Raw genomic sequence first — 55,426 nt, 5'->3', positions numbered from 1 at the left:
GCGCGGGCGCAGGCGGTGTGCTTGGCGCGCTGGATGATGAGGGCGACGCCGCTGGGGGCGCGGTCGTCGGGGCCATTGCCGGCGGTGTGTCCGGGGCGGTCAACGCATCGGAACGGCGCGAGGAGATGGTGATCGCCTGTCTGCGCGGGCGTGGCCACAAGGTCGTCGGATGAGTACGATGCAAGCAGACCGGGCGGTGTTCGGCGAAATGATCGCCATGCGGCGGCATCGGTTCGACGCGCTCTATGCGCTGCTGACGGGTCGCGGGCTGGCGCGCCCTGCCCGCCCCGCGCAAACCGGGTCGGGCCTTGCAGAAGCCCCTTCCCACCCGCCAGCGCCCGGTTCGGAGCGCCCCGGCATGGAGGACGGAACATGACAGCCCGCGCATCTGCCCGCGCCGTTTTGTGAAAGGACCGGCTATGAGCACTGTTCTTATCGCCGGGGCGACCGGCTATCTGGGGCGCTATCTCTGCGCCGAATACAGGCGGCGCGGCTGGTATGTCGCGGCGCTGGTGCGGGACAAGACGCGCGCCCGCGCCCTTGATGCGGACACCCTGATCGAAGCCGAGGCGACCCAGCCCCAGACCCTAGCTGGGCTGATGGAGGGCGTCGACCTTGTGGTGTCCGCCCTTGGGATCACCCGGCAAGCGGATGGGCTTGGCTATCGCGAGGTGGATTTTCAGGCCAATCTGAACCTGCTGCGCGAGGCAGAGCGCGCGGGCGTGGGCCGCTTCGCCTATGTCCATGTCCTGAACGCAGACCGGATGCGCGACGTGCCGCTGGTCGCCGCGAAGGCGGATTTCGTCGATGCGCTGACCGCCGCACCGCTGCCCAGCACGGTTATCGCGCCCTCTGGCTATTTCTCGGACATGGAGGAGTTTCTGACCATGGCGCAAGGGGGCCGGGTCTGGCTGTTTGGCGCAGGCGCAAAGCGGATCAACCCGATCCATGGTGCAGACCTTGCGCGGGCGATCTTCGACGCGGCAGAGGCCGGGCAGGAATGGCTGGATGTGGGCGGGCCGGACGTGTTTTCCCATGCCGAGCTTGCCGCGCTTGCCTTCGATGTGCTGCAACGCCCCGCGCGCATCACTCGTCTGCCCGATCTGGTGCGGCGCGCGGCCTTGGCGGTTTTGCCCCGGATCACGCCCCGGCGCATACATGGCCCGGCACAGTTCTTTCTGACGGCAATGGCCATGGATATGGTCGGTCAGCAGCGCGGCACGCATCACCTGGCCGATCATTTCCGCGCTGTCGCACAGGCGCGCAAAGCAGCCAGCGACGCACCATAACCCGGCCACGCGTTGCCGAACCGAAGGTTGCAGCTGCCCGGCGGTGGCCAAGGCCCTGCCCCAGACGCCCCAGAACCTTGCCCCTCTTGGCGATCTCTCCACGCCCAGGGCGTTTCACATCAGTCTTTCGCCGGTGCACCTGCCGGACGCGCGCCACCGGGGGGCGGCCCACGCCGGGCAGAAGCGTCGCAAACCTGCGCGCCGTCCTCAAGCGTGCAGCCCACTTCGGCCACATGGCACCCAAGGATCGCATTCGCCCCCGGCACCCCCGCATAATAGCGATAGCTGCCGCTCTCGGTCGCCATGCCATTACACGCATCCAACTGGCTCAACAGATCGTCGCGATGCGCCATGATCGGGAATCCATCCATGGCGATCCCGATCTGAATGTCCTTTTCGGTTGTTTCCACCGTGGTCGCAGGTCCATCGTCAAGACAGCCCGTGACCGCATGGTAATGATAGCCCACATGCGGGTTCACATGCCCGCCGCAATCATCGAAGGGAGCGATCGTATAGGCGCCAAGGATGGCGGAGACAGGCGCAGGCCCATCAAGGCGCACCCCGTTCCACGCTAGCCCGGACCCGGCCTGCCCCAGATCGCTGGGCGCATCCATCATCACCGGCTCCAACGGGATTACATAGGTGACAGCGGCATCGCCGGGCACATATTCCGGCAAGCATTGAACGCAGTAATTGTAGTAGGCTTCGTCCACATCCGGTCGCGCGGCGGCTTCGCAGGCCTCCAGCGTGCCGGTATAGCGGATCTCACCGGTTTCCTCGTCATAGAGCTGCCAGTTGGTGTCGCCGTAAATCTCGGCGAGCTGGGTGATGAACGCGCCATCGACATCGGTGATGCCGCCATCCAGAAACCAGATCCCGCCCTTATCCGCGCCGTCCGACACATTCGTCGGGCACCACGGACCCGGCGTGTATGCCTTTGGTTCGGGCTTGACGGTGATCGAGAAACAAGAGCTTTCGGTCCCGCCCGATAGGGTGCATTCGACGATCTCGGGGCCAGCAACAACGGTCGCCTCCGAGAAGAACGCTTTGACAAGGCTCAAATCGCTGTCATGTGATACTGCGGGTGTGCTAGCCAACGAGGCAAGAACGGCGAGGCTGATATGACGCGAGAGGGTCACGTAAGGTCACTCCTGTTACAGATTGTCGAAATCTGATTAGCACACTACGTAAGGCAACATGACATCCCGTCGACACTTTTTTCATTTACTGCTGCACTCCGCCCATCTGATGGAGGATGAGCTTGCGCGCCGGCTGAAGCCTTTGGGCATCGGGCCGCGGCAAGCGCGTGTCATCGAAGCACTGGATCGGATGGGGCAAGTTTCGCAGGCGCGGCTTGCCCGGGCATTCGGGATCACGCAGGCCAGTATGAGCACGATGACAACGCGCATGATCGCCAAAGGCTATATCGCCCGGCAATCGGACCCGGAGGATTCGCGCGGCAACCTGCTTTCCCTGACCGAAACAGGGCGTTCCCTGCTGTCCGAGATCGACACGGTCTGGTCATCGATGGATGCGTTCGCGGCAGAGGCCATCGGGAAAGAGCGGTTTGAATCCATGGCCCGCGAGGCTGGCGCGCTGCGTGATGCGCTGGGGGGGACGCGGCCCGGCGACGAATAGATACGCCGGGCGGCTTTTTTCAGGGGCCGATCAGAGACGCAGGTCAACCACTGATTCAGTCAGGTCCAACCCGGCGTCTTCCAGCGCGGACAGCAATTGTTCCTGATAGTCTTCTTCATCCGACACTTCGGACATCTGTTCGACAATCGACTGCATCAACTGGACAGAGGCATCTTCGGTGCCTTTACCTTCGACCGCTGCGTTGCCCAGGCCGCCGCCGGGACCACCGGGGCCGCCTTTGCCACCCGGCCCGCCGGGACCGCCTGCGCCGCCAGCCCCGGTCAGGCCCGCCTGTTCGGCCAACGCCCGCGCGTCGATGCCCGCCTCTGACAGCGCCTCGGTCAATCCGCTGCCCTTGGCTATACCGGCTTCCTCGATCCCCTCGACCAGCGCCTTGGCATCCGCATCGGAAAGCGAGTCGCCATCCACCTTGGAGAGCAGACCGCTCAACGTTTCCTTCTGCGTATCGGTCAGGGCGTTGGACGTTTGGGGCGACATTCCGGCCATTCCCGCCATCGAGCTAGAGATCATCATTGTAACACCTCAACAGTTCACATTACTCAAGCCGTCTGATTAGTGTGCTAAGCTTAACGTCACGTTCAGATCATTCAGACAATTTGCCCTAGCGACATTTTTTTGTGGGCGTGGCCGGCCGCGGGCTGTTCGCCCCCACCGGCAGGGCCGCCTACGGGATGTCAGGTCAGTGCATCCGCGAATTGTTCCCGCAGCGCTTTTTTCTGAACCTTGCCCATCGTGTTGCGCGGCAATTCAGGCAGGATCACCAGCTTTTGCGGTTGCTTGTAGCGGGCCAAGGCCCCCTGCAGGCTTGCCTGGACCGCGTCCAGATCGATCCGTTCCCGCCCCGGGGCTGCGACCAGAACCCCCACGACGCCTTCGCCGAAATCCGGGTGCGGCACACCGATCACGGCGCTTTCCAGAACACCGTCCTGCGCATCCAGCAGCAATTCGATTTCCTTTGGATAAATGTTGTAGCCGCCCGAGATGATAAGATCCTTGTTGCGGCCCACGATGCTGAGATACCCATCGGCGTCGAATTGCCCAAGATCGCCGGTGATGAAGAAACCGTCCTCGCGCAGTTCCTCGGCGGTCTTTTCCGGCATCTGCCAATAGCCCTGAAACACGTTTGGACCGCGCACCTCGATATCGCCGATTTCTCCACGGGGGAGTTCCGCGCCGGTCTTGGCATCAGTAATCCGCACCTCCACCCCCGGCAATGGCAGGCCCACCGTGCCTGCGCGGCGCTCGCCGTCATAGGGGTTGGACGTGTTCATATTGGTTTCGGTCATGCCATAGCGTTCAAGGATGCGATGGCCTGTGCGGTCTTCGAACTGGATATGGGTTTCGGCCAGAAGCGGCGCGCTGCCCGATACGAACAGCCGCATATGCGCGGCAAGATCGCGGGTGAAGCGCGCGTCGCCCAGCAGGCGGGTATAGAAGGTCGGCACGCCCATCATCGTGGTTGCGCGCGGCAGATCGGCGATGATCTGGTCCAGATCGAATTTCGGCAGGAAAATCATCTGCCCTCCCGACAGCAGCGTGATATTCGTCGCGACGAACAGCCCGTGGGTGTGAAAGATCGGCAGCGCATGCAGCAGCACATCCGACGCCGTGAAGCGCCATTCGCGTTGCAGGCTTTCGGCATTGGACAAAAGGTTGCCGTGGCTCAACATCGCGCCCTTGGAACGCCCGGTCGTGCCCGACGTGTAGAGAAACGCGGCAAGGTCATCGATGTCGCGGGGCACGGTTTCGAACTGGTCGGGAAAGGCGGCGGCGTTTTGCGCGAAACTGCCGGTCCCGTCGGCGTTCAGTGTCTGCAACTGCGCAGCGCAGCCCTGCGCGATGGGGGCCAGATCGGCCTCTTTGCTTGCATCGCACAGAACAATCCGCGCGCCGCTGTTCTCGATGAAATAGGCGACCTCGGTCGCGGTGTAGGCGGTGTTGAGGGGCAAGAAAATCAGCCCCGCCTGCGCACATGCGGCATAGACCGCCAGGGCTTGCGGCGACTTGGCGATTTGCACCGCGACCCGGTCGCCGGGCTGCAATCCGGCCTCTACCAGATATCCGGCATATTGCGCGGCCATGCCAAGGAACTGGCGATAGCTGAGCATCCCGCCACCGGACAGCTGCAAAAACACGGCGTCACTGCCGGCATGTTGGCCGAACAAAGCGTCATACAAAGGGTTTGCCATCGTCTGTTCCTTACGTGCCGGGGGCGAGCGTGGCGCTCAACGCGCGCACCTCGCGCGAGGCCGCAACAGTTTTTTCCGTGACGAATTTTTCGTGGTTCGTCGTGATTTCGGCCAGATCATATAGATAGTTCACCATCGCCCCGCCCGATTGCTTCATCCCGTTTTCAGAGGTGTCCGCCCCCGCATGGACCGCATGGACCGCCGCCCCGTTGCCAAGGTGGAACCGGGCCACAGGGTCCACCGGCAGGTTGTCATCCCGCTTCGCCTCCAGCAGGTAATAGGCCGCTTGCGCATCCACCGCTGCGTTCTGAAGCGCCGGTGCCGCCTGCTTTTGCAGCCATTTCGACAAGCCGGGGATTGGCGAGAGGGTGACAAAGGTCTCCAACCCCGACAATTCCTGCGACAGATCGGCAGCCACTTGCTTGATCAGGAAGTTGCCAAAGGAAATCCCGGCCAGCCCCGATTGGCAGTTGGAAATCGAATAGAACACCGCCGTGTCGGCATCTTCGGCCTCGATCGGATCGCGCTTGTCGGCCAGCAGCTTCTGGACAGAGTTCGGGATGCCCCGCGTCAGGGCCACCTCGACAAAGATCAGCGGCTCGTCCGGCATCGCCGGGTGGAAAAAGCCGAAACAACGCCGGTCGGCCGGTTGCAAACGCAAGCGCAGGTCGTCCCAACTGTCGATGGCGTGGACCGCCTCATAGGCGATGATCTTTTCCAGCACCTCTGCCGGGCTGGACCAATTGATCGGGCGCAGTTCGAGAAAACCGCGATTGAACCAAGACGCGAAAAGATGCGCGAAATCAACATCGAGCGGTTCAAGCTGCGGGTCCGCACGCATCATCTTCAACAGATCGTCGCGCATGGAGACCAATCGCTCTGTCCCGCCGCGCACCTGGTTGAGCCGCCGCAGCAATTCCTGCCGCTGCGGCTCGCTCGCCCGTGCATAGGCGCGGTAGGTCCGCTTCGACGGCGCGTCCTTGTAGGATTTGAGGCTTTCGACAATCTCGACCGGGTCGATTTCCAGATCGCGCAACATGAAGTCGAAAAAGGCGCGCTTTGCGTCTGCATCGGCCCCGGCATAACGGTCAAGGATCAGCTGGGCCAAAGTGGTGCCCGATACCTCCCCCCGCGCGCCCAGCAGATCACGGCTTAAATCGTCGATGCTGCGCCCTTCCGCGTCCGAGGACACCTTGCGCGCGAAACGCCGTTCGAAAACCGTTGAAAACAGTCCGCCAAGATAGCTCATATCGCGGTCCCCATGACAGCGTTCGGCAACCATGTCGCCAAACCAGGAAAGATGCAGAGCAGGATGATCGCGATCACCATGCAGGCCACAAAGGGGAGCGAGCCTGTCAGGATTGTCTTGAGAGAGATATCCGGCGCGATCCCGTTGATGACGTAAAGGTTCAGGCCAACGGGGGGCGAAATCAACCCGATCTCCATGTTGATGGTCAGAACGACGGCGAACCAGATCGGATCGAAGCCCGCTGCCGTGATAATGGGCAACAGGATCGGTGCGGCCATCAGGATCACCGCGACGGGCGGCAGGAAGAATCCGGCAATCAGCAGAAAGACATTCACCGCCCCCATCAGCACCCACGGGTTCACCTCCAGCGTGCCGATCCATGCGGCAATCGACTGGGTGATGAACAGGCTAGACAGCATGTAGGAAAAGACGCCCGCCGCCGCGATGATGAACAGGATCATCACGCTTTCCTTGGTGCTGTCGCGCAGCACGACCCACAGATCGCGCGGGTTCCACAGCTTGTAGATGATCATCGCGATCAGCAGACACAAAAGCGCGCCCACGGCGGCGGTTTCCGACGGTGTCGCGACCCCGCCATACATCGCGTAAAGCACGCCGATGATGATGAACAGGAACGGCAGAACGCGCGGCAGGATTTCGAACCTTTGCCGCCAGCTATAGGTGGTCTGCGCCAGCAGGCGCTGGTCGCCCGACCGCCACGTGGCATAAAGCGACCAGGCCATGAAAAGGCCCACCAGCATGAAGCCGGGGATCACGCCGGCAAGGAACAGGCGGCCAATCGATTGCTCTGTCGCGATGCCGTAGACGATCATCGTGACCGACGGCGGGATGAGAATACCCAGCGTGCCGCCCGCCGCGATGGAGCCGGCCGCAACCCCATCGGGATAGCCGCGTTTGCGCATTTCGGGGATGCCCATCTTGCCAATCGCCGCGCAGGTTGCCGGGCTGGACCCGGACATCGCCGCGAACAACGCACAGGCGCCAAGGTTGGAAATCACCAGCCCGCCCGGCACACGGGTCAGCCAGCGCTCCAACGCCTCGTACAGATCCGCGCCCGCCCGGGTAGAGGCGATGGATGCGCCCATGATGATGAACATCGGGATCGAGAGCAGCGCGAAATTGTCGAGCTTGCCGAACAGGATTTCCGGCAGCAGTTCCAGCGACCGTGCCCCGTCGAAGATCAGGATGAACCCGGTCGAAACGATCAGCAGCCCCAAAGCCACCGACACGCCGGAAAACAGGACAAGGATGGTACAGACGGCGACGATTGCGCCCAGAGTAAGCGGATCCACTATGCGTCCCCCAAGCCAAACGGCGTTTCGATTTTCAGAAGGATCGCCACCAAATCCGCGATCAGTTGCAACAGGAACAGGGCGAAGCCCACCGGCAAGGCGAGATAGGGTATCCAAAGGCGCACGCCCCAGACCGTGTCCGACCGCCATCCGCGTTCCCATGTCAGGTGCCAGAATTCATAGGAATACCATAGCATGATCGCGACCATGACGATGGACAGCGACAGCGTGAACAGCGCCAGTGCGAACCGGGCGCGCGGGCCCAGCGCGATCGGGATCAGGTCCACATTCACATGCCCGCGCAAGCGCTGCACATAGGGCAGACCGATCAGGGTCGCGGCAATGGCAAGATAGATCACGGCCTCGGTCTGCCAAACGGTCGATCCGTTCAGGACGAACCGAATGAAGATCATCTGACAGGTGATCGCAACCGCCGCGACGATCATCGCCGCAGAGCACCAGCCCGCAAGTGTAGAGAGTGCAGCCACCAGCCGCAAAAACGGGTTGTTCCCGGTTTTCGCAACAGTGGCAGAGCTTAGGCTCGCCATGGAAATGTCCTTGATGGGTTTCTTCGCAAGATCCGAAGGGCCACGATGGCACGCGGCCCTTCGAGGTTCGGTTTATTCGACCGCAAGCGCCATATCGAGAAGCGCCTGCCCGTCTTCGACCTCGGCCACGAACTTGGCATAGGACGTCTCTTGCGCCAGCGCGCGCCACGCTTCGAAGTCTTCGGCCGTCATCTGGGCGATCTCGACCCCGGCATCGCGGAACACCTGCTCGGACGCCGCATCCTGCTTTTTCGCCTCTTCAAGATAGAAAGCCTGCGCCTTGGCCGACGCATCCAGCAGGGCTTTCTGCTGATCTTCATTGAGGCTTTCGAACTTGGATTTGTTCATCAGCAACGGCTGATACATGAACCACAGCGCCACGTCGCCGGCAGGGGTATAGCAGGCGACCTGCTCGTAAATCCGGTACGACACGAACGAGGATGACGAGGTATTCGCAGCCGTCAGAACGCCGGTTTGCATCGCGTTGTAAATCTCGGACGAGGCCATGGACGCGATGGAAGCCCCTGCCCCTGCAAGCATCTGCTCGAACGCCTTGCCAGCCGCGCGGGTCTGAAGCCCTGCCACATCCTCTGGCCCGGTGATGCACTTGTCCTTGCCGACGAACCCGCCCGCCAGATAGCCATGCACCAGAACCATGACATCGTCATCGGCCATCTTCTCTTCCAGCGCGGCCATGAAGGGCGATGCGCTCAGCCGGGCCGCGTGATCGTGGTTCTTCACCATGCCCGGCATCAGCGTCAGGTTATAGGCTGGTTGCTGACCGCCCGCATAGCTAAGCGGCAGAACCGTCATATCAAGCTGTCCCCTGCTGAGGGGGCGATACTGCTCGCGCGGTTTGAAAAGCGATTTCGACCCGAAGATCTGGATTTCAAGATCGACATCCGCGGCGGCGACCTCGTCTGCGACCATTTGGGCGACCTGGTGACGGACGTCTTTGTTGGACCACTGATGCGACAGGCGCAGGGTTTCTGCGCCCACGGCTGATCCCAAGGCAAAGCATGCCGCCACAGCTGTAGCTGTGAGTTTTGCGAATTTCATTTTTTCCTCCCATGGCGTGAATCAGCTTCGCGAGCTGGCTCCGCAGGACACAGGCTTCCATGGGTCGCATAACAAGTCAACTTTCTTGTATACAATTTTACATCTATTGCATTCCCCGCATGGGCGATGATACCGTCCCCCCATGGATATCAGACGCGCAGACCAGATTGCCGACACTCTAGAACAGCTCGTTTTCGCAGGGGAATTTCAGGATGGCGAACGCCTGAATGAATTGAAACTGGCCGAGCAGTTCCGCGTGTCCCGCACACCGATCCGCGAAGCGCTGCAGGTGCTGGTGACGTCTGGCATGGCCGTGCAAATCCCGCGGCGCGGCGTCTTTATCCGCAAACCCGGCCCTGTCGAATTGATGGAAATGTTCGAAACCATGGCCGAAATCGAAGCGGTTTGCGGGCGTTTGGCGGCCACGCGGATGACCGATCAGGACATTGCGCTGCTGGCCGAGGCGAATGACCGCTGCGGACAAGCAATCGAAGCCGAAGACCATGATCGTTACTACATGGAAAACGAGACGTTCCACCAAATCATCTATCGCGGGGCGGCCAACGGCTATCTGGAAAAACAGGCCCTTCAGCTTCAAAGCCGCTTGCGCGCCTATCGCCGCATTCAACTGCGCTTTCGCGGACGTTTGAGCCAATCGATGCACGAACACTCACAAGTGCTGCGCGCCCTGAAAGCCGGCGACGCAGAAACAGCGGCTGACGTCCTAAGAAACCACGTCGCAGTGCAAGGCGAGAAATTCCATCAACTCATCGCCAGCCTGAAAACAAAAGGCGATTGAAGGGCCCTGCGATCAGCCCATGCGGCCCGGCGACCAATTGGCTGCCTTGATTGAAGGACACACACCCGGCGAGCCGTGAGTATTGAACATTTATTCCGGAAAGAATGGTGCCCCCACACGCGCTCAAAGCGAACTCTCAGAGGGTATTTCCAAATTGTTTTCAATGACTTACGGGTACATGTCTTGCGAAGGTGTCCCAGAAAGTGCCCTAAATGTGTCCCATAGCGGTGATGTGAGGGCAAGCCGAAATTCCATTTACCTGAATTGCCCCACCCACGCCTCGCGATTAACGTGTGCTCAAATCAATTCTCCAAGGCGCCCACATGGAAATTTCATACCTACTGACATTCTTCGGGGGCGTAGCTGCTGACATTGCCCGAAAGGTGTTCATTCCCCAGACCGAGGAATGGCTTGAAAGCATCCTCCCTCACAAACGCAAAGCCCGTAACGCCAAGCGGAATATGTTGCAGCTAGAGGTCCGGGAAAAGCTGGAGAAGATGGGGAAAGACCCCTCTCTAGCTCGCCATGTTGAAGATGACGCGGAAGAGTTTCTGCGAAGACTCGATGAGCGCCATGAAGCCCAGCGGGAAGCATTGGTAGAGCTAGAAGCTGACCGCCTACTGCAAAATGCAACTACTCAGGTCGAGATGAACATGGCGTCTGGTGAGCGCCTTCAGGAAGCGGACGAGAACCTCGCCACCGCAATCGAACGCTTGAAGCGGAAGGGCGGGCTTTCGGAAAATGCTATCGCCGCGCTGGATAACGCTCAGAAGGCATGGGAGGAGTTTCGGGCAGCTCAGGGCGAATTTGAGGGCCTAGCAATGGCTGAAGGCGGGAGTATGCAACCCATGGTCCATGCACTGGCTATGGCGGATATGACGGTTGACCGGACGCTGAACATAGCGGCCATGCGAAAGGGGCTGAGTGAGAGGTGAGGATGGCTGAAAACTACTGATACACCCCAACGAACCCGTTCGCATGAAATATAAGTCAGTATCGCTGACCTTTATCCATCACGCCCTCTCCAGTCGCTCTATTGTCCTCTTAACCTGTGACGCCTGCCATTGACCGCCACGGGCCGTTCGCACCCCCGCTCGGTTCAACTCCGCAGCAATCTCCCTGAGGCTCTTTCCCGCATCCCGCAGCGGCTGAATTAGCCCAGCCACGTTCTGTGCGCGCTCGGTAGCCTTACGCTGTACCTCTTGGTTCCGCTTTAGGGTCTTGTCGCGCGCACCGCCTAGCTTGACGCCACGGGCCTTGGCTTCCTTGAGTGCTGCCTTGGTCCTGATCGAGATGAACTCCCGCTCCTGCTCAGCCAATGCTGCATAGATATGAAGCTGGAACTTGTCCGCCTGCGGCATAGCAGCTACGCGGAGCTGGACCCTTCGGTCATCTAAAAGGGAAGCGATAAAGGAAACCTTGCGAGACAGGCGGTCGAGCTTGGCTACAAGTAACTCAGCGCCATGCTTGCGGGCCACGTCGAGAGCTTTGGACAGTTCTGGCCTGCGGTCATCGGAGCCAGAAGCAACCTCAGTGAATTCAGCAACCACCTCAAATGGCTGATCGCTGTAGCTTTCGAGATATAGGCGAATGTCCCTGTCTTGCGCCTCAAGGCCCAGCCCAGACTTGCCCTGCTCATTAGTCGATACCCGGCGATAGATCACATAGCGTTTCATTCTGTCTAACTCCCACTGCTTGATTGAGAGGATAAGCAGGGCCGTTGCAAACGTCAACGGTCGTTATGCATGTTACAATATGAGTGGCCGTTGCGCTAGCTTAGGGGATAGGACCACGGGCCTGCCAGTAGGTATGTGAAGGTGCCTGCGAGCGCGTCTGGGAGAGAAGACCCCCTCCCCACCGGGGGAATTTGCGCGGCCTACTATATGATCTTTGCTGCATGAATTTTTGCACAGAAATATTTGGAGGTATCCTATCGGTGGGTTTCCTTACCTAATGATCTCACTTGCTAGCACAAAGGGCGGAAAGCGGAAGTTCGCTGCGTCTTGAGTGAATGACTGCTAACGGTGAGGTTTCAAAAATAGGGCGTAATTCTCGTCATTGACGTTCTAGCGAATACGAGTGATTGAACAAAAAACCGCTACCACCTGAAAAACACTGCATATAGAGTAATTTTAAAGAGCGCCTCTCAAAAAAATACCACATCTGGTACTTGAAAACCGTGCATCGGCTTTACATCTGACAACGAGCATTTGAAAATCAATGAGGAAAATAATGTCGGCTCAAAAACTTACTTTTTTTTCGTGCGACAACGGAGACGCCTCCCTTATTGAGGCCCACGGCTGGGTCATCATGACGGACGTAAATTATCGTGCCGACGCCAGTGACGAGGACAGCGACACGCTGGATTTCGCGCCCAAAGTCAGAAGCGCTTGCAATGACGATAAGCTGGATATTTTTGTTCTGACCCATCCTGACGAGGATCACCTCAGTGGCTTTGGCGACATCTTCCATTTGGGCAAACCAGAAGACCGCGACAGTGACCCAGACGAAGGCGATGTTCTGATACTGGTCGACGAGATTTGGTGTAGCGAATACTCCGCCAACCCAAACTACACGACAGACAAATCCAAACCAGTTCTAGACGAGATCAAACGCAGGAAAGCGCTGCAAGGAACACAAGCGGGAAACAAAGATGGAAACCGGCTCAAGGTTCTAACTGCAAGCTCTGGCGCGAAGAACACCCTCTGCAATGGGATCGAGTGGCGGCTTCTGGCTCCCAATTCATCCGAAGGAAACATCCCCAAGGCGAAAGAGGGTGAGCCCAAGAATTCATCTAACCCGGCCAGTCTTGTTTTCCAGTGGACGGTTAAGATACGGGGACGAGAATCCGTTTTTGTGCTGGCCGGTGATTCAACCGTCGATATCTGGGAGCGGCTCAACAAAGAGATGACTGATGAGCAGCTTGAATGGGATGTTCTGCTCGCGCCGCACCATTGCTCCAGACATTCGCTTGGCCGCAAGGCATTTAAGAACGGTGAGGAAATCTTTGAATGGTCCGATGAGGCGTACGCAGGTATAAATCACCCGAGGTCTGGAAAATCTCATGTTGTGGCAAGCTCGCGCAAGTTTGGCCAAAAACACCCTCCTCACCCTGAAGCACGCGACAAGTATCACAAAATGCTCGCGCAGGGCGGCGAAGTAACCCAAGCTGTGCGAGATCGGTTCAGATGCACAGCCGGGGCACATGGCGATAAGCCGAAAGATGTTGTGTTCAATTTCACCGCCAGTGGCATGACACTCGCTGTAGCACTAGCATCGCCGGCAATCGGGTCTCCCGCTACTTCCGCAGCAGCAGGCGGCGGCGGGTACGGATGAGTGATGACCATATGGCGGAGTACGAGCATTCAAGAAACGTACTATGGGAGTTATCCCGTATCAGTCGCTCTGGGCCCGTAATTGAAGAAAGCATCAACGCCTCTGAATCTGAAGATGGGCGCTTTGTCGTTGCATTTGAGATAAAGACTGACCTCCTGCTTGAAGAGCAGGAAACCCGTATTCTTGACGTTGAGCCTGTTGTCTTTCGCTATCCCAGAAAAGAACTTGTGGGTCGCGCCGCACCAATCGTTTCAAGTGGAAGGCCCGATTTTCCACGAAGCTTACAACACCTGATAACGTCTGGGGCAGATGAGCCTGCCGTGTTTTGCTTGGCGCGAAGCGGTTTGCAGCCCATCTATGAGCACGCCGGAATTGAGGGTGTCATTGCCAGGTTGGTTGACTGGTTTCGCGATGCGAAGACAAAATCCTACCACGCCGATGGCTGGGAGCCGGTGCCAGTTGTATGGCCTGAACACCCGATCTTGGGCTATCTAAACCCTAGAATTCTTCAAGAGCACGCCGCTGCAAACCCTAGCGGCGGTTACGCGTACATCCGCGCCCAGATAAACCGCAATTACTTGAACGGGGTTTTCATACACGCCGAGCTTCCGATAATCGATTTGCAGAATGGTGAAGCGGTAAAAAAAGCAACGGAACTGTTTGGTATGCTTGAGGAGGATAAGACCTCTCACATCCCTGCAGTATTCTGTTGGGCGAACGCCGACGAACCAGACGACTTTCCCTACTTCAACACTTGGACAAGCGTTGAAAGCATCGTCCAAGGTACCGAGAAGGCGAAACTTGCTCCGCATCTGACCACGGCGATGAACCGGCTGGAAATCAACTTTGGTGTTGATTGTGACCGAGACATGGCCGGTCACCGCGCAGTTATTCTCATCCTTGGGATCTGGCGGCCCGTTCCAATCGACCCCACAATCGTTGGCCTGTCTGAAGACGCCAATGCACGTCAATTGGAGTTGCGAACTTACTACCTACAACGCGACCTTGCCGACTACTGCAACCGCTGGGATACCAAGTCAGAAGTTAAACCATTTATTGGAATGGTGCCACCAATCAGCGAAACTCTTGCCGCGGTATCAGGAGAGGAGCCGCTCCCGTCTTTCACTTTGATCGGTGCCGGTGCTCTAGGGAGTGCATTCGTCGATTATGCCACCAGAGGCGGTGCAACAAAGTTCTCAGTATATGACCACGATATGCTGCTGGCACATAATTTGGCGCGGCATCGTGGAACAGAAGAGCTTATGCGGTACGGCAAAGCTGACGTTGCTGCAGTGATCGCCAATCAACGTTTACAAGGAACTAAGGTAGAGCATCATTCGGAGAATTTCCTTGAGGTCAAATTTGAGAAGGTTACTGAGGAATTCAACAAAACTGAGCTCGTGATAGACACTTCTGCGGATGCGCAGGTAAGACGCCGTCTCTCTATAGGCTGGGAGAGTGGTCCTAAAATTCAAAGGTCAGAGATTTTTCACGAAGGGCGTCTTGGAGTTAGCTATCTCACCGAGTTGGGCAGTGACCACAATCTAACCATGATGCATATGCAGTTGATTGCGCACGCTGAGCACAACCCAGCTGTCAGGGATTGGCTCAAGTATGAGGCGACACAGTCGTTTCTAGATAACGAGCTTATCCTTGGATTCGGTTGCAGTTCGATGACCACAAAGATGCCCGCTTACAAAGTCGATGCACATGCTTCGTCCTCTTTCGCCTTCTGCAAAAAGCACACACAGGAATTCTCGAAACCTGCGATACTTCTTAATAGCATCGACGAAAATGGACTGCCTTGCGGCGCGGCAGAGTGGCACCCATCACCCATCTCCACATTCGGCCCAAGCGACGAAACGGCCAACTGGAAAGTACTCGTTTCGCAATCCGTTTTAGAAACCCTGCACGATCTAAGATTGAATCACGCGCCTGATGAAACCGGCGGATATCTCTATGGAGGAATAGATGAATATCTATCGCAAATCTTCGTTGTTGCAGCATCCAGCCAACCACCGGACACAATCGCTTCGCCAACATATCTCCAGCTCGGTCGCTGGGGCCAGACGCCTTGGGAAAAGAGCTTCGTTCGCAGAACAAAGGGGCGTCTCGCAGTTGTTGGAACGTGGCATTCGCACCCTAGTTCGGCTCCGATAGCGTCGAACCGGGACTGGAAAACTGTCAAAGGATTCGTCGCGGAAGACTTGTTGCGTGCACTTCCCACCCTAATGGCGATAACGGGCGCCCACGAAGACCGCATGTACGTGCTGGACGCCACCTTCGAAACTTGAGACCTATTCGGCAGATGACGTGGCCGGAGTTCGAAGGTATTCGGCAAACGCTTCACGCGCATAGTGTTTCCCAAAACGAACCATACGAATGGTAAAGACTAATGCAGTGGCAGCAAGTAGCAGTGCGATGGAGTACTTCTCAGGACGAAAACCCACAACTAATGCTGCGGCAATAAGAAAGGCGACAGCAGTTCCGCGCATAAGCCCATAATTGCGATTGAACTTTTCGATCCGGTCTACGCTTCCATGTTGGCGTATGTGAACGAACAACTCACGCATTTGCCCCCTGCCTTCGCCAAATGACGTGGCAGTTTTCTCGCCAAAGTCGGTCGTGAGTTTTTGTTGTAATTGCTCTCTTTGCTGTTGGCTCAAAAGGCTTGAGGAAGCCGCCATGACTGAGGCGGTAGGCCAACCGCCCAAGATCTTCCATATGACGGACTCCCAAACGTTCCCGCCCGCCTGCACAAAATGACCTGCTATGAATGCAAGAATGAGTAAGAGCCCTAAGTCACCGAGGCTCAGAGAAGTCGTGATACTGGGTACAATGTCAGGAAAAATCAACGCTAACGTTACAACCAGCACACTGCCGGGTACTATCACGCTGGTGTATTCATAGGGATCAAATTTCATTTCAACATCTTCCCTTTCGTTGGGCAGGTTTGGCTTAAGGTATTCTTGAACGAGAAGTACTTCAAAGGTTTAAAGTGCGAGGTCTGCGAGTTTAACTCTCGCTAGCTGTGACCTGAAGCACTCTGGAGCAGTCTGCAGAAATGAGGCGAAAACCCAACCAAACTGACCTTCTCAATAGGCTCAAGTTACAGCAACTCGGAAGCCTCTGATCTGAAGTGCTAAACGAAAGCGGCCATTCGTCCAAACTTTGGGGGACGTCCGGTTAGGGCCGTGAGTAACGTTGCTAGAGGCGGCCTAAGTAGCGGATGCCGCGAAGCGGAGAACGGCATGAATGAGCCCATTCTATCGAATACTGCGCTTCGAGCGAAGGTCCACTTGCCTCAGAGATTTTAGCGTTAGAAGCATTGATCAAATTGATCCTCAGTCTCTTCGGATAAGTCCCGTGATAGCAGCCGCACCAAGAGCCGTAACAATCCATCCAGCAGTGGAAAGCAGCCATTCCAGCCACCAAAGAGTTTTTCCCAAACGCCCTCTAGTTGTAGAAGGAGCCCATGCATTGGTCTGGCCAAAACTTATAATCGGGACAACCAGATCAATCCCATAGGCAACTGGGCTGAACGTTTCCCAGTCTTGACCGGCCTGGCCTGCGGCGGACCATGCTTTGGCGGGGTTAGTTGACGAAAGCAGTTCTTGCCACCCATTAGATGTCTGGATGACTGCAGAGTTTGGTGCAAAATCCCCAGCCTCGTACGCGCAGTGCGCCGGGATTACCGCAACGACAATCAGAAACAAAAGCGCAATAAGACTTCGAAATGGTTGATGCCCGTAACCAACTAGTCCTTGAAGCAGTTTATCAGCAAATATGTAGTGCAGTGCGCTCCAAGCGTCATAGCCTAATGCGACGACATAATTTCTCGAGGCCGGATTTGAATCAGTTCGCAGCCCTTTGCGAACCTCAACTTTCAGTCGGCGCTCTCGTTCTTCGAGTATTACTCTAGCGTCTGAATCGTGTCCGAGCTCTCGCAACACTTTGGCCAGTTGGGAATACGGTTGCGGTAGGAATTCATCGTTCCAATAGCTTCCTGCTTCAAGCCATTTCTTTCGACCAATAGGGTCTTTCGGTGAATTTGCTAAGCCTTTGTAGCATAACCCATTCAGCCGAAGTCGGCCTATGCCCGGCCAGCTTTCATAGTCATCTGCTAAGGCTCCTACGTCAGCCAAGCTTACGTCTACCGCGCCATCAGAAACAGAGACGCCTCTCCAAAAAAAACCATGGCCAACACTCATGTCTTGTGCATCGAATGCGTATGGCGGCGCATCCGGCCCTGGGCCTTGAAAGTTGTTCTTGGATCTAAATTTAGCGTTTTCGCAATCCAACTGACCCTTTATCCGAGCACCGGACAAACAAACCCTTTCCGAAAAAGTAGAGCCGTTGAGACACACGTCGTTTCTCACAATAGACCGTTCCAACGTCATTTTCAGAATATGACAATTCGATACTTCGAAGCCGGGAATGTATGCGCCAATAGCAGTCAACTCACTGTCCATACGGCACTTGGAAAGCGATAGAGAATTCTTAATTTTCTGATGATCCAGATTCAAACTTCCAGTGATATGAGCGCCGCATAAATCAACCTTACAAGTCGGAAGTGGTTTTTCATGGCACCCTCCTAGAAGTAGATATCGCAAGACGCTCGCACGAACTCTGCGAGTACCAGTTGGGTTGCTGCATGATGAAGGTAAGTCTCCATCATCAAGTTTGCAGGGGTCACTGTAGTAGCATGCGTAGATCAGTTTTTTCTCAGCTTGCGATAAATCTAAAGCCTCAAGTTGGCTCCATGTGCGAATGTGTCCCATCGGTCTAAATCTCTAGATTGTTCAATCTTGCTAGTCTGGCACGCTCTGAGCGCGGCCAGCAATCATTAATCCTCAGAGCATCAAGTGTTTTGTGATCAGATCATAGCCATCGTTTGCTTCGCTGCCTCGTTAGGCACGGAACACAACTTCAACCAGAATATGGGTGTGTTCGTCATTGCTGCGCTTCTGGTGCAATCTGTGTGATTTCAATGTATGGATTAAAGGAAGCCAAAGAGGCCGACCCAAAAGGTTCAAAAGCGACCGTTTTTTTGACTGAGGCTGTGTTCCAAATCTGCCATTGGCTCAGACGCAGCGAAGGCTCAGTTTGTCCGCGATGTGTGGATTCGAAAAAGCCCGAAGTTCGCGCTCGCAGCGAATGACCGCAAAGCGGGCTGCGATCGCAGAATTTCGACTGGTCAGCCAACGTCCGGAGTGGGCCGTTCTAAGAAATCGGTCGTGAAAACTTTGACGCGGCCCGCCTCGTCTAACAGCTTTGCGTCGTATTTCTCAGAAGCTTTCTGCTGCACCGCAGGCAACCCGTTGTCTTGAATCGCCTCCTGTGAGCTGACCACAACGACGCGTGTGTCACCATCAAATGCCTCCAAGAGTGTTTCGAAACTCGGGGAGTTTCCCTGCTTTCCGGAAAATGTAAGTGACATTGAGTCCGCCTCCCAAAATTGTCTTTACCAACCTCCCAGAAAAACCTCGTCTGAAGTTTCCCTGAATTGTGAGCTGATCATTCGACTTTTCAGTATGAACGGGAAGGTTGCGGACTTTCAATGCACAAAAATGCTATGCGACGTTCGAATGGCTGCATTGCGAAAGCTGCACTGCGGCGTCAGGTCGGTTGCTGTGCGGCAGCTTTGGGCCGACACTCCCACTCAAACAAGCTTCGAGAGAAGCGCTTGTGGCGGATTATGTGCAGGACATTTCTTCGTTAGCCGAGCTAACAACTGCGTCATTAGAGAGTTCAAAAGGTCGGCTGAACGCAAGGCAGCGTGGGCGGGGCCAGTGAAGGCCCCTGCTGGGTCATTTGAAGGTCAGCGTTCCATTCCACTTGGTTGAGGTGCGATTGGGGAATAGAGGGGTGTATCCTCCCTCGCCTTACGCCCGCCCGCATTGAAGCTGCGGTTGTTATATGACGGGTCACGCCAGCGTTTGCTGTAGAGCCAATGCTTGGGGACGTTGATGGTTTTGCGACGGTGGTGATTTTCAGCGCTCAGGGTCATGCATTAATCATTTTAGACTTGATGCCATCAAACATTCCAGCGTTCATCAGTCCATTGAAGTGGATAACGCCCTCTTTGGTCAACATTGTCTGGCCAAAGCCCGCAACAGTATCGCGGCGCTCAAAGAACTTGTCGGCATACTGGGCGCTGGGCATGTTCTTCGCCCGACCACGGGAGTAGAGATAGCCCATCTGGCGGAGCACCTCGCAGAACTTTTTCGGGCGCAAGCCCACCTGCTTGGCATACTCGGTCAGTCCGATCAGATCGACACGCTCGAAGCGTTTGTCGTGGTCGTCGACCTTGGGCGTCAGGGCTTCGATCTGGGCAGCCTGCGCTGCAATCTTACGTTCCATAGCTTCGAGCAACAGCTCGTGCAGGCGCTCTATATAGTCTGGGGCGGTGGGGTCGAGGTGTTCCTCACCGGCAACGTAGGAGCCTGTCTTGCGGATTGCAGGAAGAACAACGGAGGTCACCCATTTGCGGAACACCTTGGCTTCTGCTTTGCGGCTCAGGAAGATGAGGGCGTACAGACCGCTTTCGGAAATTAGGTTGGTCGGTCTGTGGCTACCCTCAATAGTACTGAGGGTAACCTCGTCTTCTTCTAGTGAAGCAACAGCCATTGACGGGTTGCCAATGCCCAGCACATCGCAAATATCCTTCGCAACAAACCACGGGGCACCGTCGAGTTGCACCACGCGGACCTGCTTGGCGTTGAAGTCGAAGGCTTGGGTTTCGGAGAGGATTTTGGTAATTGCGTTCATTGAACTTGTCCTTGTCAGTTGTTTGGAATTATCGCGCTCACAGCACGGAAGGGCTGCCCGCAGGGCCTTGAGACAAGAACAACCTGCGACCAAACAGGGCGGCCCTGTAGGCAGCCCATCGGTGATGTGAGGGGAATTTGTCGGTGGTGGTGGTGGAGGAGATGGAACCTCGCAGACCCTTTAGGTGCCCGTTCGCAGGAACCTTCAGGGAAGACACGAAGCGACGCGCTAACGCGCTCTGGAAGACCACAGAAGCTCAGATCATCTTTATCATCCAACCTTCAATCCACCAGCGGCAACAGCCGCATTGAAGGTGTTTGTGAACGGTATCAAAAAGGGAACCGCTCAAATGGACTGAGCACGACCTTTTGGCCTCGTTCACAGTTCTTGTTAACATGAACCTCTGAGCGGGCTTCGCCCGTGAGAGAGATGAGAGATGATGAATAATCATCGTCCACCCCGGTGAACCCGTTCGCGGTCAGCTTCAGCTTACCGTATGGGACACCTTCGGGTGGCTGCGCCACGTGTTGTAAACCTACAACACAGGGATTCTCAGCTCAGTCCTACGCCATCTTGCCCTATCGCGTCTTTGTCCATCGCCAGCCTCGGAACAAGTGCCACGACCTCCTGTCCTATCTGGGTAATCCCGTGAGGTATCCGGCATGATCGGGGGTCGATCTACCGTCCTTGCCCTGAGAGGGGATTGCCAATGCGCTGCTTGTCATCGTCCGCCAGCAGCTCGGCGTTATCCTTTCGCGGTCTTCTTTATCCTATAGTGTGGGTTAATTGATCTTGTCCTGCCAAGCGCTAACCTCGGTCAGCTCCAGCAAAACGCCTCTTAGTCCTATGGTGTGGGTTAATACCAGATTTAGAAAGGCAACTACTATATGTTGATTTCCCGCCTTTTCGGTGCCTCGATGGTCTTCTTCGCGCCTAGTATGGTGTAGGTGCCTGTCTTACGGATGGCAGGGAGGACTTCGCGGGTCACCCAATCTTGGAACTGCTTGGCTTCCTTCTTGTCGCTGCGCATCACCAGCTTGCAGAGCCCGCTCTCAGAGATGATCGAGACACGCGGGAGACGTGCTCTGAAGAGTGCAATAAGTCCGCCATTCTGAGCGGCGGACTTTTCGATCACCCTTTTCTCCGCCTCGTCCAGCCGTGAGGTGTGCTTGGAAGGGAGTACCTCGCGGGCTATGCTGCAAGCTGATGCTGACACCCTCACAGAGACGCAAAGAAAGAGGCGCAGAGGGCGCATGGGGCTCTGCCCTGCGGTGACCAATTACGGGACAGTTAGCAGGCCTGTGAGAGCCCCTCAGGGCATCACCCTACGGCCCTCCGCACCACCTCCGCCGCCACCTTCAGCCAAGCCGCTTCGCTGCCATACACGCGGTCACCAAGGTTCCCTGCCGCATGGCCCATGATACGGTGTTCAATCCGGGGGTCTGCACCAGCTTCGATGAGCTTGTCCTTGAAGTTGTGGCGGAGGCTGTAGACTACATGCCGCCTATCATCCGTCACAGCCCTTACATGCTTGTTCATGGCCGCAGAGAGCCGCTCAGCGCCTCCCTCGCGGGCATAGTGCGGGAACAGTAGGGTTTCACCTTCTGCCAGTTTTATGGCCCCTTGAGCGGCTTCCAGAGCATCTCCTGCGAGGGGGACCAAACGGTGGCTTGCCTCAGTCTTGATGCGTCTGTCTTCGTGCCATGTGACGTGGATGTGGGGCGTTTCGTGATCGATCTTCACATCCTTAAGCCGAAGCCCAGAGATTTCACTAGGGCGACAGCCAGTGCCTTCCAGAAGACGCCAGATCAACAGCAGCTCAGGACGCTTGCTGCGGGACAGCCGCTCGCGCACTTTGGCAATGACCTCCACGGGCAACGGAAGGCGGGCCTTACGGTCAACCGTAGGTGCTGCGCCGCTGGTTTTGACTTCCAGCTTGCGGAAGGGATTGGCCACATTGTTAACCAGATCGAACTCGACCAAGGCCAGCTCGACAATTGCCCGAACAGTATTCAATTCCCGTCTTATTGTTCCTGCGGACAGGGGATTGCCGGTGGGTGTCTTGGAGTTTTGGAGGTGGCCGAGGAGCTTCCTGCCATGTTGCCTACGCAGCTCAGCAATCGGCAGCTTGGACAGCTTGCCCAACGCTTCCTCGGTCTTCTTTCTCACCCGCGCCAGCCTGTTCCTCGGACCTCGCCCTTGGCTGTCGTCGATCTTCTCCCGCGCGTAGAGGTCGAAAGCATCTGCGAGAGTGTATGCCGGAGGTGCTGCATCGGGCTGGATAACGGCCCGATAGAGCATGGGGTCACCTTGGTGTCGTGCAATGTCTTCCGCCAAGACCTGCCGAACCAACTCATCACCGCCGTGAGCGCCTTCAAGCAACCGCTGTGCTTCCTGCAGAGCTTCCTGCCAGCGTGCGCGGGGAGACATGTTCTCTCGCTCCTCCACAGAACGCCTGTGCGCCGCCACAATTGCCTCAAACTCTGCTGATAGGACTTCCCACTCGGCGACCATAGCGGGGCCTGAGCGGGCTTTAAGCGGCTTCTGGAAGACAGTTTCCCCCCGGACCTCGGCCACATCCTTCGGCCAGCGCCTGCGGAACCTTTTCCGGCCTCCACTAAGTTCGTCGATATACTTGAGCTTCATTGTCACGACCATGCAAGTGTCCTCGAAGTGTCCCAGAATGTGTCCTGAAACAGCAACGCAAGAGCTTGTTAATCAATGAAAACAGGGCCTTCGACGGAAGGTAATGGTGCCCCCACACGGACTCGAACCGCGGACCTACTGATTACAAATCAGTTGCTCTACCAGCTGAGCTATAGGGGCGACCGTTCCGGCCTGCGCCGGTGCGGTAGGCGCGCTATATCAAGAACGTGGGCCGGGTTGCAAACCAAAAAATGCATCATGCACAGCAAATTGGTCACATCCCTCAACTGACCGTGGCCATGCGTCTGGTCGCCACAGTCGGAGATTGTATAGTCGGTCAATCACAGGCTTGATTCAGACCTACATGCATATTGTTTTACACACGGGCGCGCATTTTACCGAAGAAGAACGGTTGATGAAGTGCCTGCTCCGCAACAAGGAAGATTTCTCGCGTCGCGGGGTGGCTGTGCCGGGACCGGGACGCTATCGGCGTTTGCTGCGCGAGACCTTCGGCGCCCTGAAGGAGACGGAACCGACCGAGGACGCGCGCGAGGTGCTTCTGGATGCGATTCTCGATCAGGAAAACGCCGAACGGGTGATTCTGTCGAACGCGCATTTCTTCGGTGCCCCCCGCTCTTCCGTGAATAACGGTCAGCTTTATCCCAAGGCAATCGAACGGCTGCAAAGCCTCGTCACGCTATTTCCCGATGACCGGATCGAGATGTTCATGGCGATGCGCAATCCGGCGACCTTCCTGCCCGCCGCGTTCGACCGGTCCCCCAAGGAATATATCGCAGGCTTTCTGGGTGGCGTTCTGCCTGAGGAAATCCTCTGGTCCGACTTCTTCATGATGGTGCGCGAAGAGTTTCCCCAGATCCAGATCACCACCTGGTGCAACGAGGATGCGCCGCTGCTTTGGGCGCAAATCATTCGCGAAATGGCCGGGTTGGAGCCGGGCCAGAAGATCATCGGTGGGTTCGACCTGCTGTCGTCCATCATGTCGCGCGAAGGAATGCAGCGCTTTCGCGCTTATCTCAAATCGCATCCGACGATGAATGAGATGCAGAAACGCCGGGTCATGGCGGCGTTTCTCGACAAGTTCGCCATTGATGAAGCCATCGAAGAGGAACTCGACCTGCCCGGCTGGACCGAAGAATTGGTCGAACGGATGACGACCGTCTATGACGACGACATGCTGGAGGTGCAGCGCATCCCGGGCGTGACGCTGATCATGCCCTAGGATGTGGTGCGCTTAGCTCATGCCAAGCGCTTCCTTGTACATCTCAAGCACGGCTTCTTCTTCGGCGATGTCGTCCTTGTCACGCTTGCGCAGCGCCACGACCTTGCGCATCACCTTGGTGTCATAGCCGCGGGCCTTCGCCTCTGCCATGACCTCTTTCTGCTGCTCTGCAATGTCCTTCTTTTCTTGTTCCAGACGCTCGTAACGCTCGATGAACTGGCGCAGTTCGTCGGCGGTCACGCGGTAGCTGTCGGGCTTGGTATCTTCGAGGACATCGTTCATCGCATGCGCTCCCATGGGTCAATCAGGCCCCTGACCTAGCGCCGCTGCGCGCTTGCTTCAAGCGGATTTGGCACGACGCCCTCTGCGTCTGGCTTGCACCGCGCGGGCCTGCGCGCTATCCGCCACGCGGAGGCATATGGCATGACGATTTTCACGATCTTGATCTGGTGCGGCGCGGCACTGACCCTTGGCGGATTGGCGCTGCTGCTGTGGTGCATCCTTCAGGTCGCAAAAGCGCGGCGCACCACCACAGAGGATGCGGAGATGCGCGTGCTTTTGCAAAAGCTCGTCCCGGTCAATCTGGGCGCCCTCGCCCTGTCGGCCCTTGGCTTGATGCTTCTGGCCGTGGGGCTTGCACTTGGCTAATTGACCCGCCCGGTTGCAGGCAGGCTTGGACGCCCGGTGCCAAATCAGACCGGCAGGTTGTCGAACTTTGCTTCAATCGCTTCTTCCAGAAGCTGTTCATGCAGGTTGCGCATGCGGGCCGGAACTGGAACTCCGGACTCCTCCAACCCTTGCAGCATGCGGCCGAATAATGGCTGTAACTCAATACGCCGATCAGTAGAGCTTTCACGGATTTCGCGTGCCAGCCGGTCGGCGTCTGTCACCTTTGGCGCTGGTTCATACATTGTGATTCCTCCCATATGGTTCGCCGGGCCATGCGGCGCGCCGAACTGTTTTTTAATACTCCCATCCTGCGGTTTGGCCGCGGACAGCACCAGTATAAGTTGCTATCTGCGGTTGTGTCGCCTGTTTTCACGCCTAATCTTGAGCAGCAATCGAAGCGAGTGCCGGAAAAGCGGGCGTTCGCTGGACAGCCGCAATTGCGCGTCGTAATGACCGGGTTATGGATATTCGCAACATCACCCCCGAGTTTTCCGCCGCCCCGCAGTTGGATCCGCAGGACATGCCGGCAATCGCCGCTGCGGGTTTTCAAGCGGTGATCTGCAATCGCCCCGATGCGGAAGTGCCGCCCAGCCATCAGGCCGCAACTTTGCGCGCGGCCGCCGAAGCGGCGGGGTTGAGCTTTCACGAGTTGCCTCTGACGCATCAGACCTTCACGCCCGAAGCGATCGCGAAATACCGCGCGATCCTTGACCAGACGCCGGGGCGGGTTCTTGCCTATTGTGCGTCGGGGACGCGGTCGACAATCGGTTGGGCGTTGGGACAGGCGGGCGAGATGGACACCGATGACATCCTCGCAGCCGCGCGGAACGGTGGCTATGATCTGTCCAACATCCGCCCGGCATTGGAGGCCGCCGCCCACAAAGGGTGACGCAGCCCCCCCCTCTTGCGGGATCAGGCTTGCTTGATGTCCGGCAGCGACGGAAGATCGGGCAAGTCAGGCAGATCGGGAAGGTCCGGCAAATCGCCAAGCGATCCTGCAGCACCGGCATCGCCGGCGTCACCGACACCGGGAAGAACCGGCAATGCCGGCAGGTCTGGCAAATCGCTGCCTTCAATGGTCGGAGGCATCCCAAGTTCGGGATCGCCAAGACCCGGCAGATCAAGATCAGCGCCGGGAATATCTGGCAGGTCCAGACCGCCATCCAGCGCGCCTGCATCGCCCGCTTCGGCGGCGGCCATCGCCGCGTCGGCGCGCGCTTCGGCTTCGACGGCGGCATAAAGATCCGTCATCTCGACCTTGCGAGCGGCCCCATCGGCGGCACGCCGTTCATTCGGGCGCTCGCCCTGCTGCGGCAATGTCATCCGCACCGCGCGGCGTCCGCCGACCTGGCCCAGCTTGCCAGCCGCGACCTTACGGCCCGCATTGGTCAGAATCTCGGAATTTTCAAGCACGCCTTCGGGCAGTTTCAGCATATCCCCCGGTGACAGGGACGCGAGTTCTGAAAGCGGCATACGCAAACGGCACAGCGCCACCTGCAATTGCGCATTCAGCGACATGACCAGCGGCTCCAGCGTCGCGGGGGTTTCCCCGGCCTCCTCAGCGCTGGTTTTCTTCGGCGCGGAACTCTGGACGGGCGGCAGCAAGAGGTCAAGAAAGCCCTGCCGCTTACCCGCATCGACATCGATCGTGATCCGGAAATGCGTGTATTGCTGTGCCTCAAGCGCCATTTTCATCAGCCGAACCGACGGCAGATGCGCGCCAAAACGCAGGCCGGTCAGCAATTGCACCTGGGCTTCTGTATCGGGCAGCGGGCCTGCGCGTTGGAAAATCGCGTCCAGCACTGGCCCCACAAGGGCCGCATCCGTCTTGGTCGGGGCGCGTTCCGGCGCGTTTTCCGCGACCTCGCTCACCCGGCCCATGGTCTGCTGTTGCACCAGTGCGCCCACAAGCGCGCTGTCAAGCAGCGCCGCGCCGGGGCCGCGATCGGGTGTGTCGAGCAGCAGCATCAACGTGGTGTCGCCAACCTGATCCAGAACATCTTCAGCCGCGCACCGCGCCTCTGTCAGGCCAATGGCCGCCATTGCAAGTTCAAGGTCATCTTCGGCCACTTTGGACAACGTCACCCGTAGAGCCCGCGCAGCCGTCATCGCGCGGGCTTCGAATTGCTGTTGGCCTACTTGCGCTTTCCTGCGCAATGCCGAATTGGCTGTCTTATCACTCATATCCGCCGTGCCAGGCTACGTCCCTGCCGAAGGTCTTAACCCTCGTTGGTTACGATTGCCTTACTGCGCGGCCATTGCGTGAACCTTTGGCAATGTCACGCGAAAGCCGGTGCCGCCAGTGCCCGGCAGATAGCGAATGGAGCCGCCCAAACGTTCCATTATCTCGGCGCAGATCGCCAGCCCAAGCCCAGCGCCGGACCCGTCACTATCCCCAAGGCGCGAGAATTTCTCGAAGATAAGCGCTTGGTCCGCTTCGGAAATCCCAGTTCCGTTGTCGATGAAATCAATCGTCACCTCGGTATCGGTCTGGTTGGCCTGTATCGTCAGGCGCGGATTTGGCGCGGCGCAGTATTTCTGCGCGTTGGAGACAAGATTGATGAACACCTGCGTCAGCCGGTCCAGATCGGTTTGCAGCAGCACCTGTTCATTGATCCGGCGCCGGATGATTTTCATCGGCCCGTCGCCCCCGGGCTGCACCGTCTGCACCGCGCGATTGAGCAGCGTTTCCAGCGAGCCGACCTGCCGGTTCAGCGTCACTTGGCCATTCTCCAGCACGCTCAGATCCAGCAGGTCGTCCAGCAGCCGGGTCAGGCGGATCGCCTCGTCATGGATGATCGAGGCAAAGCGCGTCTTTTCATCCACCGCAAGCTCGTCGGTGTCGCGCAAAATCTCGGAGAACGCGCGGATCGAGGTCATCGGCGTGCGCAGCTCGTGGCTGATCTGGCTCAGGAAAGCGTCCTTTTGCACGGACAGCTTCTTCAGCTTGGTATTGGCTTCTTTCAACTGGCGGGCTGTGCGGCTGAGTTCGGCGGATTTTGCCTCGATCTGGTTGGAATATTCCAGAATCTGCGCGGATTCGTCCGCCACGGCGATCAGGTCTTCGACCGAAATGCCCGGCCCGCCCGCAATCTGCCCGATCATCGCATGCGCCGTGGCGGCCCCCACCGCCGCAGCCAGTTCACGTTCCAGCTTTTGAAGGAATTCCGGCGACGGGTCAGGCAGGTTGCCCGAATAGCCCTGCGCGCTGGCTTCTTGCCGGAACAGTGTGCGCGCTTCCTCCGGGCCAAGGATACGCTGCGCCATGATCAGCAGGTCTTCGCTTTGCGCTGCGGTGGCCGACCAGCCGCGCGTGGTGCCCCCGGCACGGTCGAAGACATTGACCATCTGCGCGCCCTGCAGCCGCTCCAGCGGCCTTGGGAAGGTGAAGATGGACACGCACCAGAAGGTCAGGAAGTTGAGAGACAGGCTCCACCAGACTGCATGGACCGTGGAATCGAGCGCTTCGAACCCGAACAGGGCTTGCGGGCGCAGGGCGCGGATGCCCCACGGCCCTTCGGCCAGCACTTGCGGTGTCAGCAATCCGCCCGCTCCGAAAGAGGGCAACAGCATCGTCCAGACCCAGATCACGAAGCCGACACTGACCGCCGCCAGCGCCCCGGCCCGCGTGCCGCCACGCCAGAAGATGCCGCCGATCATCGCGGGCAGAAACTGCGCCACCCCCGCGAAGGAGATCATGCCGATGGAAGCCAGCGCCGCCGATCCGCCGGAAATCCGGAAGTAAATATAGCCAAGGCCGATGATGAACATGATCGACAGGCGCCGCGCGGTGATGACCACGTGGCGCACATCGCCCGAGACAGAGGCCCCCTCCCCATGCAGCGACAGCCAGATCGGCATCACGATATGGTTGGAAACCATGGTGGCCAACGCAAGGCTGGCGACGATCACCATAGACGTTGCCGATGAAAAGCCGCCCAGAAAGGCCAGGACCGCAAGTGCATCCTTTTCAAGCAGCAGCGGCAGCGTCAGAACATAGAGATCCGGGTTGGACTCGGGCAGCATCTCCAACCCCATGACCGCGATCGGTACGACGAAAAGGCTCATCGCGAACAGATAAAGCGGAAAGAGCCAGGACGCGGTTTCCAGTTGCCGGTCATCATCATTTTCGACCACCAGCACCTGAAACATGCGCGGCAGGCACAGGAAGGCTGCGGCGGCAAGGAAGGTGACCGTGGCCCAGCGCCCGCGTTCGACCCGCCATTCGGCGATGCTGGATTGGTCGATGCGCTGCATCATCTCGCCCACGCCGCCAGCCATGCCCCAGACCACGAACGCCCCGACAGCCAGCAGTGCGACCAGCTTGACGACGGCCTCGACCGCGATCGCGATGACGATGCCGTGCTGGCGTTCATTGGCATTAAGGTTGCGGGTGCCGAACAGCATGGTGAAAAGGATCAGCCCAAAGGAAATCCAGAACGCCGCCGGGCCCTTGTTTAACGGCTCTCCGCCCGGATCAAGCTCGGCAAAGATGGCGAGTGACAGCGTCACCGATTGCAGTTGCAGCGCGATGTAGGGCGTGACCCCGATGACCGCGACCAGCGTGACCAGAACCGCCAGCGTGTTGGACTTGCCAAAGCGCGAGGAAATGAGGTCAGCAATAGACGTGACCTTATGCGTGCGCCCGATCCGCACCAGCTTGCGCAGCACCCAAAGCCAGCCGAACATCACAAGGCTTGGCCCCAGATAGATCGTCACGAATTCCATCCCGGACCGCGCCGCATAGCCAACCGCCCCGTAGAATGTCCAGGCGGTGCAGTAGATCGACAGTGACAGCGTATAGATCAGCGGCGCGCGCAGCCATTGCCGACTGCCCCGCACCGCGGCGCGTTCCGCCGCGAAGGCGACCGCGAACAGGAAGGCGACATAGGCAAGGCAGACCAGAACCAGCGAGTTCAGCGTGGTCATCTCAGCCGGACTCCGTACCTTCGGCCCCGCTCCGGTTATAGGCCCAAAGCAGCAGCGCACACAGGATCGTCAGCACCAGCCATGCGCCGAACACGAACAGCAGCGCGTCCGAGGTCATGCGTGCCTCTTCTTCGCCGGCCTGCCGCCAGAAGACCGGCAGAATGAACAGCCATGCGCCGATGAAGGGCAGCAGCCGCAGCCCGTCCAGCAGGCGGCGGCGGCGATAACTGCGCCGTTCCAGAAAGACGCCGGGTTCCAAGCGTTCGGTCATAGCGGCCCCGTGCCCCCGGCTGCGCCCGGCGTGGTCATTGCGCCGCCAGTTCGCGCACCGCCTCAAGCACCTCGACATTGGAAAACGGCTTGGTCATGAACCGGCTGGCCCCGGCCTGCGCGGCCAAATCGCGATCCTGTTCCTGCCCGCGCGCGGTCAACATCAACACCGGCAATTCCGCGAATGTCGGATTGCCCCGCAGATCGCGCAGAATATCCAGCCCGCTTTTGCCCGGAAGCATGAGATCCAGAATAACAAGATCAGGCTGACGTTCGACGATCCGCGCCATCGCGGTGTTGCCGTCAGCATGTGCTTCGACGTGCCAACCATCGCGCGTCAGCAAAAAGCGGACCGCCTCTATGATATTGGCTTCGTCTTCCACCAGCAGAACATGTTTGCGCATGCGCCAGTGTCCCCCCCATTGTTGTTTTTGGCAACGGACGTCTTGTCGCGCCCTGCTGCGTCTCGGCCTCCTCTTGCCGATGCGGCGAATATCCCGTTTTTTCGGCCTTGAGTCAAAAGATCATGCGACATCAGACAGAACCGAAGGCTCGCGCCGCCCCGGGCAATTGTCCTTGGGACAGATGCGGCAGGACGCGCCGACCTCCAGCTCTGCTGCGCCGGGCGCCGAATTGGGCAGGATCAGCATTCCCGACCGCAGCAGGGCGACCTCGTTATAGCCCGCCTGCCCGACCGGTTCTGTCACGGCATAGCAGTCGAATTTTGCCTGACGGCGGCCGACCTGTTCGACGACGCGGTGAATGACCGTCCCCGGCTGTGACAGCGCCTGAAACACAGGCCAAAGCGGGCAGGACGCGCCAAAACGCGGCAAGGCAAAGCCCGCCGTGCCCTTGCGCAGGATCAGGCTGCCCGATCGATCGGCCAACACGTAGCCCGCGCCCAGTTCCGGCAGGCAGGCCATTCGGCGCAGCACCAGCCCCACCGGCGCGCGCAGGGTCTGCGACAAGACCACCGGATCGACATGGCCCGCCGCTTCGATGGCGCGGGACAGCACGCTTGCCTTCAGCGCGCGGGCATCGGCGGCGTACCCATCCAGCACCACATGCAGGATCATCCCCGCGGTCGGGCTGAGATCGCTGGCGCTGACGATCTGCGCCGCGCTCATTGTCTCGTCCTCAAGCTCGGCCACGTGATATTCGCGCGCGGTCAGCCATTCATCGACCTCTTCCTGCGGCAGTTTCGGGCCATCCTCGCGCGCGGACGGGCCCTGTTCCAGATAGCCCGCCAGCAAACGGCTGCTATCGGCCAGCCGCGCGCTGTCGGTGTTGATATTGGTGTGGAACCTGTCCAGCCATTCCTGTTCCAGCGCGTCCGTCTCTGCAAGGATCGACGCGGTGGACCGGATCGACGCCGCCGTTGACAGCACCTCATGCACCGCAGAGGCGAGCGCCGGATCGTGGTTCAGCCTGTCGTTCAGCCCGTCGACCGTCTGCTCCAACTGGCCGACACGGGCATGGGTCGCCGCAAGCAGCCGCGCCCAGCCGGGAAAGCGGCCCGCGAATTCCTCGATCCGCTCCAACTCGACCCCCGGCAAGCCCGCGCCTGCCTCCGCCTCGCGCAACGCGCTGATCAGCGCGGCCTCTGCCCCTTCGGACAAATGCGCGCTTTCCACGCCCAGCGCTTCGGCGATCTGCAAGAGCAGTTTGCCGCCGATTCTTCGGCGATTATGCTCGATCAGATTGAGGTAAGAGGCCGAAATACCGATCTGCCGGGCAAGATCGGCCTGTCGCAGCCCGTTGATCTGACGACGTTCGCGGATACGGCTGCCTGTCAGACCGTCAATGGCCATGGGGGTGCTCTTTGGCTTTGTCGGGCAAATTCAGACCCTTTCTGCGCTGCAATATAAGATCATTTACAAAATCACCGGACACTCTGTGTAGTTATTTACAAAATACCCCTTTAACTCAAGGGGCTTATTGCGAGATTTTCAAATGCCTTGCCATAGTTGACTTGCACATTGTGCATACCTGCCATGCAGTTCATGAAGGCAGGTTACATTCTTTGGGAGGAATTCATGACCAAATCTAACCTGACTCGTCGGGGTATGCTGAAGACCGGTGCCGTCACCGGTGCCGGCGTTGCCCTGCCGACGATCTTCACGGCCTCTTCCGCAGCCGCGTTCACCAACGAGCCGACCGGATCGTCGGTCACGCTGGGCTTCAACGTGCCGCAGACCGGTCCTTACGCAGATGAGGGCGCGGACGAGCTGCGCGCCTATGAGCTGGCGGTCGAGCATCTGAATGGCGGCGGCGACGGCGGCATGATGAACACGTTCTCGTCCAAATCGCTGGACGGTTCGGGCATCCTGGGCCGCAAGGTCGAATTCGTGACCGGCGACACGCAGACCAAATCGGATGCGGCACGCGCATCCGCGAAGTCGATGATCGAAAAGGACGGCGCGGTGATGATTACCGGCGGTTCCTCCTCCGGTGTAGCGATTGCTGTGCAGGGCCTGTGCCAGGAAGCGGGCGTGATCTTCATGGCGGGTCTGACCCACTCCAACGACACGACCGGCAAGGACAAGAAGGCGAACGGCTTTCGTCACTTCTTTAACGGCTACATGTCCGGTGCGGCACTGGCGCCCGTGCTGGCCGCGCGTTATGGCAAGGACCGCCGCGCCTATCACCTGACAGCCGACTATACATGGGGTTGGACGCAGCAGGAATCCATCGCGGCCGCGACCGAAGCGCTGGGTTGGCAGACCGTCAACAACGTGCTGACGCCGCTGGCGCAGACAGACTTCTCGTCCTATGTCGCACCGGTCCTGAACTCCGGCGCGGACGTGCTGGTTCTGAACCACTACGGCGGCAACATGGTCAACTCGCTGACGGCTGCGGTGCAGTTCGGCCTGCGTGAAAAGCAGGTGAACGGCAAAGACTTCGAAATCGTCGTGCCGCTTTATTCCCGCCTGATGGCGAAGGGCGCGGGCGAGAACGTGAAGGGCATCTTCGGGTCCACCAACTGGCACTGGTCGCTGACGGATGAAGGCTCCAAAGCCTTCGTGAAATCCTTCGGCACCAAATACGGCTTCCCGCCGAGCCAGGCCGCGCATACCTGCTATGTGCAGACGCTGCTGTATGCGGATGCCGTGCAACGTGCCGGGTCGCACAACCCCTGCGCCGTGGCAGAAGCCCTTGAAGGGTTCGAGTTCGACGGCCTGGGCAACGGCCCGACACTGTACCGCGCCGAGGACCACCAGTGCTTCAAGGACGTTCTGGTCGTGAAGGGTAAGGACAACCCGACATCCGAGTTCGACCTTCTGGAGATCGTGGAAATCACACCGCGCGCACAAGTCGAGTACGCGGCAGATCACCCGATGTTCGCAGGCGGCTCGCTGGGGTCCTGCAACCCGGGCGCCTGATCGCGCGACACACACCCGTAGGGTGCGCCTGAGCGCACCCTACCCCCGGCCCGCGGGCCGTTCATCCATTCATAGGTGGGGACAATGGACGCAATCCTCCTGCAAGTTCTGAACGGCCTCGACAAGGGATCGGCATATGCGCTGATCGCTTTGGGGCTGACCCTGATTTTCGGCACGCTTGGCGTGGTGAATTTCGCGCATGGTGCGCTTTTCATGATCGGGGCGTTCTGCTCCGTCACGTTGCAGCGCATCCTCAATGCCAGCTTTGAAACCATCAGCGAGACCGAGAAGGACTTCCTCGGCAATCCGCTGAAGGTGAAGACGCCTTATGTCGAAAGCTGGTTCGGCCCCGAGGTGGGCGCTAGTATCATCGACTGGTCAGTGCCTCTGGCCATTCTCTTTGCGATCCCGATCATGATCGCCATCGGCTTCATCATGGAGCGCGGCCTGATCAAGCATTTCTACAAGCGTCCTCATGCGGATCAGATCCTCGTGACCTTTGGCCTCGCCATCGTGCTGCAAGAGGTGATCAAGGCGTTCTTCGGCGCCAACCCGATCCAGACCCCTGCCCCCGACGCGCTGTCGGGCGTGGCGCAGCTGGGGGAAGGTCTGGGGCTTCAGATTGCCTATCCGATCTGGCGGCTGATCTATATCGCCTTCGCTTTGCTGATCATCGGCGGCGTCTTTGCCTTCCTGCAATTCACCACCTTCGGGATGGTGGTCCGTGCGGGCATGGCCGACCGGGAAACCGTGGGCCTTCTGGGCATCGATATCGACAAGCGGTTCACCACCATGTTCGGGCTTGCGGCCGCCGTGGCGGGGCTTGCCGGGGTGATGTACGGGCCGATCAACGCGCCCAACTATCACATGGGCATGGACTTCCTGGTTCTAAGCTTCGTGGTGGTTGTTGTCGGCGGTATGGGGTCTTTGCCCGGTGCCGTTCTGGCCGGGTTCATCCTTGGCATCCTCGAAGCCTTCGCGTCCACCACATGGGCCACGACGACGATCCCGGGGATCAACCAGATCATCATCTACCTTGTCGCAATCATCGTCCTTTTGACCCGTCCGCGCGGTCTGATGGGCAAAAAAGGCGTGATGGAGGACTAATCAATGCTGGGTCTCAACGCAAAAGACATGAGCCTGCTTATCGTCGTCGCCATTCTGACGATGTGCGCACCGCTCATCCTCAACCCCTTCCCTGCGGACAGCGCCATGGCGCAGTTCAACGCGGGCTATCCGGACCTGATGCAGAAATTCGTGATCTTCGGCATCTTCGCGATCGGGTTCAACATCCTCTTTGGCCTGACCGGCTATCTCAGCTTCGGTCACGCCGCCTTCCTTGGCGTGGGCTCTTACAGCTGCGTGTGGATGTTCAAGCTTCTGGGCTACAACGTGCTGCCCGGCATCGCCCTGTCGGTGGTGACATCGGGGCTGTTTGCCCTGCTGATCGGGCTGATTACCCTGCGCCGGTCGGGGATCTACTTCTCGATCCTGACGCTTGCCTTCGCGCAGATGTCCTTCGCGCTGGCCTATTCGGTGCTGTCGAACCCGAAATTCAACCTGACCAATGGCGAAACAGGGCTGCAGGTCTATGCCAACGATCCCCAGTGGTTCCACAATTCGGAGCGCCTGCCGGACCTGCCGCATATCTTTGGCCTGTCCATGCGCGCCACGCAGAAAGTCAGCGTGGGCGGATGGGAGTTCCAGTTCAACACCGGGTATTACCTGTGCGCCTTCATCATGCTGATCTGCTTCTATCTGGCGATCCGCATCTTCCGTTCGCCCTTTGGGATGATGCTGCGGGCGGTGAAGTCGAACCAGCAGCGGATGAACTATACCGGGCTGAACTCGCGCCCCTACACGCTGGCGGCCTTCGTGATCTCCGGCATGTATGCCGGGCTTGCGGGCGGGCTTTTGTCGGCGGTCGACCCCTTGGCGGGTGCCGAACGGATGCAGTGGACAGCCTCGGGCGAGGTGGTTCTGATGACCATCCTGGGCGGCGCGGGCACGCTGATCGGCCCGGTTCTGGGTGCAGGGCTCATCAAGTACTTCGAGAACATCTTCTCCAAGATCAACGACAACGTGCTGCATGGCTGGTTCTCGTTCCTGCCCGACGGGATGGAAGACCTGATGGTCACGCTGATCCATCCCTTCGTCGGCAAGGGCTGGCACCTGACGCTTGGCATCATCTTCATGCTGGTCGTGACCTTCCTGCCCGGTGGGCTTGTCGAAGGCGGACAACGCATCGGCCGGATGCTGTCGCGCAAGAAGTCGAAAGAGGCGGATAGCCCCGCCTCTACCGAGCCTGCGGAATAAGGAGAGAGACAATGGGTATTCTCGAAGTCAAAAACGTGGGCAAACGGTTCGGCGGCTTGCAGGCCTTGTCCGACGTGAACCTGAGCGTGGCGGAAAACACCGTTCATGCGATCATCGGCCCCAATGGCGCGGGCAAGTCGACCTTGCTCAACTGCCTGATCGGCAAGCTGATCCCCGATACCGGGTCGGTCAGCTTTGACGGCCAGTCGGTGCTGGGGCGCAAACCGTTCGAAATCTGCCAGATGGGGATCAGCCGGGTGTTTCAGACGCCGGAAATCTTCGGTGACCTGACGGTGATGGAAAACATGATGATCCCCGGCTTCGCCAAGCGGGACGGTGCCTTCGAACTCAACCCCATGCAGCGCCTGCTGGCGCAGAAGGACGTGATCGCCCATGCCGAACACGCGCTGGAGGATATGGGGCTGGCCGACAAACGCCATATGAACGCGGCTTCCATGTCCCGCGGGGACAAACGGCGGCTGGAAATCGCCATGTGCCTCAGCCAGGACCCGCGCCTGCTGTTGCTGGACGAACCGACCGCCGGCATGGCCCGTGCGGACACCAACAACACGATCGATCTGCTCAAGCGCATCAAGGACGAACGCGATATCACCATCGCGATCATCGAACACGACATGCATGTGGTGTTCTCCCTTGCGGAACGGATCACCGTTCTGGCCCAGGGCACGCCGCTGGTCGAAGACACACCCGACAACATCAAGGGTCACCCGAAGGTGCGCGAAGCGTATCTCGGCGAAACCCAAGAAGTGGCATAAGGGAGGCCGCGCCATGAACGTCAAACCTGACTTCTCCAAGGGCATCAACCACGCGGAAACCGCCCCCGCCTTCCTGTCGGTCTGGGATATGCACGCCTATTACGGCGAGAGCTATATCGTGCAGGGCATTTCCTTCAACGTGCATGAGGGCGAGATCCTCGCGCTGCTGGGGCGCAACGGGGCGGGCAAGACCTCTACCCTGCGGTCCATCGCACGGATTGGCGATCCGCAAGTGACCCATGGGGAAATCTGGCTGGACCACCAGCCGTTGCACAAGATGTCCAGCCACGAAGCCGCGCGTGTCGGCCTTGGTCTGGTGCCCGAAGATCGCCGCATCATTCCGGGCCTCACGGTCGAGGAAAACATCAAGCTGGCGCAGATCGCCCCGCCCATCGGCTGGTCCATCGAGCGTCTGTATGACCTGTTCCCCCGGCTGGGCGAGCGGCGCAACCAAGAGGGCGTGACCCTGTCGGGCGGCGAGCAGCAGATGCTGGCCATCGCCCGCGCCTTGTCCCGCGACATCAAGGTGCTGCTGCTGGATGAACCCTATGAGGGGCTGGCCCCGGTCATCGTGGACGAGATCGAAAAGACCCTGCGCGTGATCAAGGAACAGGGGATGACCACGATCCTGGTGGAGCAGAACGCCGTGCGCGCGCTGCAACTGGCGGACCGTGCGGTGATCCTCGACACGGGCGGGATCGTCTTCGATGGCAGCGCGTCAGAGGTGCTGGAGAACGCCGAACTGCGGGCCGAATACCTCGCCATCTGAGCCGCATCACCCACGCAACGACCAAAGCCGGGCCCCCTGCCCGGCTTTTTCTTTGCGCGCGGCCTGCCCGTGCGCCCGCCACCACTGTGCGGATTCGCAACACTGCGGAACCGGAACACAACCGGAACAAGAACCCGCCGCAGGTGGCGCGAACACTCCGGTAAGTTTCGTGATAATTGTTTCGACAACAATCACAATTAAGGAGAAATTGAAGATTTTAGTTTGAAACTGGCCAAGTTGTGGCATGATGTTCTTGCCCGTCTGGGGGGTACAAGTTCTAACGATAGCTCGCAGTTTCCGACACTAAGTCGGCCCTGCTTTTCTTCAGTTTTCCCCTGTGGGAAGCGACCGGTACTGGCGTTTTTTGCCGATAGTGCCGCACCTTCTCGGGCGAGCGTTTTTTGAGGGAGGGGTCGTGAACGCGCAGCGTTTCGGTCTCGGTAGATTAAAGACAAACGATTACTACTGTTCATTGAAAATGCGCGCGGGTCCTTCATGTTTCCCGTTCGCGGTCAATATTGGGTACGGCGCTACGGGCGTGTCAGGTGGGAGCCGGGCACGCCCGTAGTTTGTCTTATGGGGGCTTTGGGACGGTGCGGCGGCGCCTTGACCGCCCCGCCCTTGCCCCTGCCCCGCGCAGCCCGCGCTACTTTCCAGCAAGGCGCGCGCGCAGCACTGTCTTCAGCACCTTGCCGTAATTATTCTTCGGCAGCGCGTCGATCCGCAGATATGTCTTTGGGCGCTTGAAACGGGCGATCTGATCCAGACACAGCGCGTCCAGTTCCGCCTCTGCTGCGGTGCCGACGATGAAGGCCACGACCTCTTCGCCCCATTCGGGATGCGGGCGGCCGACCACGCTGACCTCCGTGACATCGGGATGGGATTGCAGCACCTCTTCCACCTCGCGCGGATAGACGTTGGAGCCGCCGGTGATGATCAGATCCTTCGACCGGTCCTGCAAGGTAACATAGCCATCGGCATCCATCGCGCCCATGTCCCCGGTCATCAGCCAGCCGCCTTGCAACGCGCGCGCCGTGGCGTCGGGGTTTTGCCAATAGCCCGGCATCACCACATCGCCGCGCACCATGATCTCTCCCGTCTCGCCGGTCGGCAGGGGTTTTCCTGCCGCGTCGCCGATCTGCACCTCGACCGCCGATTGCGCGCGCCCCACCGACCCCAGCCGTGTCTGCCAGCGGGCATGGCTGCGATCAGCCACGTCATGACGCGACAGCGCCGTAATTCCCATCGGGCATTCGCCCTGCCCGTATATCTGCGCGAAGACCGGGCCGAACTGGTCAACCGCATCCAGAATGTCGGCGGTATACATCGGCCCGCCCGCATAGACGACGGTGCGCAATCCGTCGCCGCGCATCCCGTCCGCCCGCGCGACTTCGGTCATGCGTTTGACCATGGTGGGCGCGGCGAACATGTGAACCGAACCGAAATGCGCCGCGAGATCGAAAATCTCGGCCGGATCGAAGCCACCGGATTGCGGACAGATATGGGCCGCGCCTGCGCGCACATGCATGGGATTATAGATGCCCGCGCCATGGCTGAGCGGAGCGGCATAAAGCGCCGCATCCTCCGCCCGGACGTGATCTACATCGACCTGATAGCTCATCGACATGGTCATCAGCATCCGGTGCGTGATCATCACGCCCTTGGGCTTGCCCGTCGTGCCCGAAGTATAGAACAGCCATGCCAGATCGTCGGCGCCGCGCTCTGCGATCCCGGTGGCGGGCGGCTGCGCGATCATGCCGGCATAGCCATCCTCCGTCACATCGCAGATCGGCGTCTCGACCCCTGCGGCCTCAAGCGCCTGCGCGTGGCTCGGCCCGGCAAAGACCAAGGTTGCGCCGGAGTTTTCGAGGATGAATGCCGCCTCGCGCCCGTGCAGCTTGGCATTGATCGGAACCGCCACTGCGCCCGCGGCCCAGATGCCGTATTGCGCCACCAGATATTCCGGGCAGTTTTGCATGAACAGCGCCACCCGGTCCCCGGCGCGCAGTCCGATCAGCCGCAGCGCGCGGGCGATGGACAACGCCTGCGCATGAAACTGCCCGTAATCCGCCACCGCCACGCGCCCTCGAAACAAGGCAGGGCGATCAGGGTGCAATTGCGCCGTGCGCGCAAGCCAGCTTGCGATATTCATGGTTCACTCCTCCGCATAAAGGTTTACGTAGGGGGAAGAAGGAGGTCAAAGCCTCCTTTTCACTGCTGCGGGCATGGCCTATAAGCTCGCCCTGAAAATGGGCCAGAACGGCAGACAACGAGCCCGGGAACTATCGAGGATTCTCCATGACCAAAAGCAAGCATGACGCGGACGTGGCCTTTATCAGTGCATTGGCCGAATTGCTGCGTGAAAACGATCTGACGGAACTGCAGGTCAAACGCGAATATGCGGAAGCCGACAGCTTGAACGTGCGCGTCAGCCGCCAAACCAACACGGTGGTCACGCATGCTGCCCCGGCGGCCCCTGCTGTGGCAGTGGACGCGGCCCCTGCCGCAGCCCCTGCCGCCGCCGCGAGCGAGGCCGCAGACCCGGCCAGCCATCCCGGCGCGGTCGTGTCGCCGATGGTGGGCACCGTCTATATGCAGGCGGAACCGGGCGCAGCGCCGTTCATCAAGACCGGCGACACCGTGCAGGAAGGCGATACGCTGCTCATCGTCGAAGCGATGAAGACCATGAACCACATTCCTGCGCCGACATCCGGCAAGGTCGCGCGTATCCTCGTCGAAGACGGGGCCGCGGTGGAATACGGTGCACCGCTCGTGATCCTCGAATAAGGGGCGCAGAGCATGTTTTCGAAGATCCTGATTGCCAACCGTGGCGAAATCGCGCTTCGCGTGATCCGGGCCGCCCGCGAGATGGGCATCGGTTCGGTCGCCGTCCACTCGACGGCGGATGCCGATGCGATGCATGTGCGCATGGCCGATGAATCCGTGTGTATCGGGCCACCGGCCTCTGCCGACAGCTATCTGAACTTCCCCGCCATCATCGCGGCCTGCGAAGTGACCGGGGCCGAGGCGATCCACCCCGGCTATGGCTTTCTGTCGGAAAACGCGAATTTCGTTCAGATCGTCGAAGATCACGATCTGACCTTTATCGGCCCCACGGCGGAACATATCCGCGTGATGGGCGACAAGATCACCGCCAAGGACACCATGAAAAAGCTGGGCGTGCCCTGCGTTCCGGGGTCCGAGGGCGGCGTACCGGACCTTGAGACCGCGCGCACATTGTCGGCCGAGATGGGCTATCCCGTCATCATCAAGGCGACAGCCGGTGGCGGCGGGCGCGGCATGAAAGTCGCCACGTCCGAGGCGGATATCGCCCATGCGTTCCAGACGGCCCGATCGGAAGCCAAGGCCGCCTTTGGCAATGACGAAGTCTATATCGAAAAATACCTGCAAAAGCCCCGCCATATCGAGATTCAGGTCTTTGGCGACGGGCGCGGCCGCGCTGTCCATCTGGGTGAGCGGGACTGCTCCTTGCAGCGCCGTCACCAGAAAGTGTTCGAAGAGGCCCCCGGCCCCGCCATCAGCGCCGAGGAACGCGCGCGCATCGGTAAGATCTGCGCCGACGCGGTGGCGCGGATCAACTATACCGGCGCCGGTACGATCGAATTCCTCTACGAGGATGGCGAGTTCTACTTCATCGAGATGAACACCCGCCTCCAGGTGGAACACCCGGTGACAGAAGCGATCTTTGGCGTCGATCTGGTGCGCGAACAAATCCGTGTCGCCGCCGGGCTTCCCATGTCCTTTGAACAGGACGATCTGCAAATCAACGGCCACGCCATCGAAGTGCGGATCAATGCGGAAACCTTCCCCGGTTTCGCGCCGCGCCCCGGTAAAATCTCGGCCTTCCATGCGCCGGGCGGGCTTGGGGTTCGGATGGATTCCGCGCTGTATGACGGCTATTCCATCCCGCCCTATTACGACAGCCTGATTGCCAAGTTGATCGTGCATGGGCGTGACCGGGCCGAAGCGATTGCGCGCCTCAACCGCGCCTTGGGCGAATTGATCGTGGACGGGATCGAAACCACGGTGCCGCTGTTCCACGCCTTGCTGCAAGAACCGGACATCCATTCGGGGCAGTACAACATCCACTGGCTGGAACGCTGGCTCGCCGAGATGGAGTGACCATGAAGGACGACACGGGCGAACCCTTTCTGACCCCGGAGTTGCTCCTTCACGGCTATTCTATCGGCATCTTCCCCATGGCGGAACGTCGGAACGACCCGGAGGTTTTCTGGGTCGATCCGAAACGCCGGGGCATCATCCCCATGGACGGACTTCATCTGTCGCGGTCGCTCAAGCGGCGGATGCGCAAACCCGATGTGTCGGTGACGCTCAACCGGGCGTTCGACACGGTTCTGGACGCCTGCGGCGACCGGGACGAGACATGGATCAACGACGAGTTGGCCGAGCTTTACCGCGAATTGCACAGGCTTGGCCGCGCCCATTCGCTTGAGGTCTGGTATGGCGACAGGCTGGCGGGCGGTGTCTATGGCGTCAGCATCGCCTCTGCTTTCTTCGGGGAGAGCATGTTTTCAAACGCGCGCGACGGGTCGAAAATCGCGCTGGCCTGCCTGTTGCCGCATCTGCGCGCCTGCGGCTTCCGGCTGTTCGACACGCAATTCATCACGCCGCATCTGGCCAGCCTTGGCGGTATCGAGATCACCCGGCAGGTTTATCACCAAAAGTTGGAAGAAGCCTTGCGCCACCCGGCGCGCATTGACGCGGTGCCGCTAAAGCAGCCTCAGGACGTCATACAGCCGATTACCCAGATGTCGTAGCGCGCGTGGTCCAGCGCGCTCAGCGCCGGAGCGCTGGCGATCATCCAGCCCTCGAAGACCGGCTCGTCGCGTCCGGTCTCGCGGATTTCGATCCCGACATAGGCATCACCGGACCGGTTGCCTTCGGGATAGCGGCATTCGGACACGGCGATATCAAGACGGCCCACACGCGCCGCCGTGCCGTTGCGCAGTTCGAAGTCAGCCGTGCTGCCGGACACCTTGTCCAGAACGCGCAGCACCGCCCCCGGCGCCACAGCGGTTCTGGCCTGCGCCGACAGCGCGCTCGCCCCGACGATCAGGGACAGGCTGACCAGCAAACGGATCATTCTTCCGACCCGCTCACGAATTTCAGCAGCAACGAGATCAAGCTGACCGCGCCCTGCGTATCGGAGATTTCGTCCCCCGGCTCAAAATAGAAGGGCGACCCGCCGGGCATGATTTCCACGAAATTGCCGCCCAGAAGACCTTCGGAAGAAACGACGATCGCGCTGTCATCGGGGATTTCGATCCCTTCCTGGACCGCGACAACCGTATCCGCGCGATAGGTTTCGCTGTTCAGAACCACATCCGTGACCGTGCCGACCTTGACGCCCGCAAGACGGACATCGGTGCCAACGCCCACCCCTTCGAGAGAGCGGAACGACGCCGTCAACGGATAGGACGCCCCGCCCGAGGACAGCCCCGCGATCTGACCCGCGTAGATGGCAAAGCCGATGGCGGCCGCAAGCACGACCCCACCGACAAGAACTTCAGTCGTATTGCTTTGTGACACTTATTCCGGGCTCCACGCCTCATAATCCGACCGCGGCTTCGGCTCGACACGCCGAATAGACCCGGCGGGGGCATAGGCCAGCGGCGTGCCGGTCAGGTTTTCCTGATGCGGCTTTTCCCATGGCTTGTGCGCCAAAGGCTTCTCGGTCGGCGGCTCATCCCATGTGCGGTGCAGCCAGCCATGCCATTCGGGGCTGATCCGGCTGGCTTCCGCCTCGCCGTTGAAGATCACCCAACGCTTCGAATCGTCGGCATTGCGGTAGAAGATGTTGCCCTGATCATCCTCGCCCACCTTTTCGCCTTTGCGCCAAGTGTAAAGCTGTGTGTTCAGGGTCTGGCCGTTCCACCAAGTGACGGCGCGCAGAAGGGAGTTGAGAATGCCCATAAGTGCCTCCGGTTCGCTCTCGTTGCATATGGCCGATTTGCAGCGCCACGTCCAGTGGACAGAGCGCCACGGGATCGGCCTGACTTAAGTGTCGCCCGGCAGAACCGCCGTGACTTCGATCTCGATCCGGTATTTGGGATCGATCAGCCCGCATTCGATCATCGTGGCGGCAGGCGGGGCTGCGCCGAAGGTTTCGGCAAGGATCGGCCAGCAAGGTTCGAATTCGCGTCTGTCGGGCAGCATATAGGTGACGCGGACCGCATCGGCGAAGCTGCAGCCGGCCTCCTGCAAGGCCGCGCCAATGATCTGCAAGGCGCTGCGGCATTGATCGGTGACACTGTCCCCCTGCCCGACGGTACCGGCCACATGGACGAACCCGCCCGCAATGACCGCGCGGCAATAGCCGATCTTTGCTTCGAACTCTCCGCCCGACGATATTCTGCGTATGCTCATGCCGACCCTTTTCTTCCTGTGCTGCGGGACGGTGGGTGGGGCGCCTTCCGGGCCCTTGCCCGGAACAGCGTCATCCCCGTCCCTGTTGTCTTGCCGCCTTCCAAACGGAAACGGGCGCGCCCCCGCAGGGAACGCGCCCGTCGATCAATTCCTGGCGGGACGGCCGATCAGGCCGACGCCCCTTCTTTCTTCTGATCCGCGTGGATCATCAGCGGTGCCGCATCAGCGATCACGGCTTCTTCGTTCACAACGACTTCGGTCACGCTTTCCATACCCGGCAGTTCGAACATCGTATCCAGCAGGATATCTTCGAGGATGGAGCGCAGCCCCCGCGCACCGGTCTTGCGTTCGATGGCGCGCTTGGCAATCGCCGTCAGCGCATCGTCGGTGAAGGTCAGTTCCGTATCTTCCAGCTCGAACAGGCGCTGGTATTGCTTGACCAGAGCGTTCTTCGGCTGAGTCAGGATCGTCACCAGCGCGTCTTCGTCCAGATCTTCCAGCGTCGCCAGAACGGGCAAACGGCCAACGAATTCCGGGATCAGGCCGAATTTCAGCAGGTCTTCCGGCTCCAGCTCCTGGAAGGTCTCGCCCACGCCCGCGTCACTTTCGTCGCGCACATCGGCACCAAAGCCCATGGCCGACCCCTTGCCGCGCTGCTTGATGATCTTGTCCAGACCGGCGAACGCACCGCCGCAGATGAACAGGATGTTGGTCGTGTCCACTTGCAGGAATTCCTGTTGCGGATGCTTGCGACCGCCTTGCGGCGGAACGGAGGCCACGGTGCCTTCCATCAGCTTCAACAGCGCCTGCTGCACGCCCTCGCCCGACACGTCACGGGTGATGGACGGGTTTTCGGACTTGCGCGTGATCTTGTCGACCTCGTCGATATAGACGATGCCGCGCTGCGCGCGTTCCACGTTGTATTCGGACGCCTGAAGCAGCTTGAGGATGATGTTCTCGACATCTTCGCCCACATAGCCCGCTTCGGTCAGCGTCGTGGCATCCGCCATCGTGAACGGCACGTCGAGAATCCGGGCCAGCGTCTGCGCCAGCAGCGTTTTACCGCAGCCGGTCGGGCCGATCAGCAGGATGTTGGATTTCGCGAGTTCGATCTCACCGTTCTTCTGGGCGTGGTTCAGTCGTTTGTAGTGGTTGTGCACCGCAACCGACAGCACCCGCTTGGCAGTGGCCTGACCGATCACGTAATCGTCCAGAACGGCGCAGATGTCCTTCGGCGTCGGAACCCCATCGGTGGATTTCAGTCCAGAGGCCTTGGTCTCCTCCCGAATGATATCCATGCACAGTTCCACGCATTCATCGCAGATGAACACGGTGGGTCCAGCAATCAGCTTACGGACCTCATGCTGGCTTTTGCCGCAGAAACTGCAATAGAGGGTGTTCTTCCCGTCGCCGCCTGAATTGCTCGCCATTTCAACCTTTCTTGCCCGGGATATCCTGTCCGGGCCCTATGTTGGGCCGCCTTCGCCGCCCTGATACCGTGCCGCCCCCAAATACCGTCCTCAGCTTAGGGCAGCCCCCGATCCTTCACAATCGCAAAAATCGGAAACCGCCCAGTGCCGGGGCGCTTACTCCTCGGACTCGGGGTCTTTGACGCGATTTTCGACAATCTCGTCGATCAGCCCCCATTCCTTGGCTTCTTCGGGCGACATGAAGTTATCCCGCTCCAGTGCGGCTTCAACTTTTTCCAGCGTCTGGCCTGTGTGCTTGACGTAAATCTCGTTCAGGCGGTTCTTGAGCTTTTGCGTTTCCTGCGCGTGGATCATGATATCCGTCGCCTGCCCCTGATACCCGCCGGAGGGCTGGTGCACCATGACGCGGCTGTTGGGCAGCGAAAAGCGCATGCCCGGCGCGCCCGCTGTCAGAAGAAGCGAGCCCATGGACGCCGCCTGCCCGATCACCAGCGTGGACACCTTCGGCTTGATGTATTGCATCGTGTCATAGATCGACAGCCCAGAGGTCACGACACCGCCGGGGCTGTTGATATACATCGAGATTTCCTTGGACGGGTTTTCCGCCTCAAGGTGCAGCAGCTGCGCCACCACCAGCGACGACATGCCGTCATGCACCGGGCCGTTCAGGAAAATGATCCGTTCTTTCAGCAGGCGCGAAAAAATGTCATAGGCGCGTTCCCCGCGTGAGGTCTGTTCGACCACCATCGGAACCAGCGTGTTCATGTATGTATCAAAGGGATCGTGCATCACTTCCTGCCTCTTAAGCCGTTGCCGAACACCATAGACCGGCAACCGTTAGCAGAGTCTTAGTGTCGCCCCGAACGGGCTGCAAGGGCGGTTGCGCGCCGAACCGCTTGGCCGCCGGTCGAAACCGGCGCGCGGATCGCTTGACGGCGGGCGGGCGCAAGATACCTCCGTTCGCATGACGCAATCGACCTGTGCCCTGACCTTTTTCCCACCGACCCGTGCCGAGGCTGAGACGCGGCTTGGCGCGTTTTTGCCCGCCGCCGGGCGGGATTATGCCACGCGGCGCAACTACGACACCGGACCGGGGCAGCCTGCCACAGTGTCGCGCCTGTCGCCCTATCTGCGGCACCGAATCCTGACGGAGACCGAGGTTCTTGGCCCTGTCCTGCGCCTGCATGGGCCGGATGCGGCCGAAAAATTCGTGCAAGAGGTCTTTTGGCGGACCTATTGGAAAGGATGGCTCGAAATGCGGCCCGGCGTTTGGGGCGCGTATCAGCGCGACCTGCGGCGGCGTCTGGACGAGGTACAGACGCAATCGGGCCTGCGCCGGATGTGGGAGGACGCCTGCACCGGGCAGACCGGCATTGACGGGTTCGACCATTGGGCGCGCCAATTGGTGGGCGAAGGCTATCTTCACAACCATGCGCGGATGTGGTTCGCCTCCATCTGGATTTTCACGCTGAAACTGCCATGGGAGCTGGGCGCGGATTTTTTCCTGCGCCACCTTCTGGATGGCGATCCGGCGTCCAACACCTTGTCATGGCGCTGGGTGGCGGGGCTTCAGACGCAAGGCAAGACCTACCTTGCTCGCGCGGACAATATCGAAAAATTCACCCAAGGCCGGTTTCGGCCCACAGGGCTGGCCAAGGATGCCCCCGCGCTGGACGGCCCGCCCTCGCCCGAGCGCCAGCCAGTGCCGCCTGCCGTCACTTTCGATCCCGCGCGGCGCACCGGGCTACTATTGCATGGTGACGACCTGTCGCCGGGCTTTGCGCTGAATGGCCAGCCCCCCGCCGCCTGCGCCGTGCTGCGGGCGGAAGACAGGCTTAGCCCGCTTCGCCTTGCGCCGCATGTACCGGACTTTCTGGACGGTGCGCTGAACGATGCCCTCGCGCGGCACGATCTGTCACCTGACCTGACCACCACGCAGACGTCACAAATTGCCGATTGGGCGCGCGCGCAAGGGCTGGAACAGATCGTGACACCCTATGCCCCGGTTGGTCCCGTGGCGGCGGCGCTGGATGAGCTTTCCGCGTGCAGCCCGGTGCCGCTGGTGCGGGTCCGGCGGGACTATGACAGCGCCGCGTGGCCGCACGCGACCCATGGCTTCTTCCGCTTCAAGAAACACATCCCCGATCTGATCGACCGATTGGGCTTGCAAGACCCCGCCTAGCCGAGTTCCGCCGTGGCCTCGATTTCCACCAGTGCCGCGTCCTCGACCAGCGCCTGCACGACAACCATCGTCATTGCCGGGAAATGGCGCCCCATGACCTCGCGATAGGTTTCGCCAACTGCGCGTTGATGGGCCAGATAGGTCGCCTTGTCGGTCACATACCATGTCAGCCGCGCGATATCCGCCGCCGTGCCCCCGGCGGCTTCGACCACCGCCAGCACGTTCTGCAACGCTTGGCGCATCTGGCCGATGAAATCGGTCGCCTCGAACACCTGCTGCGCGGTCCAGCCGATCTGTCCGCCGACATAGAGCGTGCCGGATTTCGACAACATGCCATTGGCATAGCCCTTCGCGGGGGCCCAGCCTTCGGGGTGAATGATGCGATGTGCCATTGTCTTACACTCCTAGGTAAGTGTCGGTGATGTCATGGGTCAGCGCGTCGAAACCGCCCGCCCAGACCGTTTTGCCCCGCTCAAGGATCACGGCGCGGTCCGCGACCTGCCGCAATTCCTTCAGGGATTTGTCCACAACAAGGATCGCTAGCCCGGTTTCGGCCTTGAGCCGTGAGATCGCCGCCCAGATTTCCTGCCGCACCACGGGGGCCAGCCCCTCTGTCGCTTCGTCAAGGATCAGCAGCCGCGGATTGGTCATCAGCGCCCGCCCGATGGCCAGCATTTGCTGTTCGCCCCCGGACAGGGTCGCGGCGGTCTGGCCCTGGCGTTCGCCAAGCCGCTCAAAGAACCCATAGACCCGCGCGCAATCCCACGCACCGGGCCGCGCGGCGGCGATCAGGTTCTCGTAAACCGTCAGATTGGCAAAGCAGCGCCGTCCTTCGGGCACCAGCCCCAACCCGGCGCGCGCGGCCTTATGGGGCGGCAGGGCTGCCAAATCGGTGCCGTCGAAACGCACCTGCCCGCCCGAATGTTTCAGCAGTCGGCAGATCACCTTGATGGTCGAGGATTTGCCCATCCCGTTGCGCCCCATCAGCGCCAGCACCTCGCCCTCTTCCAAGGCCAGATCGACGCCGAACAGCGCCTGCACGGGTCCGTAAGAGGCCGTAACCCCGTCAAGTGACAGCAGGCTCATGCGTCCTCCTCCCCCAGATAGGCTTCGCGCACGGCCGCATTGGCGCGGATTTCGGCGGCTGTGCCCGTGGCAATGACCCGGCCATAGACCAGCACGCTGATCCGGTCGGCCAGCTGAAAGACCGCGTCCATGTCATGTTCGATCAGCAGGATCGGCGCTTCTTGTCGCAACCTGTCCAGAAATTCGGTCATGCGGGCAGAGCCTTCGGCGCCGAGCCCGGCCATGGGTTCGTCCATCAGAAAGGCTTTCGGCTCCAGCGTTAGGGCCACGGCGACCTCCAGCAAGCGGCGCTGCCCATGGCTAAGCTCGCCCGTCAGCGCGCCCCGATGATCGGCCAGCCCGACCCGCTCCAACGCCTGTTCCGCCTGCGCCACCAGCGCCTTGTCCGACATGACAGGCCACAGGAACCGCATCACCCGGCCTGACCGTCCCAGCGCGCCCAGCACCGCATTTTGCAGGACCGTGTGTTCCATCGCCAGTGACGAGATCTGGAATGTCCGCCCCAGCCCGGCGCGCGCCCGTTCGGGTCGGCGCAGATCGGTGATATCGGCCCCCGCGAAATGGACGCTGCCGGATGAAGGCTGCTCGCTTCCCATGATCAGCTTGACCAGCGTCGATTTCCCCGCCCCGTTGGGACCGATCAGCGCATGTATTTCGCCGGGAACCAATGAGATATTGACGTGATCTGTGGCCTGCAACGCACCGAAGTTCTTGCACAAATCACGTGTTTCCAGAAGCGGCTCAATCATGGGCGACCTCCCGTCCGGCGAGGCTGCCGATCAGCCCCCCACGGGCAAACAGCACCACCAGAAGCAGCAGCGCGCCCACATAGATCAGCCAGAATTCCGTCACGCCGGACAGCAGGTGTTCCAGCAAGATGAACAGCGCCGCCCCCGCGACCGGCCCGAACAGTCGCCCGACACCGCCAAGGATGATGAAGATCATGATCTCGCCCGACATTTGCCAACTGAACATGGTCGGCGACACAAAGCGGTTGAGATCGGCAAAAAGCGCGCCCGCAAGCCCCGTCACGGCACCGGAGATGGTGAACGCCACAAGGCGCAGCCGGTAAGGCGTGAGGCCAACCGCCTCGACCCGCTCGGGGTTTTGGCGCGCGGCGGTCAGTGCCAGCCCAAAGGCCGAGCGCGCCAGCCGTCCAGAGGCCCACAGCACCACCGCCAGAACCGCGAAGCACAGGCCGAAGAACTGGATCGGCACCAGCGTGTTGAGACCGGGAAAGCCGTTGCGCACGTAAATCGACAGCCCATCCTCGCCGCCATAGGCTGGCCAGGAGATCGCGAAATAGTACAGCATCTGCCCGAAAGCCAATGTAATCATGATGAAATAGACGCCAGTGGTGCGCAGGCTAAGCGCGCCGATCGCCAGCGCCGCAAGGGCCGATGCGATGATCGCCACCAGCCAGATCACCGGCATGGATTTGGTCCCTTCGATCAGGAAAGGCAGTTCCATCAGCGGCGTGTAGCTTTGCGCGTGGTGGGCGAGGATGCCCATCGCATAACCGCCGATCCCAAAAAAGGCGGCATGGCCAAGGCTGACCAGCCCCCCAAGCCCCAACGCGATGTTCAGGCCAACCGCCGCGAGGGCGAGGATCGCGACCTTGGTGGCCAATGTGATGATAAAGGGTTCATCCAACGCAAGGGCGACGCCCGCCGTAATCGGCAGCATCGCGAATAGCGCGGCATTGATCATGGCCGCGCGGGTCATGTCTGCCCCCCGAAAAGGCCGGTCGGCTTGAAGATCAGCACCCCGGCCATCAGGATGTAGATTGCCATGGATGCAACAGACGCCCCGATGAGCTTTGCGCTGGAAGCCTCTGTGAACAGGGCAAAAAACTCTGGAAGCAGAACGCCGCCAAGCGTGTCGGTCAGCCCGACCAGCAACGCGCCGACGAAGGCGCCCTTGATCGACCCGATCCCACCGATGACGATGACGACGAAGGCCAGGATCAATACGGGCTCACCCATGCCGACCTGCACCGACTGGATCGCGCCAACCAGCGCGCCCGCCAGGCCCGCCAGCGCCGCGCCAAGGGCGAAGACCAACGTGTAAAGCTTTGAAATATCGACACCAAGCGCGCCGATCATCTCGCGGTCAGCCTCGCCTGCGCGGATTTGAATGCCGATCCGCGTGCGCGAGATCAGCAGGAACAGCCCGGCGGCAACCGCAAGCCCCATGCCGATGATAAGCAGCCGGTAGGCCGGGTATTCGATCCCGCCGGGCAGCGTGACCGGACCGGCCAGCGCCGCAGGCACATCAAGGTAGAGCGGGAAGGAGCCGAAGATCCAGCGCGTGCCTTCCGAGAACACAAGGATCAGCGCGAAGGTCGCCAGCACCTGATCAAGATGGTCGCGGTCATATAATCGGCGGATCACGGTAAGTTCCACGATCGCCCCGGCGGCGGCGGCGGCAATCAGCGCCGCGACCAGCGCCAGCACGAAACTGCCCGTGGCGGCAGCGGTGGCCGCCGCGGCGAAGGCCCCCACCATGTACAGCGATCCATGCGCAAGGTTGATCAGCCCCATGACGCCGAAAATCAGCGTCAGCCCGGCGGCCATCAGGAACAGCATCACACCGAATTGCAGACCGTTCAGCACTTGCTCGATCAGAAGAAGCGTCGACATACGCACTCCCCGCCCCGGCGGATATCCGGGGGTATTGACGTTTCAGTGAAGCTGGCCCCGGCGCGGGTCCGGGGCCGGTGGTGCCTTACATCTTGCAGTCGGCAGCGTAGGCGTCGGAGTGGTTTTCAGCCGCAGCGCCCAGCAGTTTGTTGGTCACCACGTCGCCTTCCTTGACGACTTCGCGCACATAGATGGTCTGCACCGGGTGGTTATTCGCCCCGAAGGAGAATTCCCCCCGTACCGATTGGAAATCGGCCTCTTTCAGCGCGGCGCGGAACGCATCCGCATCCGCCACATCGGCCTTGGCTGCGGCAGAGGCGAGCAGCAGTCCGGTATCGAACCCTTGCGCGGCATAGACCGACGGCAGGCGACCATATTCCGCCTGGAAAGCCGCGACGAAATCCGCATTGCCCGGCACGTCCAGATCCTTGGACCAATGCGCGGTGTTCTTCACGCCCAGCGCCGCGTCGCCAATTGCGCCCAGGATGCCCTGATCGAAGGAGAATGCCGGCCCCATGACCTGCACATCCGCGCCCGACCCGGCATATTGCTTCATGAAGGAAATGCCCATGCCACCGGGCAGGAAGTAATAGACCATATCGGCCCCGGACGCGCGGATTTGCGCGATTTCGGCGGCGTAGTCCTGCTGGCCCAGCTTGGTATAGACCTCGTCGGCGATCTCACCGGTGAAGAACCGCTTGAAGCCGGTAATCGCATCCTTGCCCGCCGGATAGTTGGGGGCCATGACGACCACTTTGCCGACACCGTTTTCAGACGCCCATTTGCCTGCGGCCTCGTGATAGGCATCGTTCTGCCATGCGACGTTGAAATAGTTGGGATGGCAGCCCTTGCCCGCCAGGGCCGAGGGGCCAGCATTGGGCGAGACATAGAATTTGCCCTGCGCCGTCGCGGCGGGCACCACGGCCATCGCCAAGTTGGACCAGATGATGCCGGTCATCACATCGACCTTTTCGGACTGGATCATCTTGTCGGCCAGTTGCACCGCGATTTCGGGTTTGCGCTGATCGTCCTCGATCACCAGTTCGATATCGTCATTGCCTTTGACCGCCAACAAAAAGCCGTCGCGCACGTCGATACCAAGCCCGGCGCCGCCGCCCGACAAGGTGGTAATCATGCCGACCTTGATCTTTTCGGCCATGCCCATCGACGCCGTCGCCGCAAGCCCGGCGGCCAACATAAGTGAGTGCAGTTTCATCTTCATACTCCCGGTTTTATGGGGGCTCTGCGCCCCTCGTTTTCATTTCGTATCAGAGTTCCGCCTGCGCAGGGCGTCAAGCCGTCACGTGACGGCGGCGCGCTTTTGAAACTCTGGGTTGTCCCACAGACGATCCGTGAACACCGCTGCCACATGATCCGCCGCCGCAAGAACATCGTCCTCGTCGATAAAGAGCGGCGTGAACCCGAAACGCATGATGTCGGGCGCGCGGAAATCCCCGATCACGCCGCGCGCGATCAAGGCCTGCATCGCGGCATAGCCTTCGGGATGCGCAAAACTGACCTGACTGCCGCGTGTCGCCGGATCGCGCGGGCTGGCGAGCGTCAGGTCCGGCACCTTGGCTTCGACCTGACGGATAAAGACCTCTTGCAGCGCGATGGAGGCCGCGCGCACGTCCTGCATATCGAGCCCGTCCCAAACGCCAAGCGCTTCTTCCAGCGCGGTCATCTGCATCACCGGCGGGGTGCCCACGCGCATCCGCGCCACACCGGGCGCCGGACGGTAGTCGATATCGAAGGCAAAGGGGGCCTCATGTCCCAACCAGCCCGCCAGCCCCGGATCGACATCCGCCGCCAGATCGGGCCGGACATAGATAAACGCCGGAGCGCCCGGACCACCGTTGAGGTATTTATAGGTGCAGCCCACCGCGAACTCACAGCCGCTGCCCGCCAGATCGACAGGCAAGGCCCCGGCGGAATGCGCCAGATCCCAGATCATCACCGCGCCCTTGTCGCGGGCCAGCTTGCTGATCGCCGCCATGTCGTGCAGCCGCCCGGTGCGGTAATCCACCTGCGTCAGCATCACAACAGCGGTGTCCTCGTCGATGGCCGCGATGACGTCTTCGGGCTTCGGCGTCTCTAACCGGTGGCCTTTATCGAGGCTGCGGATCAATCCGCCCGCCATGTAAAGATCGGTCGGGAAGTTCCCGGAATCGCTGACAATCTTGCGGCGGTCCGGCCGCATTTTCAGCGCCGCGTCCAGCGCCTGATAGACCTTGATGGACAGCGTGTCGCCCATGGTCACCGTGCCATCGGACGCCCCGATCAGGGACGCCACACGGTCGCCCACGCGGCGCGGCTGATCCATCCAGCCCGCCCCGTTCCAGCCCCGAATAAGCTGCGCGCCCCATTCGTCCGCAATCATGGATGACAGCCGCGCCCCTACGGATTTGGGCAGCGGCCCCAATGAATTTCCATCCAGATAGATCACCCCTTCCGGCAGATCGAAGAGGTGTTTGCGCAGTACTGTCATGTTGTTTCTTTCAGGCGGAAGCGTTGGATCTTCCCGGTTTCGGTCTTGGGCAAATGCGGGACAAAGCGAATGTCGCGCGGGTACTTATACGGCGCGATGACGGCTTTGACATGGTCTTGGAGCGCCTTGACCAGCCCATCGTCCGGCGCGTGCCCATCGGCCAGCACCACATGGGCCTGCACGATCTGGCCGCGCGCCTCGTCCGGCGCGCCGATGACGGCGCATTCCAGCACGGCGCCATGGGCCAGCAGGGCCGCTTCGACCTCTGGCCCCGCGATGTTGTAGCCCGCGCTGACGATCATATCGTCGTTGCGCGCCGCAAAATGCAGATATCCATCCGCATCCATCACGAAACTGTCGCCGGTGATGTTCCAGCCGTCTTTCACATAGGCAGCCTGGCGATCATCGGCGAGATAGCGGCAGCCGGTCGGGCCGCGCACGGCCAATCGCCCCACCTGCCCGCGTGGCACATCCCGGCCCGCGTCATCCACCACCCGCGCCTCATAGCCCGTCACCGGGCGTCCGGTGCAGGCGGGGCGGTGATCGTCGAACCGGTTGGTGATGAAAATGTGCAGCATCTCCGTCGCGCCGATCCCGTCGAGCATCGGTTTGCCGGTTTTCTCCTTCCACGCCTCGTAGACCGGGGCCGGAAGTGTTTCGCCCGCCGACACCGCAGCGCGGAGCGAGGACAGATCCGCCCCTTCCTCCATCGCGGCCAGCATCGCGCGATAGGCTGTGGGTGCGGTGAAACAGACCGTGGCTTTGAAGGTTTCGATGATTTCGATCATGTTGGGCGGGCTGGCCTGTTCCAGCAAGGTCGCCGCCGCCCCGAAGCGCAACGGAAAGATCGCCAGACCGCCCAGCCCGAAGGTAAAGGCCAGCGGCGGCGAGCCGACAAAGACATCCTCTGGCGTGACGTTCAGAACCTCGCGGGCATAGCCATCGGCAATGATCATCAGGTCACGGTGAAAATGCATCGTCGCCTTGGGCGCGCCCGTGGTGCCAGAGGTAAACCCCAGCAGCGCCACATCGTCCCGCCCGGTCTTCACCGGGTCGAAGCGCACCGGTTTTTCCAGCGCCAGCCGGTCCAGTTCGGCATCATGGTTGGACGTGCCATCAAACCCGAGCACCTTGCGCAGGATCGGCGAGGTTGCCGCGCAATCGGCAAGCTCGTCCATCAGGCGGGTGTCGCATAGCGCAAATTCAATCTGCGCCTTTTCGACAATGGCGTGTAGCTCTCCGGCCCGCAGCATTGGCATGGTATTCACCACAACCGCGCCAACCTTGGTTGCCGCCAGCCAACAGGCGACCATGGCAGGATTGTTGGCAGATCGGATAAGCACACGATTTCCGGGCTTTACTCCGACATCCTCGACCAATACATGCGCCAGCCGGTTGGTCCAATCGGTGAGTTCCTTATAGGTCCGTCTGCGCCCATTGCCGATCAGCGCGGTATGATCGCCAAAGCCCTTGGCCACCATCTTGTCCGTCAGTTCAACAGCCGCGTTCAGATGCTCCGGGTAGTCGAATCCGTCCAACAGGAAGTCCGGCCAAGCCTCCACCGGTGGCAGATTGTCCCGCGCGAAACTGTCTGTATGAGCGGTCGGTCCAAGCATCAGGCGGTCTCCATATACGCGGCGAGGGTTTGACGGGCGATGACGACGCGCTGCACATCAGAGGCCCCTTCGTAAATCCGCAGTGCGCGGATTTCGCGGTAGAGGCTTTCGACCATCTGGCCGTGGCGCACCCCGTCTCCGCCATGAAGCTGCACCGCACGGTCGATTACCTGCTGCGCCTGATCGGTGGAAAAGAGCTTGGCCATCGCTGCCTCGCGGGTGACGCGGGGGGCACCGCTGTCCTTAGCCCATGCCGCGCGGTAGGTCAGCAGCGCCGCCGCATCCACATCCAGCGCCATATCGGCGATGTGGCCCTGAACCATTTGCAGATCGGCCAGCGGCGCGCCGCCCACCTGCCGCGTTG

General features: G+C 60.1%; 57 protein-coding genes and 1 tRNA gene (2 of these 58 cut by a window edge). 20 read left to right on the top strand and 38 right to left on the bottom strand.

Annotated features, from left to right (window positions below):
• The 3 genes in view from E4Z66_RS00575 to E4Z66_RS00565 are tightly spaced (at most 43 nt apart) and all read left to right on the top strand, a layout consistent with a single transcriptional unit that may run on beyond the window.
• A protein-coding gene (locus E4Z66_RS00575) for a glycine zipper family protein (RefSeq protein ID WP_136460997.1) crosses the window boundary here: on the top strand, positions 1-173 show its final stretch. The gene continues 193 nt to the left of window position 1, outside the view; only the last 173 of its 366 coding nucleotides appear in the window; its start codon lies off the left edge, out of view; it ends in the stop codon at positions 171-173.
• Positions 170-376, top strand: a complete 207-nt coding sequence (locus tag E4Z66_RS00570; RefSeq protein WP_136460996.1) for a hypothetical protein — start codon at positions 170-172, stop codon at positions 374-376. Before E4Z66_RS00575 ends, E4Z66_RS00570 begins: the two co-directional genes overlap by 4 nt.
• Positions 377-419: 43 nt before the next feature.
• Positions 420-1,289 carry an SDR family oxidoreductase gene (locus E4Z66_RS00565; protein WP_136460995.1) on the top strand — a complete coding sequence of 290 codons (870 nt, stop codon included), beginning with the start codon at positions 420-422 and terminating at the stop codon, positions 1,287-1,289.
• 119 nt (positions 1,290-1,408) lie between these two features.
• Here the strand turns inward: E4Z66_RS00565 and E4Z66_RS00560 are convergent, their stop codons facing one another.
• Positions 1,409-2,350, bottom strand: a complete 942-nt coding sequence (locus E4Z66_RS00560; RefSeq protein WP_211097092.1) for a YHYH protein — start codon at positions 2,348-2,350, stop codon at positions 1,409-1,411.
• 136 nt (positions 2,351-2,486) lie between these two features.
• On the opposite strand from E4Z66_RS00560, the gene E4Z66_RS00555 reads away from it, so the two are divergent.
• Complete coding sequence (locus tag E4Z66_RS00555) at positions 2,487-2,927, top strand: MarR family winged helix-turn-helix transcriptional regulator (protein WP_136460993.1); 441 nt, start codon at positions 2,487-2,489, stop codon at positions 2,925-2,927.
• A 30-nt stretch (positions 2,928-2,957) separates the two neighbouring features.
• On the opposite strand, the gene E4Z66_RS19710 is transcribed toward E4Z66_RS00555, so the two are convergent.
• The 6 genes from E4Z66_RS19710 to dctP form a co-directional block, all read right to left on the bottom strand.
• Positions 2,958-3,461, bottom strand: coding sequence for a hypothetical protein (locus E4Z66_RS19710; protein WP_211097091.1), 504 nt, complete (start codon positions 3,459-3,461; stop codon positions 2,958-2,960).
• A 161-nt stretch (positions 3,462-3,622) separates the two neighbouring features.
• Positions 3,623-5,137, bottom strand: coding sequence for a malonate--CoA ligase (locus tag E4Z66_RS00545; protein ID WP_136460992.1), 1,515 nt, complete (start codon positions 5,135-5,137; stop codon positions 3,623-3,625).
• Positions 5,138-5,147: 10 nt separating this feature from the next.
• A complete protein-coding gene (locus tag E4Z66_RS00540) occupies positions 5,148-6,386 on the bottom strand; it encodes a malonyl-CoA decarboxylase (RefSeq protein ID WP_136460991.1) in 1,239 nt (412 codons plus the stop codon).
• The gene (locus E4Z66_RS00535; protein WP_136460990.1) at positions 6,383-7,699 is read right to left on the bottom strand and encodes a TRAP transporter large permease; all 1,317 of its coding nucleotides are present in this window, start codon (positions 7,697-7,699) and stop codon (positions 6,383-6,385) included. The genes E4Z66_RS00540 and E4Z66_RS00535 overlap by 4 nt, the downstream gene beginning before the upstream one ends.
• Complete coding sequence (locus E4Z66_RS00530) at positions 7,699-8,247, bottom strand: TRAP transporter small permease (RefSeq protein ID WP_136460989.1); 549 nt, start codon at positions 8,245-8,247, stop codon at positions 7,699-7,701. The genes E4Z66_RS00535 and E4Z66_RS00530 overlap by 1 nt, the downstream gene beginning before the upstream one ends.
• Positions 8,248-8,319: 72 nt before the next feature.
• Positions 8,320-9,306, bottom strand: a complete 987-nt coding sequence (dctP, locus tag E4Z66_RS00525; RefSeq protein ID WP_136460988.1) for a TRAP transporter substrate-binding protein DctP — start codon at positions 9,304-9,306, stop codon at positions 8,320-8,322.
• Between the two features lie 142 nt (positions 9,307-9,448).
• Here dctP and E4Z66_RS00520 point away from each other — a divergent pair, with 142 nt between their 5' ends.
• Positions 9,449-10,105, top strand: a complete 657-nt coding sequence (locus tag E4Z66_RS00520) for a GntR family transcriptional regulator (protein WP_136460987.1) — start codon at positions 9,449-9,451, stop codon at positions 10,103-10,105.
• Positions 10,106-10,428: 323 nt separating this feature from the next.
• Positions 10,429-11,040 (top strand): lysozyme inhibitor LprI family protein, encoded by a 612-nt coding sequence (locus tag E4Z66_RS00515; RefSeq protein ID WP_136460986.1) that lies wholly within the window; start codon positions 10,429-10,431, stop codon positions 11,038-11,040.
• A 78-nt stretch (positions 11,041-11,118) separates the two neighbouring features.
• Here E4Z66_RS00515 and E4Z66_RS00510 read toward each other — a convergent pair whose 3' ends face one another.
• Positions 11,119-11,781, bottom strand: a complete 663-nt coding sequence (locus tag E4Z66_RS00510; protein WP_136460985.1) for a recombinase family protein — start codon at positions 11,779-11,781, stop codon at positions 11,119-11,121.
• Between the two features lie 556 nt (positions 11,782-12,337).
• Between E4Z66_RS00510 and E4Z66_RS00505 the strand changes: the two genes are divergently transcribed.
• Complete coding sequence (locus tag E4Z66_RS00505) at positions 12,338-13,441, top strand: anti-phage 6A-MBL system MBL-fold protein (protein ID WP_136460984.1); 1,104 nt, start codon at positions 12,338-12,340, stop codon at positions 13,439-13,441.
• Positions 13,438-15,735, top strand: coding sequence for an anti-phage 6A-MBL system cap2_3 protein (locus E4Z66_RS00500; protein WP_136460983.1), 2,298 nt, complete (start codon positions 13,438-13,440; stop codon positions 15,733-15,735). The genes E4Z66_RS00505 and E4Z66_RS00500 overlap by 4 nt, the downstream gene beginning before the upstream one ends.
• 3 nt (positions 15,736-15,738) lie before the next feature.
• On the opposite strand, the gene E4Z66_RS00495 is transcribed toward E4Z66_RS00500, so the two are convergent.
• The 7 genes from E4Z66_RS00495 to E4Z66_RS00465 all read right to left on the bottom strand — a co-directional run bounded on the left by E4Z66_RS00495 (position 15,739) and on the right by E4Z66_RS00465 (position 23,038).
• Positions 15,739-16,365: a hypothetical protein gene (locus E4Z66_RS00495; protein WP_136460982.1), complete on the bottom strand. Its 627-nt coding sequence runs from the start codon at positions 16,363-16,365 to the stop codon at positions 15,739-15,741.
• 420 nt (positions 16,366-16,785) lie between these two features.
• Positions 16,786-18,222 carry a hypothetical protein gene (locus tag E4Z66_RS00490; protein ID WP_211097090.1) on the bottom strand — a complete coding sequence of 479 codons (1,437 nt, stop codon included), beginning with the start codon at positions 18,220-18,222 and terminating at the stop codon, positions 16,786-16,788.
• Positions 18,223-18,638: 416 nt separating this feature from the next.
• Positions 18,639-18,881: a hypothetical protein gene (locus E4Z66_RS00485; RefSeq protein ID WP_136460980.1), complete on the bottom strand. Its 243-nt coding sequence runs from the start codon at positions 18,879-18,881 to the stop codon at positions 18,639-18,641.
• Between the two features lie 566 nt (positions 18,882-19,447).
• Positions 19,448-20,212, bottom strand: a complete 765-nt coding sequence (locus E4Z66_RS00480; protein ID WP_136460979.1) for a BRO family protein — start codon at positions 20,210-20,212, stop codon at positions 19,448-19,450.
• Between the two features lie 883 nt (positions 20,213-21,095).
• Entirely contained in the window at positions 21,096-21,467 is a 372-nt protein-coding gene (locus E4Z66_RS00475) for a BRO-N domain-containing protein (protein WP_211097089.1), read from the bottom strand.
• Between the two features lie 65 nt (positions 21,468-21,532).
• Entirely contained in the window at positions 21,533-22,870 is a 1,338-nt protein-coding gene (locus tag E4Z66_RS00470) for a tyrosine-type recombinase/integrase (protein ID WP_136460978.1), read from the bottom strand.
• 92 nt (positions 22,871-22,962) lie between these two features.
• Positions 22,963-23,038: transfer RNA gene (locus E4Z66_RS00465), tRNA-Thr, on the bottom strand.
• A gap of 184 nt (positions 23,039-23,222) precedes the next feature.
• On the opposite strand from E4Z66_RS00465, the gene E4Z66_RS00460 reads away from it, so the two are divergent.
• The gene (locus E4Z66_RS00460) at positions 23,223-24,098 is read left to right on the top strand and encodes a hypothetical protein (protein WP_136460977.1); all 876 of its coding nucleotides are present in this window, start codon (positions 23,223-23,225) and stop codon (positions 24,096-24,098) included.
• Positions 24,099-24,110: 12 nt separating this feature from the next.
• On the opposite strand, the gene E4Z66_RS00455 is transcribed toward E4Z66_RS00460, so the two are convergent.
• Positions 24,111-24,380 carry a DUF2312 domain-containing protein gene (locus E4Z66_RS00455; protein WP_136460976.1) on the bottom strand — a complete coding sequence of 90 codons (270 nt, stop codon included), beginning with the start codon at positions 24,378-24,380 and terminating at the stop codon, positions 24,111-24,113.
• A gap of 141 nt (positions 24,381-24,521) precedes the next feature.
• On the opposite strand from E4Z66_RS00455, the gene E4Z66_RS00450 reads away from it, so the two are divergent.
• A complete protein-coding gene (locus tag E4Z66_RS00450; RefSeq protein WP_211097088.1) occupies positions 24,522-24,746 on the top strand; it encodes a hypothetical protein in 225 nt (74 codons plus the stop codon).
• A gap of 44 nt (positions 24,747-24,790) precedes the next feature.
• Here E4Z66_RS00450 and E4Z66_RS00445 read toward each other — a convergent pair whose 3' ends face one another.
• Positions 24,791-25,009, bottom strand: a complete 219-nt coding sequence (locus tag E4Z66_RS00445; RefSeq protein WP_136460975.1) for a hypothetical protein — start codon at positions 25,007-25,009, stop codon at positions 24,791-24,793.
• 218 nt (positions 25,010-25,227) lie between these two features.
• Between E4Z66_RS00445 and E4Z66_RS00440 the strand changes: the two genes are divergently transcribed.
• Positions 25,228-25,656, top strand: a complete 429-nt coding sequence (locus E4Z66_RS00440; RefSeq protein WP_136460974.1) for a protein tyrosine phosphatase family protein — start codon at positions 25,228-25,230, stop codon at positions 25,654-25,656.
• 23 nt (positions 25,657-25,679) lie between these two features.
• Here E4Z66_RS00440 and E4Z66_RS00435 read toward each other — a convergent pair whose 3' ends face one another.
• From E4Z66_RS00435 to E4Z66_RS00415, 5 genes are all read right to left on the bottom strand, one after another.
• A complete protein-coding gene (locus E4Z66_RS00435) occupies positions 25,680-26,951 on the bottom strand; it encodes a FliM/FliN family flagellar motor switch protein (RefSeq protein WP_136460973.1) in 1,272 nt (423 codons plus the stop codon).
• Positions 26,952-27,011: 60 nt separating this feature from the next.
• The gene (locus E4Z66_RS00430; RefSeq protein ID WP_136460972.1) at positions 27,012-29,696 is read right to left on the bottom strand and encodes a sensor histidine kinase; all 2,685 of its coding nucleotides are present in this window, start codon (positions 29,694-29,696) and stop codon (positions 27,012-27,014) included.
• Position 29,697: 1 nt separating this feature from the next.
• On the bottom strand, positions 29,698-29,967 hold the full coding sequence (locus E4Z66_RS00425; protein WP_136460971.1) for a hypothetical protein: 270 nt from the start codon (positions 29,965-29,967) through the stop codon (positions 29,698-29,700).
• Positions 29,968-30,001: 34 nt separating this feature from the next.
• Positions 30,002-30,370: a response regulator transcription factor gene (locus E4Z66_RS00420; RefSeq protein WP_136460970.1), complete on the bottom strand. Its 369-nt coding sequence runs from the start codon at positions 30,368-30,370 to the stop codon at positions 30,002-30,004.
• A 120-nt stretch (positions 30,371-30,490) separates the two neighbouring features.
• Complete coding sequence (locus E4Z66_RS00415) at positions 30,491-31,777, bottom strand: helix-turn-helix transcriptional regulator (RefSeq protein WP_136460969.1); 1,287 nt, start codon at positions 31,775-31,777, stop codon at positions 30,491-30,493.
• 225 nt (positions 31,778-32,002) lie between these two features.
• Between E4Z66_RS00415 and E4Z66_RS00410 the strand changes: the two genes are divergently transcribed.
• From E4Z66_RS00410 to E4Z66_RS00390, 5 genes are all read left to right on the top strand, one after another.
• Entirely contained in the window at positions 32,003-33,349 is a 1,347-nt protein-coding gene (locus tag E4Z66_RS00410) for a substrate-binding protein (protein ID WP_136462081.1), read from the top strand.
• Positions 33,350-33,433: 84 nt separating this feature from the next.
• Positions 33,434-34,456: a branched-chain amino acid ABC transporter permease gene (locus E4Z66_RS00405; RefSeq protein ID WP_136460968.1), complete on the top strand. Its 1,023-nt coding sequence runs from the start codon at positions 33,434-33,436 to the stop codon at positions 34,454-34,456.
• 3 nt (positions 34,457-34,459) lie between these two features.
• On the top strand, positions 34,460-35,665 hold the full coding sequence (locus E4Z66_RS00400; protein WP_136460967.1) for a branched-chain amino acid ABC transporter permease: 1,206 nt from the start codon (positions 34,460-34,462) through the stop codon (positions 35,663-35,665).
• A gap of 11 nt (positions 35,666-35,676) precedes the next feature.
• Positions 35,677-36,441 (top strand): ABC transporter ATP-binding protein, encoded by a 765-nt coding sequence (locus tag E4Z66_RS00395; protein WP_136460966.1) that lies wholly within the window; start codon positions 35,677-35,679, stop codon positions 36,439-36,441.
• Between the two features lie 13 nt (positions 36,442-36,454).
• Positions 36,455-37,210 (top strand): ABC transporter ATP-binding protein, encoded by a 756-nt coding sequence (locus E4Z66_RS00390; RefSeq protein WP_136460965.1) that lies wholly within the window; start codon positions 36,455-36,457, stop codon positions 37,208-37,210.
• A gap of 646 nt (positions 37,211-37,856) precedes the next feature.
• On the opposite strand, the gene E4Z66_RS00385 is transcribed toward E4Z66_RS00390, so the two are convergent.
• Positions 37,857-39,362: an AMP-binding protein gene (locus E4Z66_RS00385; protein ID WP_136460964.1), complete on the bottom strand. Its 1,506-nt coding sequence runs from the start codon at positions 39,360-39,362 to the stop codon at positions 37,857-37,859.
• Between the two features lie 146 nt (positions 39,363-39,508).
• Here E4Z66_RS00385 and accB point away from each other — a divergent pair, with 146 nt between their 5' ends.
• Genes accB through aat form a run of 3 tightly spaced genes read left to right on the top strand, consistent with a single transcriptional unit; the run spans position 39,509 to position 42,009 of the window.
• Positions 39,509-39,997 carry an acetyl-CoA carboxylase biotin carboxyl carrier protein gene (gene accB, locus E4Z66_RS00380; protein WP_136460963.1) on the top strand — a complete coding sequence of 163 codons (489 nt, stop codon included), beginning with the start codon at positions 39,509-39,511 and terminating at the stop codon, positions 39,995-39,997.
• Between the two features lie 12 nt (positions 39,998-40,009).
• Positions 40,010-41,353 carry an acetyl-CoA carboxylase biotin carboxylase subunit gene (gene accC, locus E4Z66_RS00375; RefSeq protein WP_136460962.1) on the top strand — a complete coding sequence of 448 codons (1,344 nt, stop codon included), beginning with the start codon at positions 40,010-40,012 and terminating at the stop codon, positions 41,351-41,353.
• Between the two features lie 2 nt (positions 41,354-41,355).
• Positions 41,356-42,009 carry a leucyl/phenylalanyl-tRNA--protein transferase gene (gene aat / locus E4Z66_RS00370; RefSeq protein WP_136460961.1) on the top strand — a complete coding sequence of 218 codons (654 nt, stop codon included), beginning with the start codon at positions 41,356-41,358 and terminating at the stop codon, positions 42,007-42,009.
• Here the strand turns inward: aat and E4Z66_RS00365 are convergent.
• From E4Z66_RS00365 to E4Z66_RS00340, 6 genes are all read right to left on the bottom strand, one after another.
• Positions 41,973-42,335, bottom strand: coding sequence for a DUF2155 domain-containing protein (locus E4Z66_RS00365; RefSeq protein WP_136460960.1), 363 nt, complete (start codon positions 42,333-42,335; stop codon positions 41,973-41,975). The genes aat and E4Z66_RS00365 overlap by 37 nt on opposite strands.
• Positions 42,332-42,781, bottom strand: a complete 450-nt coding sequence (gene mlaD / locus E4Z66_RS00360; RefSeq protein WP_136460959.1) for an outer membrane lipid asymmetry maintenance protein MlaD — start codon at positions 42,779-42,781, stop codon at positions 42,332-42,334. The genes E4Z66_RS00365 and mlaD overlap by 4 nt, the downstream gene beginning before the upstream one ends.
• Positions 42,782-43,165 carry an NADH:ubiquinone oxidoreductase subunit NDUFA12 gene (locus tag E4Z66_RS00355; RefSeq protein WP_136460958.1) on the bottom strand — a complete coding sequence of 128 codons (384 nt, stop codon included), beginning with the start codon at positions 43,163-43,165 and terminating at the stop codon, positions 42,782-42,784.
• An 84-nt stretch (positions 43,166-43,249) separates the two neighbouring features.
• On the bottom strand, positions 43,250-43,618 hold the full coding sequence (locus tag E4Z66_RS00350; protein WP_136460957.1) for a RidA family protein: 369 nt from the start codon (positions 43,616-43,618) through the stop codon (positions 43,250-43,252).
• A gap of 167 nt (positions 43,619-43,785) precedes the next feature.
• Positions 43,786-45,048 (bottom strand): ATP-dependent Clp protease ATP-binding subunit ClpX, encoded by a 1,263-nt coding sequence (clpX, locus tag E4Z66_RS00345; protein ID WP_136460956.1) that lies wholly within the window; start codon positions 45,046-45,048, stop codon positions 43,786-43,788.
• 156 nt (positions 45,049-45,204) lie between these two features.
• Entirely contained in the window at positions 45,205-45,837 is a 633-nt protein-coding gene (locus E4Z66_RS00340; protein ID WP_136460955.1) for an ATP-dependent Clp protease proteolytic subunit, read from the bottom strand.
• A 175-nt stretch (positions 45,838-46,012) separates the two neighbouring features.
• Between E4Z66_RS00340 and E4Z66_RS00335 the strand changes: the two genes are divergently transcribed.
• Positions 46,013-47,230: an FAD-binding domain-containing protein gene (locus tag E4Z66_RS00335; protein ID WP_136460954.1), complete on the top strand. Its 1,218-nt coding sequence runs from the start codon at positions 46,013-46,015 to the stop codon at positions 47,228-47,230.
• Here E4Z66_RS00335 and E4Z66_RS00330 read toward each other — a convergent pair.
• The 9 genes from E4Z66_RS00330 to E4Z66_RS00290 all read right to left on the bottom strand — a co-directional run.
• Positions 47,227-47,622: a RidA family protein gene (locus E4Z66_RS00330; protein WP_136460953.1), complete on the bottom strand. Its 396-nt coding sequence runs from the start codon at positions 47,620-47,622 to the stop codon at positions 47,227-47,229. The two genes, E4Z66_RS00335 and E4Z66_RS00330, sit on opposite strands and share 4 nt — an antisense overlap.
• 4 nt (positions 47,623-47,626) lie before the next feature.
• Entirely contained in the window at positions 47,627-48,316 is a 690-nt protein-coding gene (locus tag E4Z66_RS00325; protein ID WP_136460952.1) for an ABC transporter ATP-binding protein, read from the bottom strand.
• Positions 48,313-49,065, bottom strand: a complete 753-nt coding sequence (locus tag E4Z66_RS00320; RefSeq protein ID WP_136460951.1) for an ABC transporter ATP-binding protein — start codon at positions 49,063-49,065, stop codon at positions 48,313-48,315. Before E4Z66_RS00320 ends, E4Z66_RS00325 begins: the two co-directional genes overlap by 4 nt.
• Positions 49,058-50,041, bottom strand: a complete 984-nt coding sequence (locus tag E4Z66_RS00315) for a branched-chain amino acid ABC transporter permease (RefSeq protein WP_136460950.1) — start codon at positions 50,039-50,041, stop codon at positions 49,058-49,060. Before E4Z66_RS00315 ends, E4Z66_RS00320 begins: the two co-directional genes overlap by 8 nt.
• Positions 50,038-50,958: a branched-chain amino acid ABC transporter permease gene (locus E4Z66_RS00310; RefSeq protein WP_136460949.1), complete on the bottom strand. Its 921-nt coding sequence runs from the start codon at positions 50,956-50,958 to the stop codon at positions 50,038-50,040. Before E4Z66_RS00310 ends, E4Z66_RS00315 begins: the two co-directional genes overlap by 4 nt.
• 85 nt (positions 50,959-51,043) lie before the next feature.
• Entirely contained in the window at positions 51,044-52,174 is a 1,131-nt protein-coding gene (locus tag E4Z66_RS00305) for an ABC transporter substrate-binding protein (protein ID WP_136460948.1), read from the bottom strand.
• A gap of 84 nt (positions 52,175-52,258) precedes the next feature.
• Entirely contained in the window at positions 52,259-53,446 is a 1,188-nt protein-coding gene (kynU, locus tag E4Z66_RS00300; RefSeq protein ID WP_136460947.1) for a kynureninase, read from the bottom strand.
• Positions 53,443-55,062: an AMP-binding protein gene (locus tag E4Z66_RS00295; protein ID WP_136460946.1), complete on the bottom strand. Its 1,620-nt coding sequence runs from the start codon at positions 55,060-55,062 to the stop codon at positions 53,443-53,445. The genes kynU and E4Z66_RS00295 overlap by 4 nt, the downstream gene beginning before the upstream one ends.
• Positions 55,062-55,426 carry the 3' portion of an acyl-CoA dehydrogenase family protein gene (locus E4Z66_RS00290; protein ID WP_136460945.1) on the bottom strand. 781 nt of this gene lie beyond the right edge of the window, so only the last 365 of its 1,146 coding nucleotides appear in the window; its start codon lies off the right edge, out of view — the gene reads right to left on this strand; its stop codon occupies positions 55,062-55,064. Before E4Z66_RS00290 ends, E4Z66_RS00295 begins: the two co-directional genes overlap by 1 nt.

Origin of the sequence: Aliishimia ponticola, from assembly GCF_004803475.1 — a bacterium.
Taxonomy (GTDB): domain Bacteria; phylum Pseudomonadota; class Alphaproteobacteria; order Rhodobacterales; family Rhodobacteraceae; genus Aliishimia; species Aliishimia ponticola.
The sequence above is the reverse complement of the archived record's forward strand: the minus strand, read 5'-3'. Positions and strand labels throughout refer to the sequence as shown.

Excerpts from the sequence above, each read along its gene's own strand:
- E4Z66_RS00570 (WP_136460996.1), top strand. The coding sequence starts at position 170 with ATGAGTACGATGCAAGCAGACCGGGCGGTGTTCGGCGAAATGATCGCC.
- E4Z66_RS00565 (WP_136460995.1), top strand. The coding sequence starts at position 420 with ATGAGCACTGTTCTTATCGCCGGGGCGACCGGCTATCTGGGGCGCTAT.
- E4Z66_RS00555 (WP_136460993.1), top strand. The coding sequence starts at position 2,487 with ATGACATCCCGTCGACACTTTTTTCATTTACTGCTGCACTCCGCCCAT.
- E4Z66_RS19710 (WP_211097091.1), bottom strand. The coding sequence starts at position 3,461 with ATGATGATCTCTAGCTCGATGGCGGGAATGGCCGGAATGTCGCCCCAA.
- E4Z66_RS00545 (WP_136460992.1), bottom strand. The coding sequence starts at position 5,137 with ATGGCAAACCCTTTGTATGACGCTTTGTTCGGCCAACATGCCGGCAGT.
- E4Z66_RS00540 (WP_136460991.1), bottom strand. The coding sequence starts at position 6,386 with ATGAGCTATCTTGGCGGACTGTTTTCAACGGTTTTCGAACGGCGTTTC.
- E4Z66_RS00530 (WP_136460989.1), bottom strand. The coding sequence starts at position 8,247 with ATGGCGAGCCTAAGCTCTGCCACTGTTGCGAAAACCGGGAACAACCCG.
- dctP (WP_136460988.1), bottom strand. The coding sequence starts at position 9,306 with ATGAAATTCGCAAAACTCACAGCTACAGCTGTGGCGGCATGCTTTGCC.
- E4Z66_RS00520 (WP_136460987.1), top strand. The coding sequence starts at position 9,449 with ATGGATATCAGACGCGCAGACCAGATTGCCGACACTCTAGAACAGCTC.
- E4Z66_RS00515 (WP_136460986.1), top strand. The coding sequence starts at position 10,429 with ATGGAAATTTCATACCTACTGACATTCTTCGGGGGCGTAGCTGCTGAC.
- E4Z66_RS00510 (WP_136460985.1), bottom strand. The coding sequence starts at position 11,781 with ATGAAACGCTATGTGATCTATCGCCGGGTATCGACTAATGAGCAGGGC.
- E4Z66_RS00505 (WP_136460984.1), top strand. The coding sequence starts at position 12,338 with ATGTCGGCTCAAAAACTTACTTTTTTTTCGTGCGACAACGGAGACGCC.
- E4Z66_RS00500 (WP_136460983.1), top strand. The coding sequence starts at position 13,438 with ATGAGTGATGACCATATGGCGGAGTACGAGCATTCAAGAAACGTACTA.
- E4Z66_RS00495 (WP_136460982.1), bottom strand. The coding sequence starts at position 16,365 with ATGAAATTTGATCCCTATGAATACACCAGCGTGATAGTACCCGGCAGT.
- E4Z66_RS00490 (WP_211097090.1), bottom strand. The coding sequence starts at position 18,222 with ATGGGACACATTCGCACATGGAGCCAACTTGAGGCTTTAGATTTATCG.
- E4Z66_RS00485 (WP_136460980.1), bottom strand. The coding sequence starts at position 18,881 with ATGTCACTTACATTTTCCGGAAAGCAGGGAAACTCCCCGAGTTTCGAA.
- E4Z66_RS00480 (WP_136460979.1), bottom strand. The coding sequence starts at position 20,212 with ATGAACGCAATTACCAAAATCCTCTCCGAAACCCAAGCCTTCGACTTC.
- E4Z66_RS00475 (WP_211097089.1), bottom strand. The coding sequence starts at position 21,467 with ATGCGCCCTCTGCGCCTCTTTCTTTGCGTCTCTGTGAGGGTGTCAGCA.
- E4Z66_RS00470 (WP_136460978.1), bottom strand. The coding sequence starts at position 22,870 with ATGGTCGTGACAATGAAGCTCAAGTATATCGACGAACTTAGTGGAGGC.
- E4Z66_RS00460 (WP_136460977.1), top strand. The coding sequence starts at position 23,223 with ATGCATATTGTTTTACACACGGGCGCGCATTTTACCGAAGAAGAACGG.
- E4Z66_RS00455 (WP_136460976.1), bottom strand. The coding sequence starts at position 24,380 with ATGAACGATGTCCTCGAAGATACCAAGCCCGACAGCTACCGCGTGACC.
- E4Z66_RS00450 (WP_211097088.1), top strand. The coding sequence starts at position 24,522 with ATGACGATTTTCACGATCTTGATCTGGTGCGGCGCGGCACTGACCCTT.
- E4Z66_RS00445 (WP_136460975.1), bottom strand. The coding sequence starts at position 25,009 with ATGTATGAACCAGCGCCAAAGGTGACAGACGCCGACCGGCTGGCACGC.
- E4Z66_RS00440 (WP_136460974.1), top strand. The coding sequence starts at position 25,228 with ATGGATATTCGCAACATCACCCCCGAGTTTTCCGCCGCCCCGCAGTTG.
- E4Z66_RS00435 (WP_136460973.1), bottom strand. The coding sequence starts at position 26,951 with ATGAGTGATAAGACAGCCAATTCGGCATTGCGCAGGAAAGCGCAAGTA.
- E4Z66_RS00430 (WP_136460972.1), bottom strand. The coding sequence starts at position 29,696 with ATGACCACGCTGAACTCGCTGGTTCTGGTCTGCCTTGCCTATGTCGCC.
- E4Z66_RS00425 (WP_136460971.1), bottom strand. The coding sequence starts at position 29,967 with ATGACCGAACGCTTGGAACCCGGCGTCTTTCTGGAACGGCGCAGTTAT.
- E4Z66_RS00420 (WP_136460970.1), bottom strand. The coding sequence starts at position 30,370 with ATGCGCAAACATGTTCTGCTGGTGGAAGACGAAGCCAATATCATAGAG.
- E4Z66_RS00415 (WP_136460969.1), bottom strand. The coding sequence starts at position 31,777 with ATGGCCATTGACGGTCTGACAGGCAGCCGTATCCGCGAACGTCGTCAG.
- E4Z66_RS00410 (WP_136462081.1), top strand. The coding sequence starts at position 32,003 with ATGACCAAATCTAACCTGACTCGTCGGGGTATGCTGAAGACCGGTGCC.
- E4Z66_RS00405 (WP_136460968.1), top strand. The coding sequence starts at position 33,434 with ATGGACGCAATCCTCCTGCAAGTTCTGAACGGCCTCGACAAGGGATCG.
- E4Z66_RS00400 (WP_136460967.1), top strand. The coding sequence starts at position 34,460 with ATGCTGGGTCTCAACGCAAAAGACATGAGCCTGCTTATCGTCGTCGCC.
- E4Z66_RS00395 (WP_136460966.1), top strand. The coding sequence starts at position 35,677 with ATGGGTATTCTCGAAGTCAAAAACGTGGGCAAACGGTTCGGCGGCTTG.
- E4Z66_RS00390 (WP_136460965.1), top strand. The coding sequence starts at position 36,455 with ATGAACGTCAAACCTGACTTCTCCAAGGGCATCAACCACGCGGAAACC.
- E4Z66_RS00385 (WP_136460964.1), bottom strand. The coding sequence starts at position 39,362 with ATGAATATCGCAAGCTGGCTTGCGCGCACGGCGCAATTGCACCCTGAT.
- accB (WP_136460963.1), top strand. The coding sequence starts at position 39,509 with ATGACCAAAAGCAAGCATGACGCGGACGTGGCCTTTATCAGTGCATTG.
- accC (WP_136460962.1), top strand. The coding sequence starts at position 40,010 with ATGTTTTCGAAGATCCTGATTGCCAACCGTGGCGAAATCGCGCTTCGC.
- aat (WP_136460961.1), top strand. The coding sequence starts at position 41,356 with ATGAAGGACGACACGGGCGAACCCTTTCTGACCCCGGAGTTGCTCCTT.
- E4Z66_RS00365 (WP_136460960.1), bottom strand. The coding sequence starts at position 42,335 with ATGATCCGTTTGCTGGTCAGCCTGTCCCTGATCGTCGGGGCGAGCGCG.
- E4Z66_RS00355 (WP_136460958.1), bottom strand. The coding sequence starts at position 43,165 with ATGGGCATTCTCAACTCCCTTCTGCGCGCCGTCACTTGGTGGAACGGC.
- E4Z66_RS00350 (WP_136460957.1), bottom strand. The coding sequence starts at position 43,618 with ATGAGCATACGCAGAATATCGTCGGGCGGAGAGTTCGAAGCAAAGATC.
- clpX (WP_136460956.1), bottom strand. The coding sequence starts at position 45,048 with ATGGCGAGCAATTCAGGCGGCGACGGGAAGAACACCCTCTATTGCAGT.
- E4Z66_RS00340 (WP_136460955.1), bottom strand. The coding sequence starts at position 45,837 with ATGCACGATCCCTTTGATACATACATGAACACGCTGGTTCCGATGGTG.
- E4Z66_RS00335 (WP_136460954.1), top strand. The coding sequence starts at position 46,013 with ATGACGCAATCGACCTGTGCCCTGACCTTTTTCCCACCGACCCGTGCC.
- E4Z66_RS00330 (WP_136460953.1), bottom strand. The coding sequence starts at position 47,622 with ATGGCACATCGCATCATTCACCCCGAAGGCTGGGCCCCCGCGAAGGGC.
- E4Z66_RS00325 (WP_136460952.1), bottom strand. The coding sequence starts at position 48,316 with ATGAGCCTGCTGTCACTTGACGGGGTTACGGCCTCTTACGGACCCGTG.
- E4Z66_RS00320 (WP_136460951.1), bottom strand. The coding sequence starts at position 49,065 with ATGATTGAGCCGCTTCTGGAAACACGTGATTTGTGCAAGAACTTCGGT.
- E4Z66_RS00315 (WP_136460950.1), bottom strand. The coding sequence starts at position 50,041 with ATGACCCGCGCGGCCATGATCAATGCCGCGCTATTCGCGATGCTGCCG.
- E4Z66_RS00310 (WP_136460949.1), bottom strand. The coding sequence starts at position 50,958 with ATGTCGACGCTTCTTCTGATCGAGCAAGTGCTGAACGGTCTGCAATTC.
- E4Z66_RS00305 (WP_136460948.1), bottom strand. The coding sequence starts at position 52,174 with ATGAAACTGCACTCACTTATGTTGGCCGCCGGGCTTGCGGCGACGGCG.
- kynU (WP_136460947.1), bottom strand. The coding sequence starts at position 53,446 with ATGACAGTACTGCGCAAACACCTCTTCGATCTGCCGGAAGGGGTGATC.
- E4Z66_RS00295 (WP_136460946.1), bottom strand. The coding sequence starts at position 55,062 with ATGCTTGGACCGACCGCTCATACAGACAGTTTCGCGCGGGACAATCTG.